General features: G+C 59.6%; 49 protein-coding genes (2 of these 49 only partly in view). 33 read left to right on the forward strand and 16 right to left on the reverse strand.

Annotation, left to right across the window (positions count from 1 at the left end; genetic code table 11):
• Nucleotides 1-1,362, reverse strand: the 5' portion of a protein-coding gene (locus DXT96_RS04385; RefSeq protein ID WP_153513620.1) for a ribonuclease E/G. 1,584 nt of this gene lie to the left of the window's left edge; 1,362 of the gene's 2,946 nt are visible here — the first part of the coding sequence; its start codon is at nucleotides 1,360-1,362; its stop codon lies off the left edge, out of view.
• Between the two features lie 645 nt (nucleotides 1,363-2,007).
• Here DXT96_RS04385 and DXT96_RS04395 point away from each other — a divergent pair.
• The 4 genes from DXT96_RS04395 to DXT96_RS04410 all read left to right on the forward strand — a co-directional run bounded on the left by DXT96_RS04395 (nucleotide 2,008) and on the right by DXT96_RS04410 (nucleotide 7,827).
• A complete protein-coding gene (locus DXT96_RS04395) occupies nucleotides 2,008-3,279 on the forward strand; it encodes an N-acetylmuramoyl-L-alanine amidase (protein ID WP_153513621.1) in 1,272 nt (423 codons plus the stop codon).
• A gap of 327 nt (nucleotides 3,280-3,606) precedes the next feature.
• Nucleotides 3,607-6,054, forward strand: a complete 2,448-nt coding sequence (locus tag DXT96_RS04400) for a penicillin-binding protein 1A (RefSeq protein ID WP_149897701.1) — start codon at nucleotides 3,607-3,609, stop codon at nucleotides 6,052-6,054.
• 98 nt (nucleotides 6,055-6,152) lie between these two features.
• Nucleotides 6,153-7,284, forward strand: a protein-coding gene (prfB, locus tag DXT96_RS04405; RefSeq protein WP_149897700.1) for a peptide chain release factor 2 whose coding sequence is annotated in 2 segments (ribosomal slippage) — nucleotides 6,153-6,221 and nucleotides 6,223-7,284 — 1,131 coding nt in all. Because the reading frame shifts where the segments join, the coding sequence is not laid out codon by codon here.
• 72 nt (nucleotides 7,285-7,356) lie between these two features.
• Entirely contained in the window at nucleotides 7,357-7,827 is a 471-nt protein-coding gene (locus tag DXT96_RS04410) for a cysteine hydrolase family protein (protein WP_153513622.1), read from the forward strand.
• A 3-nt stretch (nucleotides 7,828-7,830) separates the two neighbouring features.
• On the opposite strand, the gene DXT96_RS04415 is transcribed toward DXT96_RS04410, so the two are convergent.
• The gene (locus DXT96_RS04415; RefSeq protein WP_149897698.1) at nucleotides 7,831-8,325 is read right to left on the reverse strand and encodes a hypothetical protein; all 495 of its coding nucleotides are present in this window, start codon (nucleotides 8,323-8,325) and stop codon (nucleotides 7,831-7,833) included.
• Nucleotides 8,326-8,346: 21 nt separating this feature from the next.
• Nucleotides 8,347-9,225, reverse strand: coding sequence for an NAD kinase (locus DXT96_RS04420; RefSeq protein WP_371418787.1), 879 nt, complete (start codon nucleotides 9,223-9,225; stop codon nucleotides 8,347-8,349).
• 201 nt (nucleotides 9,226-9,426) lie between these two features.
• On the opposite strand from DXT96_RS04420, the gene DXT96_RS04425 reads away from it, so the two are divergent.
• Complete coding sequence (locus tag DXT96_RS04425; RefSeq protein WP_153513623.1) at nucleotides 9,427-10,344, forward strand: PhzF family phenazine biosynthesis protein; 918 nt, start codon at nucleotides 9,427-9,429, stop codon at nucleotides 10,342-10,344.
• A gap of 114 nt (nucleotides 10,345-10,458) precedes the next feature.
• On the opposite strand, the gene DXT96_RS04430 is transcribed toward DXT96_RS04425, so the two are convergent.
• Entirely contained in the window at nucleotides 10,459-16,833 is a 6,375-nt protein-coding gene (locus tag DXT96_RS04430) for a hypothetical protein (RefSeq protein WP_153513624.1), read from the reverse strand.
• 480 nt (nucleotides 16,834-17,313) lie between these two features.
• On the opposite strand from DXT96_RS04430, the gene DXT96_RS04435 reads away from it, so the two are divergent.
• On the forward strand, nucleotides 17,314-17,682 hold the full coding sequence (locus tag DXT96_RS04435) for an Hpt domain-containing protein (RefSeq protein ID WP_153513625.1): 369 nt from the start codon (nucleotides 17,314-17,316) through the stop codon (nucleotides 17,680-17,682).
• A gap of 130 nt (nucleotides 17,683-17,812) precedes the next feature.
• Nucleotides 17,813-18,133 (forward strand): 2Fe-2S iron-sulfur cluster-binding protein, encoded by a 321-nt coding sequence (locus DXT96_RS04440; protein WP_149897695.1) that lies wholly within the window; start codon nucleotides 17,813-17,815, stop codon nucleotides 18,131-18,133.
• Between the two features lie 309 nt (nucleotides 18,134-18,442).
• On the opposite strand, the gene DXT96_RS04445 is transcribed toward DXT96_RS04440, so the two are convergent.
• Nucleotides 18,443-19,069: a DUF922 domain-containing Zn-dependent protease gene (locus DXT96_RS04445; RefSeq protein WP_153513626.1), complete on the reverse strand. Its 627-nt coding sequence runs from the start codon at nucleotides 19,067-19,069 to the stop codon at nucleotides 18,443-18,445.
• A 179-nt stretch (nucleotides 19,070-19,248) separates the two neighbouring features.
• On the opposite strand from DXT96_RS04445, the gene folP reads away from it, so the two are divergent.
• The 3 genes from folP (at nucleotide 19,249) to folK (ending at nucleotide 20,998) form a co-directional block, all read left to right on the forward strand.
• The gene (folP, locus tag DXT96_RS04450; RefSeq protein WP_153513627.1) at nucleotides 19,249-20,034 is read left to right on the forward strand and encodes a dihydropteroate synthase; all 786 of its coding nucleotides are present in this window, start codon (nucleotides 19,249-19,251) and stop codon (nucleotides 20,032-20,034) included.
• Between the two features lie 78 nt (nucleotides 20,035-20,112).
• The gene (gene folB, locus DXT96_RS04455; RefSeq protein ID WP_142839671.1) at nucleotides 20,113-20,478 is read left to right on the forward strand and encodes a dihydroneopterin aldolase; all 366 of its coding nucleotides are present in this window, start codon (nucleotides 20,113-20,115) and stop codon (nucleotides 20,476-20,478) included.
• Nucleotides 20,479-20,482: 4 nt separating this feature from the next.
• A complete protein-coding gene (folK, locus tag DXT96_RS04460; RefSeq protein WP_194287597.1) occupies nucleotides 20,483-20,998 on the forward strand; it encodes a 2-amino-4-hydroxy-6-hydroxymethyldihydropteridine diphosphokinase in 516 nt (171 codons plus the stop codon).
• A gap of 14 nt (nucleotides 20,999-21,012) precedes the next feature.
• Here the strand turns inward: folK and DXT96_RS04465 are convergent, their stop codons facing one another.
• From DXT96_RS04465 to DXT96_RS04480, 4 genes are all read right to left on the reverse strand, one after another.
• Nucleotides 21,013-21,573: a hypothetical protein gene (locus tag DXT96_RS04465; RefSeq protein ID WP_046800254.1), complete on the reverse strand. Its 561-nt coding sequence runs from the start codon at nucleotides 21,571-21,573 to the stop codon at nucleotides 21,013-21,015.
• 129 nt (nucleotides 21,574-21,702) lie between these two features.
• Nucleotides 21,703-22,782 carry a YcjF family protein gene (locus DXT96_RS04470; RefSeq protein ID WP_149897693.1) on the reverse strand — a complete coding sequence of 360 codons (1,080 nt, stop codon included), beginning with the start codon at nucleotides 22,780-22,782 and terminating at the stop codon, nucleotides 21,703-21,705.
• On the reverse strand, nucleotides 22,779-24,257 hold the full coding sequence (locus DXT96_RS04475; protein WP_153513628.1) for a YcjX family protein: 1,479 nt from the start codon (nucleotides 24,255-24,257) through the stop codon (nucleotides 22,779-22,781). The genes DXT96_RS04470 and DXT96_RS04475 overlap by 4 nt, the downstream gene beginning before the upstream one ends.
• Nucleotides 24,258-24,388: 131 nt before the next feature.
• Nucleotides 24,389-24,898, reverse strand: coding sequence for a histidine phosphatase family protein (locus tag DXT96_RS04480; RefSeq protein WP_153513629.1), 510 nt, complete (start codon nucleotides 24,896-24,898; stop codon nucleotides 24,389-24,391).
• A gap of 269 nt (nucleotides 24,899-25,167) precedes the next feature.
• On the opposite strand from DXT96_RS04480, the gene dksA reads away from it, so the two are divergent.
• Nucleotides 25,168-25,587, forward strand: coding sequence for an RNA polymerase-binding protein DksA (gene dksA / locus DXT96_RS04485; RefSeq protein WP_046800250.1), 420 nt, complete (start codon nucleotides 25,168-25,170; stop codon nucleotides 25,585-25,587).
• 120 nt (nucleotides 25,588-25,707) lie between these two features.
• Here the strand turns inward: dksA and DXT96_RS04490 are convergent, their stop codons facing one another.
• Nucleotides 25,708-26,979 carry a flagellar biosynthetic protein FliO gene (locus tag DXT96_RS04490; protein WP_194287543.1) on the reverse strand — a complete coding sequence of 424 codons (1,272 nt, stop codon included), beginning with the start codon at nucleotides 26,977-26,979 and terminating at the stop codon, nucleotides 25,708-25,710.
• Between the two features lie 346 nt (nucleotides 26,980-27,325).
• Here DXT96_RS04490 and cckA point away from each other — a divergent pair, with 346 nt between their 5' ends.
• The 6 genes from cckA to DXT96_RS04520 all read left to right on the forward strand — a co-directional run bounded on the left by cckA (nucleotide 27,326) and on the right by DXT96_RS04520 (nucleotide 35,334).
• A complete protein-coding gene (cckA, locus tag DXT96_RS04495; protein WP_153513631.1) occupies nucleotides 27,326-29,908 on the forward strand; it encodes a cell cycle histidine kinase CckA in 2,583 nt (860 codons plus the stop codon).
• Nucleotides 29,909-30,180: 272 nt separating this feature from the next.
• Nucleotides 30,181-30,534, forward strand: coding sequence for an ATP-dependent Clp protease adapter ClpS (clpS, locus tag DXT96_RS04500; RefSeq protein ID WP_149897688.1), 354 nt, complete (start codon nucleotides 30,181-30,183; stop codon nucleotides 30,532-30,534).
• 10 nt (nucleotides 30,535-30,544) lie between these two features.
• Nucleotides 30,545-33,052, forward strand: coding sequence for an ATP-dependent Clp protease ATP-binding subunit ClpA (gene clpA, locus DXT96_RS04505; protein WP_149897687.1), 2,508 nt, complete (start codon nucleotides 30,545-30,547; stop codon nucleotides 33,050-33,052).
• 164 nt (nucleotides 33,053-33,216) lie between these two features.
• Nucleotides 33,217-33,975, forward strand: coding sequence for an AzlC family ABC transporter permease (locus tag DXT96_RS04510; protein WP_153513632.1), 759 nt, complete (start codon nucleotides 33,217-33,219; stop codon nucleotides 33,973-33,975).
• Nucleotides 33,972-34,316: an AzlD domain-containing protein gene (locus DXT96_RS04515; protein WP_174372660.1), complete on the forward strand. Its 345-nt coding sequence runs from the start codon at nucleotides 33,972-33,974 to the stop codon at nucleotides 34,314-34,316. The genes DXT96_RS04510 and DXT96_RS04515 overlap by 4 nt, the downstream gene beginning before the upstream one ends.
• Before the next feature lie 67 nt (nucleotides 34,317-34,383).
• On the forward strand, nucleotides 34,384-35,334 hold the full coding sequence (locus DXT96_RS04520; protein WP_153513633.1) for a phosphatase PAP2 family protein: 951 nt from the start codon (nucleotides 34,384-34,386) through the stop codon (nucleotides 35,332-35,334).
• On the opposite strand, the gene DXT96_RS04525 is transcribed toward DXT96_RS04520, so the two are convergent.
• Nucleotides 35,313-36,203, reverse strand: coding sequence for a LysR family transcriptional regulator (locus DXT96_RS04525; protein ID WP_153513634.1), 891 nt, complete (start codon nucleotides 36,201-36,203; stop codon nucleotides 35,313-35,315). The genes DXT96_RS04520 and DXT96_RS04525 overlap by 22 nt on opposite strands.
• Before the next feature lie 110 nt (nucleotides 36,204-36,313).
• On the opposite strand from DXT96_RS04525, the gene DXT96_RS04530 reads away from it, so the two are divergent.
• Nucleotides 36,314-37,165 (forward strand): DUF1989 domain-containing protein, encoded by an 852-nt coding sequence (locus DXT96_RS04530; RefSeq protein WP_153513635.1) that lies wholly within the window; start codon nucleotides 36,314-36,316, stop codon nucleotides 37,163-37,165.
• 105 nt (nucleotides 37,166-37,270) lie between these two features.
• Here DXT96_RS04530 and DXT96_RS04535 read toward each other — a convergent pair whose 3' ends face one another.
• The 4 genes from DXT96_RS04535 to DXT96_RS04550 are packed head-to-tail and all read right to left on the reverse strand — an operon-like array spanning nucleotide 37,271 to nucleotide 40,127.
• On the reverse strand, nucleotides 37,271-37,702 hold the full coding sequence (locus DXT96_RS04535) for an HIT family protein (RefSeq protein ID WP_153513636.1): 432 nt from the start codon (nucleotides 37,700-37,702) through the stop codon (nucleotides 37,271-37,273).
• Nucleotides 37,703-37,723: 21 nt separating this feature from the next.
• Nucleotides 37,724-38,923: a GNAT family N-acetyltransferase gene (locus tag DXT96_RS04540; protein ID WP_149897682.1), complete on the reverse strand. Its 1,200-nt coding sequence runs from the start codon at nucleotides 38,921-38,923 to the stop codon at nucleotides 37,724-37,726.
• Nucleotides 38,920-39,660: a glycerophosphodiester phosphodiesterase gene (locus DXT96_RS04545; RefSeq protein WP_174372655.1), complete on the reverse strand. Its 741-nt coding sequence runs from the start codon at nucleotides 39,658-39,660 to the stop codon at nucleotides 38,920-38,922. The genes DXT96_RS04540 and DXT96_RS04545 overlap by 4 nt, the downstream gene beginning before the upstream one ends.
• Nucleotides 39,657-40,127 carry a RidA family protein gene (locus DXT96_RS04550; RefSeq protein WP_153513637.1) on the reverse strand — a complete coding sequence of 157 codons (471 nt, stop codon included), beginning with the start codon at nucleotides 40,125-40,127 and terminating at the stop codon, nucleotides 39,657-39,659. The genes DXT96_RS04545 and DXT96_RS04550 overlap by 4 nt, the downstream gene beginning before the upstream one ends.
• Before the next feature lie 116 nt (nucleotides 40,128-40,243).
• On the opposite strand from DXT96_RS04550, the gene DXT96_RS04555 reads away from it, so the two are divergent.
• From DXT96_RS04555 to lpxB, 14 genes are all read left to right on the forward strand, one after another.
• The gene (locus DXT96_RS04555; RefSeq protein ID WP_153513638.1) at nucleotides 40,244-41,086 is read left to right on the forward strand and encodes a cell envelope integrity EipB family protein; all 843 of its coding nucleotides are present in this window, start codon (nucleotides 40,244-40,246) and stop codon (nucleotides 41,084-41,086) included.
• 191 nt (nucleotides 41,087-41,277) lie between these two features.
• Entirely contained in the window at nucleotides 41,278-42,045 is a 768-nt protein-coding gene (rpsB, locus tag DXT96_RS04560; protein WP_149897680.1) for a 30S ribosomal protein S2, read from the forward strand.
• Between the two features lie 361 nt (nucleotides 42,046-42,406).
• Nucleotides 42,407-43,333, forward strand: coding sequence for a translation elongation factor Ts (gene tsf / locus DXT96_RS04565; RefSeq protein ID WP_153513639.1), 927 nt, complete (start codon nucleotides 42,407-42,409; stop codon nucleotides 43,331-43,333).
• 97 nt (nucleotides 43,334-43,430) lie between these two features.
• On the forward strand, nucleotides 43,431-44,153 hold the full coding sequence (gene pyrH / locus DXT96_RS04570; RefSeq protein WP_045018801.1) for a UMP kinase: 723 nt from the start codon (nucleotides 43,431-43,433) through the stop codon (nucleotides 44,151-44,153).
• A gap of 66 nt (nucleotides 44,154-44,219) precedes the next feature.
• Nucleotides 44,220-44,777, forward strand: coding sequence for a ribosome recycling factor (gene frr / locus DXT96_RS04575; protein ID WP_149897678.1), 558 nt, complete (start codon nucleotides 44,220-44,222; stop codon nucleotides 44,775-44,777).
• Nucleotides 44,778-44,841: 64 nt separating this feature from the next.
• Nucleotides 44,842-45,585, forward strand: a complete 744-nt coding sequence (locus DXT96_RS04580; protein WP_046800233.1) for an isoprenyl transferase — start codon at nucleotides 44,842-44,844, stop codon at nucleotides 45,583-45,585.
• Nucleotides 45,585-46,418: a phosphatidate cytidylyltransferase gene (locus DXT96_RS04585; protein WP_153513640.1), complete on the forward strand. Its 834-nt coding sequence runs from the start codon at nucleotides 45,585-45,587 to the stop codon at nucleotides 46,416-46,418. The genes DXT96_RS04580 and DXT96_RS04585 overlap by 1 nt, the downstream gene beginning before the upstream one ends.
• Nucleotides 46,419-46,467: 49 nt before the next feature.
• Entirely contained in the window at nucleotides 46,468-47,589 is a 1,122-nt protein-coding gene (gene rseP / locus DXT96_RS04590; RefSeq protein WP_174373110.1) for an RIP metalloprotease RseP, read from the forward strand.
• A 199-nt stretch (nucleotides 47,590-47,788) separates the two neighbouring features.
• The gene (bamA, locus tag DXT96_RS04595) at nucleotides 47,789-50,113 is read left to right on the forward strand and encodes an outer membrane protein assembly factor BamA (protein WP_149897674.1); all 2,325 of its coding nucleotides are present in this window, start codon (nucleotides 47,789-47,791) and stop codon (nucleotides 50,111-50,113) included.
• 49 nt (nucleotides 50,114-50,162) lie between these two features.
• Nucleotides 50,163-51,230, forward strand: a complete 1,068-nt coding sequence (gene lpxD, locus DXT96_RS04600; RefSeq protein ID WP_153513641.1) for a UDP-3-O-(3-hydroxymyristoyl)glucosamine N-acyltransferase — start codon at nucleotides 50,163-50,165, stop codon at nucleotides 51,228-51,230.
• Nucleotides 51,223-51,690, forward strand: a complete 468-nt coding sequence (gene fabZ, locus DXT96_RS04605; protein WP_149897672.1) for a 3-hydroxyacyl-ACP dehydratase FabZ — start codon at nucleotides 51,223-51,225, stop codon at nucleotides 51,688-51,690. Before lpxD ends, fabZ begins: the two co-directional genes overlap by 8 nt.
• Nucleotides 51,687-52,502, forward strand: a complete 816-nt coding sequence (gene lpxA, locus DXT96_RS04610) for an acyl-ACP--UDP-N-acetylglucosamine O-acyltransferase (protein ID WP_153513642.1) — start codon at nucleotides 51,687-51,689, stop codon at nucleotides 52,500-52,502. Before fabZ ends, lpxA begins: the two co-directional genes overlap by 4 nt.
• A 3-nt stretch (nucleotides 52,503-52,505) precedes the next feature.
• Nucleotides 52,506-53,378, forward strand: coding sequence for an LpxI family protein (locus DXT96_RS04615; protein ID WP_371418788.1), 873 nt, complete (start codon nucleotides 52,506-52,508; stop codon nucleotides 53,376-53,378).
• Between the two features lie 4 nt (nucleotides 53,379-53,382).
• Entirely contained in the window at nucleotides 53,383-54,564 is a 1,182-nt protein-coding gene (lpxB, locus tag DXT96_RS04620; protein ID WP_153513643.1) for a lipid-A-disaccharide synthase, read from the forward strand.
• Between the two features lie 123 nt (nucleotides 54,565-54,687).
• On the opposite strand, the gene gltA is transcribed toward lpxB, so the two are convergent.
• Nucleotides 54,688-55,977, reverse strand: a complete 1,290-nt coding sequence (gene gltA, locus DXT96_RS04625; RefSeq protein ID WP_149897669.1) for a citrate synthase — start codon at nucleotides 55,975-55,977, stop codon at nucleotides 54,688-54,690.
• 306 nt (nucleotides 55,978-56,283) lie between these two features.
• Between gltA and DXT96_RS04630 the strand changes: the two genes are divergently transcribed.
• Nucleotides 56,284-57,671, forward strand: the 5' portion of a protein-coding gene (locus DXT96_RS04630) for a ComEC/Rec2 family competence protein (RefSeq protein WP_153514191.1). 1,045 nt of this gene lie beyond the right edge of the window; 1,388 of the gene's 2,433 nt are visible here — the first part of the coding sequence; it begins with the start codon at nucleotides 56,284-56,286; the stop codon falls past the right edge of the window.

Genomic DNA, 57,671 nt, shown 5'->3' on the forward strand with positions numbered 1-57,671 from the left:
CCGGTCGAGCTGGGCTTCGATGCCGGAGCGTGAGAAGATCGGGTGAATGTCGCGGTACGGCTGAACCACCTTGGCATGGCTCGGCATCAGCATCTTCATGAAGTCTTTCGCTTCACGATAGCCTTCTTCGCCGGAAACGATGATCTCGCCGATATCCTTGTTGTAGAGATCGCGGATCGAACGCTTGATCAGCGAGCCTTCCTCGTAAACGAGGCAGGGAGCCGTCGAATTCAGCGTCAGCGTGCGGACGTTTTCCCACAGGCGCATCAGATATTCGAAGTCGCGCTTGATCTCGACGCGGGTACGGTTGGCGCCGGCGGTGCGCAGAATGACGCCCATACCCTGCGGAACTTCCAGATCGCGGGCGATTTCTTTCAGGCGCTTGCGGTCGGTCGGCTGGGTGATTTTGCGGGAAATGCCGCCGCCACGCGCCGTGTTCGGCATCAGCACGGAATAACGGCCGGCAAGCGACAGATAGGTGGTGAGGGCGGCACCCTTGTTGCCGCGTTCTTCCTTGGCCACCTGCACCAGAAGAATCTGGCGGCGCTTGATGACTTCCTGAATGCGGTACTGCTTGCGCGGCTTGCGAGCAACGCGATCTGGAACCTCTTCCATGGCGTCTTCGGCGCCGACGGATTCGATCACTTCCTTTTCGTGATGATCGTCGTCATCGTCGTCATCATCGTCATTGCCGCGGCGAAGACCTTCGACTTCTTCGGAAATCGTATCGGTATCGACCATCGCGGCCATCTCACCGCCGGTGCTGCCGTCTTCCTCGGAAGATGCTTCAGCGGCTTCGGCTGCGGCTTCTTCTTCCGGTGTCTTCTTCTTGACGCGCGGGCGACGGACGCGCTTCGGCTTTTCTGCCTTGGCGGGCGCTTCCTCGACGGCCGCAACCGCAGCCTCCCCGGAGACTTCCTCGGCTGCAGGAGCGATTTCTTCCGTCACCACGACGTCCGTAGTCTCGCTGGCGGCAACAATGCCGACATCGGGCTGGTCAACCTGCGAAAGATCAACCGTCGGCGCGCCGGGTTCAGGGGCATCAGCCGATTCGAAGTCGTCGCTGCGGCGATGATCCTCGGCTTCGGCCTTCAGCAGAGCCTGACGGTCGGCAAGCGGGATCTGGTAATAATCCGGATGGATTTCCGCAAAAGCGAGAAAGCCGTGGCGATTTCCACCGTAATCGACGAAGGCCGCCTGAAGCGAGGGTTCAACCCTCGTCACCTTGGCAAGGTAGATATTGCCGCGGATCTGTTTCTTGTGTTCCGACTCGAAATCGAATTCCTCGATCCGGTTCCCACGGACAACGACTACGCGTGTCTCCTCTTCGTGGGAGGCGTCGATAAGCATTTTGTCTGCCATGTAAGCTGTGCTCCTCGGCGCAGCCTTGTTTTATACGAGAACAGGCCCGCCACACGGACGAGCCTTTCATATGAGTGCAAGGATGTGCCGGAAATGAAGTCTCCTGCCGGGCTTCTGTAAACTGGCAGCATCCGGACCGACGGCGAGGCGCTTGGCCTGCTCCTGGTATCCGGTTCATGTGAAAACTGCTGCGACATCATTGGCCAGGCGGAACGACAATAATATATAGACCCCTTGGGGTCCGATGAATTTGCTCTCCTCAGAGCAGCGGTGGTAGGGCCACCGGGTAGGTCTCCGGCCACGGCCGGAATTGATCCAGTTTCAGGATAAATGTAACGACGGCAGATGATTGCCCGTTTTGCAGCGCCAGCGTCTTTTTCGATTGGCAGCCGGCGGGCATCTATCCCGTCAACACTTTTAACCCTCACCCTTGTTGTATGTTTTCTCTGTCATAATAGCAATAGGCTGGCTAAATATGCCATATTATTGGTGGAATTTCCGGGTTAACAATTGGTTCACCAAGGCCTGCGATTGTGGGGCGCAAACGCGCAAACAAACGCCTAGCGTGGTCGAAACAGTGCTGTTCCCGGTGCTTTTCCGCTCCATTTATCGAAAACGACTGAAATACGGAATTTCTTGAAGGCCATGAATTTCACGCGCAGCGCAGAGATATCAGGTGGGGCAGGGCCGCTTGGCGTGCGAATCGCGCGGCTTGCGCGTGCCCTCGTCGTTCCGGTCTTTCTTTCTGCCATCACCGTCCTTTCCGGCGTTCCGCAGGCCTCTGCGCTTGAACCGCTCATCGTCAATCAGGCGCGCATCATTGGCGATGAGGCGCGCACGCGCATCGTTCTCGATTTTGCCGAAGAGCCGGAATTCGATGTTCACTATCTCGATTCGCCAGCCCGCATCGTCGTGGACTTTCCGGCGGTGAATTTCGCCTTTCCGACATCCGACCTCAAGCCGACAGGCCTTTTTTCGGACATCCGCTTCGGCAGCATGGGCCAGAACAGCGCCCGCATCGTGCTGACGGCCAAAAAACCGGTGCAGGTGACTGTGGCCGAAACGAAAAAGGGCGAGGATGGCGCAGCTTTCCGTTTCGTGCTGGACACGGAAATCACCACCAAGGCCAAATTCGCCGAACTGGTAAAAACGCAGCAATGGCAGTTGCCGGCACCCGTCACCACTGCCGCGATCACCCCCACCGACAAGACTTCGCGGCAGGCGGAATTCGTCATCGCGGTCGATGCCGGCCATGGCGGCATCGATGCCGGTGCGACAGGCGGCACGACCGGTACGGAGGAAAAGGTCATCACGCTGACCTTTGCGAAGGAACTGGTGGAGCGGCTGAACCGGGAGGCCGGTATCAAGGCATTTCTGACCCGCGATTCCGATACGTTCCTCGCTTTGTCAGAGCGGGTGACGATCGCCCGGCAGAACAACGCCAACCTGTTCATCTCCCTGCATGCCGATACGCTGAAGCAGAAGGGCATCCGTGGCGCCACCGTCTACACATTGTCTGATCGGGCATCGGACCGGCAGGCGCAGGAACTGGCGGAGCGCGAAAACAAGTCCGACCAGATCGCCGGTGTGGCTGCCTCCACCGAGCCGCCGGAAGTCGCCGATATCCTGCTCGATTTCACCCGCCGCGAAACCCAGGCCTTTTCGGTGACGCTGGCCGAAAACATCGTCTCCTCCTTCGAGGGGCAGGTGGGCCTCATCAACAACCCGCATCGTTACGCCGGTTTCATGGTGCTGCGCGCCCATGATGTGCCGTCGGTGCTGCTGGAACTCGGCTTTCTTTCCAATCCGGAAGACGAAAAACTGCTTCTCGATGCCGAATGGCGCAAGAAGGTCGCCGATACGCTGGCGACGGCGGTCGGTCGGTATCGCGCAAAAGCCGTGGCGAATGGCGGCTGAAGCATCAGGTGGAGACGGCACGATCCTGTTGCCGCCTTGCCATTGCAGTTCAAAAAGCTGTTCAATTCTTGGGCCTTGCGGATGATTAAGGGGCAGGAGCCCTATTTTACTCACATTCCCCGCGTTACTCGGGAAGCGGATTCGGTGGCGATCCGTAAAGCAGCCGGAGCGCGATTGCGGGCCGGTGGCGCGGTAACATATCAGCGAATGCTGCCGTATCCGCTTGTCATCGAAGGTATGGTGTGCAAAACGGCACGCGATATGCAAGGATGCGCCCGTATATCGTCGGGCGTTGATGGTTACGATTCGAATTATCGGTAGCTTGGTATGATCAGACTAATTGGATATTTTTTCGGCTTGGCCAGCGTGCTCTTTCTGTGCGCCGCCGTCGTCGGTGCGATTTATTTGCACGGCGTGACGAAGGACCTGCCGGATTATGCAGTTCTGAGCACCTATGAGCCGCCGGTAACGACCCGTGTGCACGCCGGCAACGGTGCGTTGATGGCGGAATACGCCCATGAAAAGCGCCTGTTCCTGCCGATCCAGGCCATTCCCGACCGGGTGAAGGCGGCCTTCCTGTCAGCGGAAGACAAGAATTTCTACAATCACCCCGGTGTCGATATCTGGGGTCTTGGCCGTGCTGTTCTGGTCAACGTGCAGAACCTTGGTTCCGGTCGCCGCCCTGTCGGCGCTTCGACCATTACCCAGCAGGTCGCCAAGAATTTTCTTCTGACCAACGACCAGACCTTCGACCGTAAGCTCAAGGAAGCGATCCTTTCCTTCCGCATCGAGCAGACCTATTCCAAGGACAAGATTCTTGAGCTCTACCTCAATGAAATCTTCTTCGGCCTGAATTCCTACGGTATTGCCGGCGCAGCACTCACCTATTTCAACAAATCGGTGACGGAACTGACGATTGCGGAAACCGCCTATCTCGCATCGCTGCCGAAGGGTCCGGCCAATTATCACCCAATCCGTCGTGAAAAGGCTGCTCTGGAGCGTCGCGACTGGGTAATCGACCGTATGGCCGAAAACGGCTACATCACCGTTGCAGACGCCACCGACGCGAAAAAGCAGCCGCTCGGTGTCAATCTGCGCCGTGGCGGCGCGCATATTTTCGCGTCTGACTATTTCGCCGAAGAAGTCCGCCGCCAGATCGTCGAGAAATACGGCGAAAAAGCGCTTCTCGAAGGCGGACTGTCCGTCCGCACCTCTTTCGATCCGCAGATCCAGGCGGAAGCGCGCAAGGCGCTTCAGGATGGTCTGGTACAATATGACGAGCGTCGCGGTTTCCGCGGACCCGTCGAAAAGATCGAGACAGCAGGCGACTGGACGGCGGCGCTCGCCAAGGTCAAGGGCCTGCGCGACGTTCCCGAATGGAAGGTCGCCGTGGTCCTCGCCGTTGCGGCCGATGGCATCGATATCGGTGTCCAGCCGGATACGGAAACCGAAGATGGCGACAAGCGCACGCGCGGCCATATCTCCGCTGAAAACATGCGCTGGGCCTATCGCGACGCGACCGGCAAAAAGGCGACAGCCAAGTCGCCGGTGGGTGTCGTGGCGGCAGGCGATGTGATCTATGCGCAGCCGCTGGCCAATTCCGGCAATGAATATCGCCTGCGCCAGCCGCCCAAAGTGCAGGGCGGTATGGTGGTGATGGACCCGCATACCGGCCGTGTTCTGGCCATGGTCGGCGGTTTCTCCTATGCGCAGTCGGAATTCAACCGCTCCACGCAGGCAATGCGCCAGCCGGGCTCCTCCTTCAAGCCGTTCATCTACGCGGCAGCCCTCGACAATGGTTATACCCCGGCATCGGTCATTCTCGATGCGCCGATCGAGGTGGTTTCCGGCGGTCAGGTCTGGAAGCCGCAGAATTACGGCGGGGGTTCCGCCGGTCCGTCGACCCTGCGTCTCGGTATCGAAAAATCCCGTAACCTCATGACCGTGCGTCTGGCGCAGGATATGGGCATGAATCTGGTGGCGGAATATGCCGAACGTTTCGGCATCTATGACAAGATGCCGCCGCTTCTGTCGATGTCGCTGGGTTCGGGTGAAACCACCGTCATGCGCATGGTCTCGGCCTATTCCGTTCTTGCCAATGGCGGCAAGCAGATCAAGCCGACGCTGATCGACCGTATTCAGGACCGTTACGGCAAGACGATCTTCCGCCATGAAGAGCGCGCCTGCGAGGGCTGCAACGCCGCGCGCTGGCAGAACCAGGACGAGCCTGTCATCGTCGACAATCGCGAGCAGGTTCTCGACCCGATGACCGCCTACCAGACGACCTCGATGCTGGAAGGCGTGGTTCAGCGCGGCACGGCGGCGGGCAAGATCAAGGTCAATCTTCCGGTTGCCGGCAAGACGGGCACCACCAATGATGAAAAGGACGCCTGGTTCGTCGGTTACACGCCGGACATGGTTGCCGGCCTCTATATCGGTTTTGACTCGCCTGCGCCTCTCGGTCGTGGCGGCACGGGCGGTTCGCTGTCGGCGCCGATCTTCGGTGAGTTCATCGCCGATGCGGCCAAGCATCTGGAGCCGAGCAAGTTCATCGTGCCTGCTGGCATGAACTTCGTCGCCGTCAACCGCAAGACCGGCATGGCGGCGGTGGAAGGCGAGCCGGACACCATCATGGAAGCATTCAAGCCCGGCACCGGCCCGGCGGACAGCTTCTCGGTGATCGGCGCTGAAAACTACATGTCGCAGGAAGATATTCTGAAGACCTCGCCGCAGGCGCAGCAGGCCATCACCGGCGGTGGCGGCGGTCTTTATTGATACCAGTTCCGGGATCATCGGGGGGCGCGGGTCTTTACATCCGCGCCCCCCGCATTTATTTGAGCAACAAGTTTCAATGAAGGCGAAGAACCAGCGAAATGCGCAATGAAATCGTGAACGTAGTCGACGAAATCAAGCAGGCCATAAGCCTGCTGAGGAGGCATCTTTGACTGGGACCAGGCGATAAGACGACTGGACTGGTTGAATAACAAGGCAGAGGACCCGACCCTCTGGAACGATGCCACCGAGGCCCAGAAGCTGATGCGCGAGCGCCAGCAGCTGGATGACAGCATCAGCGGCGTCAAGGCGCTTGAGCAGCAGCTCAGAGACAATGTCGAACTGATCGAGCTCGGCGAGATGGAAGGCGACGACGAGATCGTCAAGGACGCCGAAGACGCGCTGAAGGCGCTGAGAAGCGAGGCGAACCGCCGTCAGGTGGAAGCCATGCTGTCAGGCGAAGCGGACGGCAATGACACCTATCTCGAAGTGCATTCCGGCGCCGGCGGCACGGAAAGCCAGGATTGGGCGAACATGCTGCTGCGCATGTACACCCGCTGGGCCGACCGCGAAGGCTTCAAGGTCGAGGTGCTGGAAGTTCACGACGGCGAAGAGGCCGGCATCAAGTCCGCGACGATCCTCGTCAAGGGCCACAATGCCTTCGGCTGGCTGAAGACGGAATCGGGCGTGCATCGTCTCGTCCGCATCTCGCCCTATGACAGCAATGCGCGCCGCCACACATCGTTCTCTTCCGTCTGGGTTTACCCGGTCGTCGATGATTCGATCCAGATCGACATCAACGAAAGCGATTGCCGCATTGATACCTACCGTTCGTCAGGTGCCGGCGGCCAGCACGTCAACACGACAGATTCGGCCGTGCGCATCACGCACATCCCGACCGGTATTGCGGTTGCCTGCCAGCAGGAACGATCGCAGCACAAGAACCGCGCCAAGGCGTGGGACATGCTGCGCGCCCGCCTCTATGAAGTGGAACTGCAAAAGCGGGAAGATGCGGCCAACGCCCAGGCGGCCTCCAAGACCGATATCGGCTGGGGCCACCAGATCCGTTCCTACGTTCTGCAGCCTTACCAGCTGGTCAAGGATCTGCGCACGGGCGTTGAAAGCACTGCGCCCGGCAACGTGCTGGACGGTGATCTGAACGAATTCATGGAAGCCGCTCTCGCGCATCGCATCAGCGGTGGCGCGGACGTGGAAGTGTCGGATATCGATTAAGACGCCAGTCGCGTCGATCGAGAAATTGCCCCTCGCAAGCCATTGCGAGGGGTTTTTCTTTGGAGGTTATGCATGAAACAGGTGCTCTACATCGTCGACGTTCAGCCGAGCTTCAATCCACCGGCTGCGCTGGTGGCGGAAATATCGGCACTTGCAGCTAGGATGGTCAGCATTGCCACCGTCGAGCGTCATGATGAGAGCGTAACCCCCTTCGAGCGGCAACTGGGCTGGAAGCCGGGCAGGGATGATGTGTCGCTCGTCGCCGCGGATCGCATATTCATCAAGCACGGTTATGCGCCGCCGAAGGATGCGGTCGACCATCTCCTGTCTCTCAAGCCCGACAGGGTGCTGGTCTGCGGCATTCAGGCTGATACCTGCGTATTGGCGGCCGGATTTTCGCTGTTCGATGCGGGACTGCACCCCACGCTGTTACCGTGGCTGACGGTCGGCTCCAGCCTCGACCGCAGCGGCGAACTTGGTGCCAGGCTGTGGAAACACCATTTCGGCGCAGTTCTGGCCGGATCGCATGAGCTTAATATTTAGCCGTCAGTTCGAGGCTTTCTCGATCTTCATCTCGCCAAGCTCGTCGATCAGGATCGTCCAGCTTTCGGCTTCCTTGGCCATAGGGTCTGTTTTCAGATAAACGGTGACGAACAGGCCGGGCGAGGCGGAAGCGCCGTTCGAGCTTTCGGGGCGAACATCCGTGACATAGGACTTCATCTGGTTGAACTCTTCCAGCTCGACGTTCTCGAGCAGGTTCGGTCCATCTGCGGTAAAGACGATGCGCTGCAGGTAGATTTTCGCTGTGCCATCGCTCTGGCGGATCGCAACCACCTTGTAATAACCGCGTGTCGGCGTTGCAGGTGGTGGCCGCAGTTGGCCATCAGCGCCCTTTACCGGTTCCAGATTCTGCTCTTCCCACATGCCGCTGCTGACAACGAAGATCGCCGACACCGGCAATGCATCGATCGCCTGCGCCCGTGCAGGCAACACGGCGGTAATAAGGAGGAGGGCAGCGAGGATAGTTTTTTTCAGTTGCATGGCCATTATCGGTGGTTGACGTCAATTGTTGAATTGTTCGGCAAGAACCCGGTCGGACCAGGAACGGTCCGAATCCGAGAGAATTCTGGCCGTCCGGTCCTGCGATTGTGCGATCCGAACATGACGAACGGATTTCACCTCGGTATGGTCAGCGACGGCATTCACCGGGCGTTTATCCCGCTCCATCACATGAATATCGACCGTCACCTTATTCGGCAAAAGCGCGCCGCGCCAGCGCCGCGGACGAAACGCGCTGACCGGGGTGAGCGCGAGCAGCGGCGATTCGAGCGGCAGGATAGGTCCATGGGCGGAAAAATTGTAGGCTGTGGAGCCGGCGGGCGTCGCCACCATCATGCCATCGCATATCAGTTCTTCCAGCCGTACCTTGCCATCCACCTCGACACGAAGCTTGGCGGCCTGATGGGATTGGCGGAACAGACTGACCTCGTTCATGGCAAGGGCCGTAAACTCATCGCCATCCGAATCCGTCGTTGTCATGCGCAGCGGATGGAAATCATTGCCGGTCGCAACCGCAATACGCTCCAGCAGTCCTTCCACTCGATAATCATTCATCAGGAAGCCGACCGATCCCCGGTTCATGCCATAGACACGCTTGCCGGAGTTCATCGTTTCGTTGAGGATTTGCAGCATGAAGCCATCGCCGCCGAGCGCCACGATCACTTCCGCCTCTTCAAACGACGTGTTGCCGTAGACGCCCTTCAGCGCCTCCATCGCCGTCTGCGCCTCCTCGGTTGCGGAGGCGACGAAGGACAGTGAAAAGTTAGAATGCGACATCCGCTTCCCTCGACAACGGCGCAGACCTGAGAAGGCCTGCAAACGATGCTGTAACCTGTTGAAGCGGCTCGCAATCCCCAAACGTCGATGAAAACGGTAGATCACAAGCCGCAGGACGATCCTTGGTACATGAAGACGACGGTTGGCGACAAGGCCTTTCGGGCAGTGAGACGTTCCCCCACCGCGCCATTGCGCTGCACCGTTCCACAGCTTCTTGATTTCCGCTCTCCGACAAGGGTTGCGATGCAGGGCGGCCTGATGCAGTTTGCTGCAAGCAGGCCGTGGGATGAATGGCAGGAGACGGATTTGGTGCTGAGCTACAATATCTACGATGTCTTTACCGAGACCAAAATGGCGGGAAATCCGCTCGCGGTCATGTATGGCGCGGATGATCTGGATCAGGCGACGATGCAGGCGATCGCGAGAGAAATGAACCTGTCCGAGACCGTGTTCGTCAACCGTTCGGACAATCCCGCCCATGCGGCGTCGCTGCGCATCTTCACGCCATCAGGCGAGTTGCCCTTCGCGGGACATCCGACCGTCGGCGCGGCGGTCGCCATCGCCGAGCGCAACCGCAAGGATGGCGATGAAGATATCGATATGGTCTGCGTGCTGGAAGAGAAAGTGGGTCCCGTTCGCTGCGCGGTGAAGATGCGCGCCGGCGCGGTCAGCTTCGCCGAATTCGACCTGCCGCGAAAATCGTCCCGCGTTGACCTGCCGCTCGATCATGCAGCTCTTGCCGATGCGCTGGGCGTCAGCGAAGCCCATCTCGGCTTTGAAAACCACGTGCCGTCGATCTGGACGGCGGGCGTGCCCTTCTTGGCTGTACCGCTGCACAATATCGCCGCTATCAGGGACATGGATTTCGACGCCAATCTGTGGCTGCGAACCGCGCCATTGGTCGAAGGACGCCTGACGGCGGCCTATATCTACTGTCGCGGCGGCGTCAATCATGCGGCGAAGTTCCATGCCCGCATGTTTTCTCCGGATATGGGGATTTCGGAAGACCCCGCCACCGGCTCGGCAGCCGCCGCGCTCTCGGGCGCCATCCATCATTTCGACGGCCTGACCGATGGTCACTATCCGCTGCTGATAGAGCAGGGCGTGGAAATGGAAAGGCCGTCCCACATCCACCTGCGCATGGACATCAAGGACGGCGAAATCGCCCGCGCCCGCATCGGTGGGCATGCGGTTCGGGTTGCGACGGGCACGTTCGACCTTTGATTTCAGCGTAACCGAATAAGTTCACGTCGTTGAAAAGCGACGAAACAGTCAGCAATTCAAAAAGAAAAACCCCGGTCGAAAGACCGGGGTTTTATTGTTTTTGCGTCAATCAGATCAATTGAACCGGCCCGCCGCGTGGGCAAGCATCGTATAGACCTTGCCGGTATCGGAGGTGAGGTAGGACTGGGTGACGCTTCGGTCGCGGTCGGTGCGGGCCACGTCGGCGAGCAGCTTTTCGAAGTCCGTGATGTAGCGGTCCACGGCGGTGCGGAATTCGGCTTCCCGCTCATACTTGCGCTTGATCTCGTCAAACGTCGTCTGGCCCTTCAGCGTGTAGAGGCGACGGGTGAAGACGTCGCGCTCGCCGCGCTGGTAGCGCCGCCACAGTTCCACCGAGGCATCGTGGTCGATGGCGCGGGCGATGTCGACGGAGAGCGAGTTCAGCGATTCGACCATATGTCGCGGGTTGCGAGTGTCGGCCGCGCGGGTCGGCTGCTGTTCGGCGCTGGCGCGGGGAGCGGAAGCCGCAGAGGCTTCCTGACCGTCACGCGAAGCGCCACGCAGCAGATCGCTGATCCAGCCACCGCCTTCTTCACGACGTCCGGCGGGGTTGGCCGTAACCGGTTGAGCGGGTGCCTGACGGCTTTCGGTTTGCCGGTTTTCGACCTGGCGATTCTCAAGCGGCAGGGAACCACGCAGTACAGCAGGTGCGGGGGCAGGCTGCGGTTGTGCCGGGCGCTGTTGCACCGGAGCAGAGGCCGCCGGCTGTGGACGCGGCTCGACGCGGCGCTCGGCGGCTGGCTGGGTTGCAGCAATGGCGCGGGCCACCGGTTCGGAAATTTCCATCTGGTGGGTCGAACGACCGACGAGCTGGGAAATATCCTGCAAGGCCTTGATCTGCTCGGAAACGGCGCGACGCATGGCGGCAGCGCTTTCCTTGGCTTCTTCCGGCAGGTCGAATGCGCCGCGCTTCAGTTCGGCGCGGGTCGCATCCAGCTCGCGGCGGATATCATGGCTGGAGCGGCGGATCTCGTCGGTTGCGCCGGCAAAACGGCTGACGGCTTCTTCGACGGCCTGACGCAGCGTTTCCTTGAGGTTGGCGGCAGCCGCATTGGATTTTTCCGAGGCGCTGCCCAGAAGATTGTCGACTTCGGAAAGCGACGATTCGACGCCGCCACGCAGGCGGTTGACCAGCTCGTCGGAATATTTCTGCGCGTCGGAAAGTGTGCTTTCGATCGAGCGGCTGGCATCCTGACCGGCAGAGAGCAGGGCGCCCCGCATGGTCTGTGCCGCCGAGCGGGCGCGCTGTTCGGTTTCATCCAGCGAGCGGCCGATATCGGTAAAGGACGCCTGAAGGTTGTCGCGCAGATTGCCGGCGACGTTCTGCGAACGCTCCTCGGCCTCGTTGAGCGTGGTTTCCACCACACCGACGACGTTGCGCATGGCGCTTTCGATCTCTTCGGAGCGCTTGACGAGGCCGACGGACAGGCTGCGCAGCGCATCCTGGCGTTCCTCCAGCGTGCCGACGAGGCTCGATTGCGCCGCATTGAGCAGCTCGGACGCCTGGCTCAGCACCTTCGAATGTTCTTCGAAACGTCCAACGATGCCGGCAACCTGCGCCAGTGTCTGGCCGGAAATATTCGACAGGCGGTCGATTTTTCCTTCAAGCAGACGGCTGGAGCTGGACACCATATCGGCGGCCTGCGAGGCGCTATCGGAGAAGCGGGTCGCAGACGCATTCAGCGCTTCGTCGGCCGTGCCGAATTCCTGTGCGGCGCGCTCGACGGCGGAGTTGAAGTTCGATGCCGACTTTTCGACGATTTCCGCCATGCTGTTATGGGTCTGCGACAGCATATCCGTGCTCTGGCGGGTGGCGGCAACCAGTTTGTTGGCCGCATCGCTGCCCGAGCGGGCATATTTGTCGATACCCTGTTCGACGGCATCCGCCATCGCGGTATGGGTCTGCGACAACATGTCGGTGCTCTGGCGGGTGGCGGCGACAAGCTTGCTCGCCGCATCCGTGCCGGCATTGGCGTAATCGCTGATTGCCTGCTCCACCATGCCGACCATGCCGCTGTTGCTCTGCGACAGAAGTTCTGCGCTCTGCTGAGCGGCGGAAACGATCTTTTCGGCAGCTTCGCGGCCAATGGTGGCGTATTCGTCGACCACCGGCTTGGCTTTCTCCTCGATCAGGCGTGACAGTTCCGCAGAACGGCTGGCCAGCATCGAGTTGAGTTCGCGGGTGCGGTTATCCAGCGCCGAGCGAATGGATTCGCCACGCGCATCGAGGGCCGATTCGACACCCGTCAGCGTCTCGGAGATGACGCCGACCTGAGAACGGACGACGGCTTCAGCTTCGGCAACCTTGTTGACGATGATGTTGCCGGCCTCGGAGAAGGTCTGGGCGACGGCAGCGGCCTGGCCGGAAAGGCGCGTCTGCGCATCCGAGATGCGGTTGACGATCTCGCCGGAACGCTCTTCGATGGCCTTGGTGAAGGCCTCGTTCTGCGCCTGGACCTGATCGGCAAATTCCGAGCCGGACTTGGCGAGCAGGGCAGACGAGCGAGCCGCTTCGTCACCGATGTTCTGGGTGGCGGAGACGACTGCGCCGCGCAGGCTGACCGCGAGATCGCTGGCCTTGCCTTCAATGGTACGGTTGACGTTTTCGAGGCCGATAGTCAGCGCCCGGTCCATGGTGCCGAGACGTTCGTCGATACGGGCCGTGCCGGTATCGAAGGTTTCGGCCAGACGGCTCGTGCGGCTTTCGAAGGTGTCGGAGACACGTGTCGTCTGCTCGTCCAGAATACCGGTGATACGCTCGGCAGCTTCGTCGCTGGTGCGGGCAAATATCGCAGTCTTGTCCTCGAGTGCTTCGGCGAAGCGACGGCCCGAATCTTCAATCGACGTGTTCACATTGGCCAGATCACCGCCGACACGCGCCTGCAACGTGTCGAGCGACGTTTCGATACGCGCACCGGTCTCATCGAGACGGGTAGTGACGTTGCCGATCGAGGTTTCGATGCGGGAGGAGAGGGCGTCTGTCGCACCGCCGATTTCGCGGGCGGCTTCACCGATCTTGACGGCGATGTCGCCAGCGCTGTTGCGAAGACGTTCTTCGAGCGTCGCAGCACTTCCGTCGATTGCCTTCTGCAGCGTGTCCTGCTGGGTTTCGAGCGACAGTTCGAGCATGCTGGCGCTGGAGGCGACAGTGGTGCCGATCATCATCGCCTGCTCGGAGAGCATGTCACCCATCTGTGTGGTGGCGGAGCTTAGCGTCGCTGCAATATCCGCGTGGCGCTGGTCGAGCGCGGTGCGGATGTCCTCATGCGATTGCGACAGATTGGTTTCGAGGCGGGAAACGCCTTCTTCCACCGTCTGCGCAAAGCGGCTGCTGCCATCTTCCACAACGGTTTCGATGCGGTTGGCCGCACCGGAAACGCTCTGCTCGATCAGGCCGCTATTGCGCTCCAGCGAACCGGCAATGCGTTCCGCCTGCGAGCCGAGCATGGTTTCCAGCCGCTCGTGACCGCTGGCAAGGGCGTTTTCAAGTGTAAACGCAGTGGCTTCGAGGCGTTGGCCGACACCGGCCGCCGCAAGCGAAAGCGACGATGTTCTCGCATCCATCGCCTCGGCAATCCGCTCCTCGACACTCGAAATCGTCATGTCGAGCGCCATGGTGCGGCTGTCGAGCGCATCGGCGATACGTTCTTCCGCACCAGAGACGATGCCGGAAAGGGCAGCGGTACGGCTGTCCAGTGCACCGGCAATACGGTCCTCGACGCCGGAGACGGCGCCGTGCAGGGCGGCGGTCCGGCTGTCGAGAATGTCGGCGATTTTTTCCTCTACGCCGGAGAAGCTCATGTCCAGCGCCATGGTACGGCTGTCGAGCACGTCAGTGATCCGCTCTTCCGCGCCGGAAACGACGTTTTTCAACGAATCCGTGCGGCTGTCGAGCGCGCCGGCAATACGGGTCTCGGCGCCGGCCACCAGTTGGCCAAGGGCTGCGGTGCGCATATCCAGCGCATCGGCGATTTTTTCTTCTGCCCCGGAAAATGCCATGTCGAGCGCCATGGTGCGGCTGTCAAGCGTATCGGCGATGCGTTCTTCCGCACCGGAAACCACGGCGTTAAGCGCTGCGGTACGACCGTCCAGCGTTTCCGCGATACGTGTTTCTGCGCCGGCAACAACATCGCCGAGGGTAACCGTGCGGCTGTCGAGTGCGCCGGCGATCTTCTCTTCAGCGCTTGCGACGATGCCGGTGAGGGCGGAGGTACGGCTGTCGAGTGTCTCGGAAAGCCTTTCCTCGACATTGGCAAAGGTCATGTCAAGCGACAGGGTGCGGCTGTCCATCGTGTCGGCGATGCGTTCCTCGACACCGGAAATCGTGCTGGAAAGAGCAGCCGTGCGGCCATCCAGCGTTTCGGCGATGCGGCTTTCCGCGCCGGAAACAACGTCATGCAATGCGGCCGTGCGGCTTTCCAGCGTGTCGGAAATGCGGTCCTCGATACCGGAAACGGCGCCGGTGATGGCAGCCGCCCGGGTTTCGAGCGTTTCCGACAGACGGCGCTCGACATCGGCAACAACGCTGTTGATGGCGGCTGCGCGTTCGTCGAGCATGATGGCAAGGCGCTCGGCCGTGCCGGAGACAGAGCCGGTAATGGCCAGCGAACGGCTGGCGAGCGCCTCGTCGAAACGGTCCTGGCTGGCCGAAAGCGCGCCGAACAGGGCATTGCTGCGTTCCGCCAGAACGCCGTCGATCTTCTCGTGCGAATTGGCGAAAGCATTGGTAATTTCGGTAGTGCGTTGGCCGATGGCGTCGCTGAACTCGCGGGTGCGGATTTCAAGCGCGCTTTCAAGCATTTCCTGGCCCGTGCCCAGCGCGGTTGCCAGCGCCAGAGACTGATCGGTCATGGTATTGCCGATGCGCTCAAGACCGCTGTTCAGCATGGTGTCGAGGGCTTCCGAGCCGCCGGCAACCGTTTCGTTGATGCGGGCAAGGCTTTCCATCAGCTTGCTGTCGAGGCTGCCGGCGCGCTGGTCGAAGGCGCTGGCGAAATCCGCCACATGTTCGTCGAAGGCGGAGTTGACCTGGCCGACCGTCGCTTGCAGACGCTCTTCGTAGAGGCCTGAACGCAGATCGAGATCCATGATCGCATCATCAGCCGTGCTCTGCAGGCTCTGGCGGAAGGAGAGACCCTTTTCCTCGAGCGAGGCAGAGAGCTTGTCGAGCACGGTGTCGAGCGAACTGCCGATGACCTGCTGACCGCGATCTATATTGCGGTTGAGTTCGAGCGTGCGGGTGGAGAGCGTTTCGTTAAGCTGTCGGGTGCGTTCTTCAAGCGCGCTGTTGAGGCTTTCAGCACCGCTATCCAGCGTCGATGCATGGATCGCGAACCGTTCGAGCAGAACTTCACCGCGCTCGTCCAGCGTCGAGGCGAGATTGTGCAGGCGCATGTCGAATTCGTTCGACAGCGTCGAGCCCGAGGAATTCAATGCCTGAAGCAGGTTTTCGGTCTTGGCGGCGATAAGACTGCCCATTGCTTCGGTAGAAGCGCGGGATTTTTCGAGCAGTGCTGCGGAGCGCGTATCGATCATCGAGGCGAAGGCTTCACCGGAGGTGGCAAGCCGCATCGAAAGCTCTTCGCCGACGATGGAAAGCTCTTCCTTGATCTGTTCCTGCGCACCCACGATGGACGAGCGGATACGCTCGGCGTGGTTGACGATGGCGTCGCGCTCGGCGGTCAGTTCCTGCACGAGGCTGCGCACGCGCAATTCATTGTCGGCATAGCTGCGCTCAAGCGCGTTGACTTCCGAATGGACCAGCGTTTCCAGTTCCGTCGCACGCGCAATGGTGCGCTCGATGCCGTCATTCATGGCCGAGACTTCGCGGCGAACCGCCTGGCCGACGGACATGATGCGGTCGGAGGCAACCGTTTCGGGCTCAGCAAGGCGAAGCGCCACTTCAGCCATTGACCGGGCAGCGTTGCGCAGATCGCGGGCACGCGCCATCATGATCGCGAAGGCGAAGAACAGCATGACGGGAACGAGAATGCCGACGACGATCGCCATCAGGCCGGGGATTGCGGTGAGATCGGCAATCGAGGCGATATTCCACAGCGCGTTACCGTAAAGAAGATGGGCGACACCGAGACCGCCAAGCGCCCAGATGACCGACATGATCGTCGCATTTCGGAGTGCGCCGCCGATGGAGCCGCCTTCCAGCGATTTCAGGATCATCGCCGGGCTGCGCTTGGAGCCGTCATTGGCCGCTTCCAGATTGGGCGATTTGGGTGCCTGTTCTGCAGGCGCGCGGGCGGCCTCGGGAGCAGGGGTCTGTCGGCTTGCTTCCTTCAATCTGGCCTCCGGCTGCTTTGGCGCTGCGGTTTTCCGCGATTCCGGCTTTTCTTCGAAAGCACCAAGCTGCAGGGCGTCTTCCAACGCCTGAAATGCAGTCTCGTCGACAGAGTCGCTGATCTTGTTATTCGCCATGCGGTTACGCCTCGTTACACATACGCCCGGCTTCATGCCGTTCGACCACTTGCAACCTGCAAGCGGACTGCCGCCATCATGCCGGCGGAACATTATCCCGTTAAAGGAAACAATTCCGCCATTTACCAAATCCCGAATTGCTGGTGGTCCAGCTTTCGGGCGAAATTACATCACTGTGCCGTAATAACAAAGCTTGCACTCAAGCCTCGCAGGAACGGCAGTACCGTAGTGACACATTTAGGTGTTCGAAACAATTAATGCGGATTTGAGACGGTAGCGAAGTGTCGGCTTTTTAACAGTTTTTAAACCTGAGTTTCGCCCTGAACGCCTTGTTTCGCATAAGTTTAACATAAATTAACCATAGCAGAAGATTTTCGCCCGCGTCACGCCGTAATTTAAGCCGATAGCACCGGTTTGGATGCGTAAATACGACACAGATGTGACACGAAACAAGAAACGGCGGAACAAGGAATTTCAGCCATGGCAGCGGTCAGTATTGCTTTCGAAGCTCCGGATAATTGCGGCGGTGCGCCGGCCGTTACGAAAAAGCCGATCGATTTCGATCATCTTGCCCGTCAGACGATGGGTGACAAGGATCTGGAAATCGAAGTGCTGCAACTGTTCAGCCGCAATGCCCGCGCCGCCTTGCATGAAATTGCCGACGCTGACGACAAGACCGTGAGGGCGACAGCCCACCGCCTGAAGGGTGCCGCACAGGCCGTCGGCGCCCCCGCTGTTTCCGCCGCCGCAGCTGCGGTAGAGGACAAGGGCAAGGACAGCGCGGCAATTGCGAAACTCGCGGCAACCATCGTCGAGGCGGAAAACTTTATCCTCAAGCTCTGCCGCTGAGGCGGAGTTCATCAAATTTGTCATTTTATAAGGCCGGTTCAGCCTGTGCGCCCTGGAAGCGGGTTGCCAAGGCGAACCGGCCTTTCTATGTGTTTAGAACAGTTCTTAGATCACCATTTTGGATTCCGGCATGACAAAACTGACCATCGTCGCCTTTGACGGCACGCCCCATGAACTCGATGTGAGCAACGGTTCCACCGTCATGGAGAACGCCGTGCGCAACTCCATTCCGGGCATCGATGCGGAATGTGGCGGCGCCTGTGCCTGCGCGACCTGTCATGTCTATGTCGATGACGCCTGGGCGGAGCGTGTCGGCGGGCCGGAGCCGATGGAAGAGGATATGCTGGATTTCGCCTTTGACGTGCGCCCCACCTCGCGTCTCTCCTGTCAGATCAAGATGAAAGACGAGCTTGACGGTCTCGTCGTTCACGTTCCCGAACGCCAGGGCTGAAAGCCCTTCGCACTGCCGGTCGCAGAAAAAGCCCCGCTCACCAAGTAGCGGGGAGCGGGGCGAGGCGGGTACGCAGCATGCAGGCGAGGGAGGAAACACCTGCGAGCCCTCAAGTGCGCACCGGGAGAACCGGAGAGAGTTTTGAGCGCCGGACCCGTTGCGGGCCACAACCGTTAAAAACCGTATGAACAAGCTACAATGAGTCTCGGCGACGGCACCATGACGAGAAGTCACGGGTGAGATCGGACATGACGTAACGTCATGTTTCCGTTGCGTTGCGCCTTAACGGGAAATGCGGCGAAAGGCGGTTTAGCGCCGATTCTGCCCCTGTTCGAGCCGGTTTTTCAAAAGCCGGGTCATGCGGGCATCGAAATTTTTCGATTCTACCACATCGAAACGCATCTGGTCCCTGTCGTGTTCATCCATCACCGTCTGGGTGATCTTGCCGACCATTTCCTGCAGCGTCTCGCAGTTTTTCTGCGGATGAAGTGCTGCCAGCTCTCTTTCGAGCGAACGGGCATGGGTGCGGGCGATTTCCGCGTGCCGCTCCTCATGGCGCTTGATATCGGCAAGCAGCGTATCCCAGATGAAGGCCAGTTCCGCCGTGGTACGGCGACGGTTTTTCCATCGCGGCAGAAGGATACGGGTGTTCAAAAGAACCTTCGCCGTTCCAACGCTGCACTGGCCGTTTTTTTCGACATAACTGAGTTCGCCGCCGAATTTGATCTCGGTCGCACCGGGATGGCGGGCACCGGTATTGCGCGTCAGCGGGCCATGCTTGGAGAGCTGCTGGTCGAGATCTGCGGCGGTTTTGCCGGCGATCGAAAAATAGGAATAGGTCTTGCGGACGATGGTTTCGGAAAAAGCCGGCCCGGCCGAAGAAAGTGCCAGCGCACCCGCAAGGGCGGCGCAAAGAGCACGTGATGTTTTGGTCATGACCCGGCCTTCCGGTTGAACTTGAAAAACGTTTGCTGCATAGGCGGAGCGGAACTTATAAGGATTGGCATAACACTCCGTTATTCCTGAAAGGCGCGTGTTACGTGATAACAGCCGGCAGCAATGTGTGGCAAGCGGCCCATGGTCGCTCCCTGAAACTTGATGGGCGTGGCCGTATTATGGCCATCGTCAACGCCACCCCCGATTCCTTTTCCGACGGCGGCCGTTTTCTTGCCGTCGATGCGGCTTTTTCCCATGCGCTGACCTGCGTGGAAGAGGGAGCTGACATCATCGATATCGGCGGCGAATCCACCCGGCCGGGTGCGGCGCAGGTGACAGAGGCGCAGGAGCAGGACCGCGTGTTGCCTGTCATCGAGAAACTGCGCCGCGAGACGGATGTGCTGATTTCGGTCGATACCTATCGCGCATCCACCGCGAGGCTTTCGATCGAGGCTGGCGCGCATATCGTCAATGATGTCTTCGGGTTGCAGAAGGATGCGGAGATGGCGGGCGTGATTGCCGCCACACGTGCTGGCGTCTGCATCATGCATACCGGCCGCGACAGACAGAAGCTCGTCGATGTCATCGAGGACCAGTTTGAATTCCTCAATCGCTCGCTGGAGATTGCGCAGGATGGGGGCATTGCCCGTGATGCCATCGTGCTCGATCCCGGTTTCGGGTTTGCCAAGGACGAGCGCGAAAATGTCGAGCTGATGGCGCGATTCGGTGAACTTGCCGTTTTTGGCCTGCCGGTTCTGGCCGGCACGTCGCGCAAGCGTTTCATAGGGTCGCTGACGGGCAGGGATGCTGCCCACGAACGCGATATCGGAACGGCTGCGACGACAGCGATCCTGCGCCTTTCGGGTGCTTCGATTTTTCGCGTGCACAATGTCACTGCCACACGCGATGCACTGGCAATTGCCGATGCGGTTCTTGCCAAAGCGCCGGCAAAGGCCGATGCGTAGATCAACGAGTGCCGGAATGCCGTGTCCTTACAAAGGCGCGGCTTTCGGGCGAAACATTCCTGCCATGGAGGCGATGCGATGAGCCGCTATACCATCATCCTGAAAAACTGTTCCTTTTTCGCCCGTCATGGCCTTCTCGAGCAGGAGGAGGTGCTGGGTCAGCGCTTTTTCGTCGATGCCGAGATGGAGGTCGAGGCGGGTGACGCGCTGGAAACCGACGAGATCGAAAATACCGTCGATTACGGCGTGGCCTTCGCCGTTATCGAAAAAATCGTCGTGGGCCAGCGCCGTTATCTGATCGAGGCGCTGGCGAACGACATCGCCAAAGCGCTGCGCGCCCGTTACCCGCAAATCGTCTGGCTGCGCATCACGGTGCGTAAACCGTCCGCGCCCGTTCCCGGCATTCTCGATTATGCGCAGGTGAGTGTTGAACACCGTGCCTGAAAAGATGACCGTCGCCGCATTGGGTCTCGGCGGCAATATTGGCGATCCCGCCGCCGCAATGGCCAAGGCCTTGCACGAACTGGATACGCATGAAAATTGCCGCCTGTTGGCCGTCTCGGGCCTTTACCGCACACCTCCCTGGGGTAAGACGGATCAGGCGGATTTCTTCAATTGCTGTGCGCTGGTCGAAACCTCGCTCACGGCGCCCGCGCTGCTGCAATTATGCCTCGACATTGAAAAGGGCATGAAGCGGGTGCGCACCGAACGCTGGGGGCCACGGACCATCGATATTGACGTGTTGACCTATGGCGATGAGGTTATCGCTACGGAAAGCATCGAAGTGCCGCATCCGCGCATGACCGAGCGCGCTTTCGTCCTGATGCCGCTCGCCGAGATCGCCCCGGATATCGACGTCAGGGGAAAGCCGGTACGGGAATGGCTTCAGCAGGCGGATAGAAGCGGCATTGTTCGCACAAACGAAAAGCGGGAGTGGTGGACACTCCCGCTCGGTAATGACTGAGAAGATTATCGCGCTTAAGGCTTGATCGAACCAACGGCGAGCTGGTCGATGTCGCGCGCCAGCGTCACGCCGATCACAGGGATCATCTGGTCGGCGACCTTGACGGAAATGGTGATGTTCATCGAATTGTCACTCGAGACGCGGGCGACCATGGCGCCATTGAGCTTGGAACGGTTGATGCCGACAACGACCTTGTCGCCACTGACCTGTCCGGAGGTGATGTCCAGTCCCTTGCCCTCGGCGCCATCGAGGAACTTGCCTTCGTAGCTGCTGCCCTTCTGGCTGATGATGGCAGACATGGGCTGGCTGAAGACGCCGACGCGGCAGGTGCCGCCAAGCTTGATGCCGGTCTTTTTATCATCGAGCGGTTCGCCTGTCAGATCGCAGGTGAATTTGGTGCCCTTGTATTTGCCCGCGACGATTTCTCCCGGACCTTTCCAGACGCCGGCCACAGAGCGGAAGAATACGTCGTCGCGATCGCGCGATGCGGCATGGACGTCAGACAGGCCGAAGCCGCCGCTGACGGACAATATGGCGGCAAGTCCGCCCACAAGCGAAAAGAAGCGCGAATACATGATACTTTCCCCGGCGAAGAAGCCTGTTCGATAGGCGGCAATCTACCGGCGGAATGGTTAATGCTTGGTTTATTTCACCCGTATTTGCGGCTTCGTCCGTAACCTTTTGAGCCGTGTACGCCCCACCGATCAGGCTTTTTCACCGCTTTTTCCGCCGCTTAAATCGGGCGTCAGGTCGGACATGAAATCACCGATCCCCGGCCGCTTCACCGCACGAAACGGCAGCGGGCGGCAAAGGTCCATCGCCGCAATGCCGATTCGCGCCGTCATCAGGCCGTTGATGACGCCTTCGCCGAGGCGGGCGGAAAGCTTCGAGGCAAGACCGTGGCCAAGAACTTGCTGGGCCAGCCCATCGCCGACGGCAATCGAGCCCGTGACGGCAAGATGGGCGACGACGTCGCGCAGCAGCCGGAGCATGCCGAGCGTGCCGGGACGGCCGCCGTAAAGCTCGGCCATGGCCCTGACCAGCCGTGTCACCTCGAACAGCACGTAAGCCAGATCGACGATAGCGCGCGGGCTGACGGCGGTGACCACGGAGACACGCTTGGAGGAATTGAGAATCAGCGCCCGCGCCTGCCGGTCGAGCGGTGCCAGCAATTCACGCTCGGCGAGCTCGATGAGATGTGGGCCGTCAATCACATCATTTTCGGTATCCTTCAGCGCCGCACGGCCCTTGGCTGTTTCGGCCCGGTGGGAGAGGACGGCATTAAGGCGGGTGATAACAGCACGGGCGGGTTTCGGACTTTTGTCGAGGCTCGCCGTCTCCGCATCTGCCTTGAGCGACTGCACCGCGTTGAGCCGCATGATGCCGAAGACTTCCCGCCCGACAAGGACGAGAACGGCGAAAAGCGCGACGATAAGGGCGATACTCGCCGTATAACCCAGCCAGTCGGAGCGGGAGAACAGGTTGCGGATAAGCTGATCTGCCCAGAGGCCGAAGGCGAGCGAGAACAGGACACCAAGCGCGCCGAGCGCGAGCTTGCCGAAAGAGAAGCGGTTTTTCTTCGGTGAGGCCACCGGCAATGCGGCCGCATCGATCTCTTCAGGCGCCAGAAACGGATCGTCCTCGTCAGGCGTCAATGAAATCTCGGTATCGAAGCTGCGCGGCGCGCGTTTCTGCGCCGGCGACGGCCGTGCCGTCTCCTCTGTCTCGAGGGTGAAAGCCGCCGGGCGGCGGGCCTGCGGATCGTTTTGTGTGGGAGCCTTCATGCGAGCTTGTCTCCGAACAGGAACTGCATGGCGCGGTCGAGCCTGATATGGGGAACGGAAAGCCGGATGCCGCCGCTAACCGGCTCGTCAACATTGGGCGGGCGGAAGCGCACGACATTGACATCCGGTAGCGTCGCCTTGTCGCCATCCTCGTCTATGCTGCGAAATAACGGTTCCGGGTCTTCGGGCAGGTCGCCGGGAAAGATCGCCGTTTTGCGGTTGCCGTCGAAGGTCTCGCCATTGATGGTTTCTCCGGCCATCGGCGTGCCGACGATGACGGGCAGCTCGTGGCCATCCTGACGCACGCTTGCCTCTTTGGTGGCGCGCACGGAAGCGAGAGCCATGACCTCTATGCCGGCACCGTTCATGCCGATGGTGGTGATGGCGCGGTCCACCAGACGACGGGTCAGCCGCTCCAGCCGGTCATGGCTTTCGTGATGCAGATGGTCGGCCTTGGTGGCGGCAATCAGCACCTTGTCGATGCGACGGCCGATGAGCGAGGACAACAGACTGTTGGTGCCGGGGCGGAAACAGGCAAGAACATCGCCCAGCGCCCGTTCCAGATCCTGAACGGCTTCCGGTCCGCGATTAACGGCCTGCAGCGTGTCGATCAGCACGATTTGACGGTCGAGGCGGGCGAAATGCTCGCGGAAGAAGGGTTTGACCACAATCGACTTATAGGCGTCGTAACGCCGCTCCATCATCGCCCGTAGCGAGCCCTTTGGTGCCTTTTCGTCGGTCAGCCCCGGCAGGGGCGCAAAGGTCAGCGCCGGAGAACCCTCCAGATCGCCCGGCATCAGGAAACGGCCGGGCGGCAGGGTGGAGAGCGATCTCTCGTCGGACTTGCAGGCTTTCAGATAGGCTGCGAAGCTTTCGGCAAGGCGGCGCGCCGTCATCTCATCGGCAGGCGCATTGATATCGAGCGAAGAGGCGATCGCCAGCCACTCCTGCGCCAGTTCGGCGCGGATGCCGCTCCCGGCAAGTGCGACGGTCGCATCGCTGAACTGCTTGTAATCCTGTGAGAGCAGCGGCAGGTCGAGCAGCCATTCTCCGGGATAGTCGACAATATCGATGGATAGCTTGCCGGCCGAGAACCACCGGCCCCAGCCGCTGGCGCTCTGGTAATCCAGCGTGATCCTGAGTTCCGAGATTGCCCGCGTCGAATCCGGCCACAGCCTGTCGCGCACCAGCGCCTGAATATGGTCTTCGTACTGGAAGCGGGGAATAGCGTCGTCCGGCTGCGGCTCAAGGCGCACATTCGAGACGCGGCCTGACCGCATGGCCTCGAATAGGGGCAGGCGGCCGCCATTCAGGAGATTATGGACGAGGGAGGAAATGAAAACCGTCTTTCCCGCCCGCGAAAGGCCTGTAACGCCAAGCCGTAATGTCGGATGGGTGAGGTTGCTCGCACGGTCGGCCAGATTATCGAGCGCGATAAGCGCACTGTCTGTCAGGGACGTCAGAGAAGGCGGCAATGGCAGTTTCCCGGCTGTGGTTCATGATCACGGCTGCAATATAGGAAGTCGCGGCTGCCCAAAAAAGAAGCGCCCCGGTGGATTTTCACGACAGCCGCCATCGGCGATGGCTCCGTCACGCGTTGGGGCGGCTACTTGCCCGGTGAGAGAAAATCGACCAGCCGCCAGCGATCCTCGCCATTTGCGCCACTGCCGTCGTAATCGAGCACGGCGAGCCCTGCGGTCGGGAAACCGGAGGGCAGGGCGGCATGCAGCATATCCTCGCCGATCATCGCCTCCAGTGTCGCCTCCATGGTGGGGTTATGGCCCACCAGCATCACCGAGCCGGCATCCGTCTGCGCTGCGATGAGGGAGAGATAGGTTTCGCTGCGCGCATTATACATCTCATCGACATAGGCTATTTCGATGCCTTCGTTGAAGGCGCGCTGCCAGGCCTGCGTGGTCTGCCGACAGCGTGCGGCGGTGGAGGATAAGAGCAGGTCGGGGCGGTAGCGCCGGTCGGCGGCAAGGTCGGCAATGATCTCCGCCTCGGCAAAACCTGCCTCGTTCAATCCCCGGTCGAAATCGCGTTCCCCCGGCGCCGCCCAGGCGGCTTTGGCGTGGCGTAAAAGATAAACTCGCTTCGGATGAGAATCTGTCAAGGGCAGGAACCGGCGTTCGAAACTCTGGGGTACAGCCGGATGCTACAGGATAGGATCGAGGGACCGCAAGTCCTCTTTCCTGTTGGCAAGTCGCATTGAAGTGATCGAAGAACAGATCGCCTCGACGCCAATAGAGGATAAAAATTAGTCATTTAGATGATTTTTGTGTCAGTTTTAAAAATGCCTGAAAACTGATCTGTAGACTTGAACCGGCCTATATCATTGGAGTATACACCGCCGCATTGAGATGTTCTTCGAGGAGAATCGCGTTGAGTGAGAAGATCGATCTTAGCAAATATGTACTCTCGGAAGACGACGAGTTCATGAATGCCAGCCAGCGGGCCTACTTCCGCGCGAAGCTGGTCGCCTGGAAAAATGACATCCTGAGAGAAGCGCGCGAGACCCTCGGACATCTCGCCGAAGAAAGCGCCAATCACCCCGATCTCGCTGATCGGGCTTCATCCGAAACAGACCGGGCGATCGAACTTCGCGCCCGCGACCGTCAGCGCAAGCTGATTTCCAAAATCGATGCGGCTCTTCAGCGGATCGAAGACGGCACCTACGGTTTCTGTGAGGAAACGGGTGAACCTATCGGCCTCAAGCGTCTTGACGCCCGCCCGATAGCGACGCTCTCCATCGAGGCGCAGGAACGTCACGAGCGTCGCGAAAAAGTTTATCGCGACGAATAACAAGGCTGCTGTGCCGGACGCCGCAGCGAACCGGCCATATTAAGCACCTGCACAAGCACAAGCAAAAGGGCACGGAATTGTTCCGTGCCCTTTTGGCATTGAAGCTTTATGCGCGCCGCCTCAGCGGTCGCGGGTAACGGAAAGCTCGCCAAAAATACGCGCCATTTCCTTTTGCACGTCACCATCTGGCGACGCTCCGGTAACTGGTGGCGAAACGGGCTCGTTTTTCTGCTGCTTTTCGGCGGCGGCAATTGCCGGTTCGTTATCCGCATCCCGGCTCTTGGCTATCTCCGCTTCGAGAAAGCTCTCGAAATCGCTGGCCAGCTCATCGGAAAATTTCGGTTCAGCGTCGTTGGACGCAAAAGCCGGACTTTCCGGTTTCGGCGGGAAGGGGGCAGGCGGCGCGTTCTGCTCAGGCTTCAGTTGTTCAGGCTTCATGCCGGGAAGAACCCGCTCGCGCGCCGCATCGAGAAAATCTGCGGCGCTGGATTTGTCGAACACCGGCTCGCGCGCGGCAAAAACCGGTGGGGCGATGACCGTCGGCCGTTCTTCTTCCACCTTTGCCTGCGTCGCCTGTGCTGGCACCGGCGGTGCGACCGGTATCGGTGTCTGTACCGGAGCGGGCACGAAGGGTTCCGCACGACGCGGCTCGCTTCGTTCGCTGGCCATGTCGAGCGACGCGGCGGTTACTGGCAAAATGGCAGCTGCCGGGGCTGCGGCAGCCATTGTTGGCGGTGGCGGGACGGGACGCACGATCTCCCTCTCTGGTGCGGCCTGTCTGACCGGTGGAGCGGGCTCGCGGACTGCCACGGGCGGCGGCGATACGGGTTGCGGCGGTGTCGATGGGCGCGGCGGCAATGGTGCAGTTGTTGCAGTCGGTTGTGGCGGGCGAGGAGCAGGCGGGGCCGGCTCCGGCCGTTGCGGCTGTCTCACCGGTTCCTGCGACACGGGAGGGGCTGCCGCTGCGACGGGCGGCTGTTGCGGCAGGGCGGCGCGGCGTTCCTGGGGAATAGACGGCTCGGCCCTCTTCGGTTCGCTCTCCTGACGCGGCAGGGCCTTCAGTTCCGGCTCCTGCACGTCCCTGACGATAGGGATTGCGCCGATACCGCTTTCGATGACGATATCTGTCGGGCCGCCGATCATCACCAGATGCTCGACATTGTCGCGGCGAACCAGCACCAGACGGCGGCGCGCATCAACGGCCGTCGCGTCGAGAACCTGCAGGCGCGGCTGCCGGTTGCGCCCGCCACGGATAAACGGCGACGAACCGCTGCGCCTGCGTAGGATCCACAAAGCGATCGCCAGAATAAGCAGCGCCGCACCCACACCGACGACGGCAACGATGAGATTATTTCCATAGGTGCCGATAAAATCTTCCATCATGGAGATCATCCCTTCAGATTTTCTGGCCTTTAATTTCTTGAGCAATTAATATTGCCGTGGTTCTTATAGTGTGAACATCAAACAGGAAAAGACGATTTTTTTGGGCGCGATACAAGGTTTATCCGCCACCGTCCCCCTGGAACACAAAACCGCCTGGTGTGGCTTTCGGTTCCCTTGCCGACTGAAAGGCCTGTGTATTGCGCCTTTCCAAGCGTTTTCCCTGTGCGTTTTTAAGCCTTTGTGGCCCGGCGGAGCTTTTTGATGCGCAAGCGAGTTGCTACAAGAAATTTTAACGCCCGATTCCGTCGAGAACCGTGGCTGACCGAATGACGACCTGCACGACTGCGAGGCCAAGATGACACGGGTGCGCGAGACAAGCGACAACGACCTTCCGCTGGTGGACAGGCGTGCCCGTTCCGGCACGGTTTTGCGCATCCTGCTTCTGGCGCTGGTGCTGATCGCCGCCGCTGCCGGCTTCGTCTATTTCAAGGATCAGCTGGAAAACGAAATCGTGCTCGGCATTCTCGGCGTGCTGGCGATGATGGGCATCTTTTTTCTGGTGTCGTCGATCATCGGTTTCATCGAGGTCATGCCCCAGTCGCAATCGGACGGGCTTGCCCGCCGGTTCCTGTCTGCCCATCCCGAGGGCACGCTGATCACCGATGCCAAGGGGCATATGGTATACGCCAACGCCACCTATTGCCGCATGAGCGGCACCACCAGGGCGAGCGATATCCAGAGCCTCGAAACGCTTTTGTCGCGCAGCCGGGAATCGACCGAGGCGCTTTACCGGCTCATCAACGTGCTGCGGGAGGGCCGCGACGGTTACGAGGAGTTCCGGCTGCAGAAACCGCTGGGCGAGGATGGGAGCGCCGGGCCGCATTGGTACAGGCTGAAAGGCCGGGTGCTGAAGGATGCGGGCGGCGAGGGTCTGCACGTTTTCCAGATCGCCGATATCACGCCGGAGCGTGAGGATCAGGAACGGTTTTTCCGCGAATTGCAGAATGCCATCGACTATCTCGACCACGCGCCGGCCGGTTTCTTTTCCGCTGGACGCAAGGGCGAGATTGTTTATCTGAACGCCACCCTGTCCGAATGGCTGGGCATCGATCTGGCGCAATTTTCGCCCGGCTCGATGACGGTGTCCGATATCGTCGCCGGCGAAGGCATGGCGCTGATCGAATCCGTCCATCCGCAGGGCAGCGCCAAGCGCACCGAAATCCTCGATCTCGACATGCGCCGGGTGAACGGCCAGAGCATGCCGGCCCGCCTCGTGCATCAGGTCAGTTCCAAGGACGGTGCGCCGGGCGAGAGCCGGACAATCGTTCTGATGCGTCCCAAGGGGCAGGAGGATACGGAATCCTCCTCCGCCATGCGTTTCACGCGCTTCTTCAACAATACCCCGATGGCGATTGCCTCGCTGGATGGCGAAGGCCGCATTCTGCGCATCAACGCGCCGTTCCTGAAGCTTTTTTCCGGCGTTGTCGGACGTGACGATATCGATCGCGGCGTGGCGCTTGAAACCGTCCTGCATGACAATGAGAAGCCGCGGCTGGAACAGGCACTGGCCGAGGCGAAGGATCGTCAGGGCGATATCGCGCCGTTCGATTCGCGCCACCCGAGCGACGAGACCAGGCATTTCCGTTTCTACGTCAACGCCGTCATCGATCAGGACGACGAGGCGCCGGAAGAGGTGGCAATTGTCTACGCCATCGAGGTGACGGAGCAGAAGGCGCTGGAAACCCAGATGGCGCAGACGCAGAAGATGAATGCCGTCGGCACGCTGGCGGGCGGCATCGCCCACGATTTCAACAACGTGCTGACCGCCATCCTGCTGTCGTCGGACCACTTGCTGCTACAGGCGCGGCCTGCCGATCCGAGTTTTGCCGACCTCATGGAGATCAAGCGCAACGCCAACCGCGCAGCTGTTCTGGTGCGCCAGCTGCTGGCGTTTTCGCGCAAGCAGACGATGCGTCCGGCGATCCTCAATCTGACGGATGTCATCGGCGATCTGCGCATGCTGGTCGACCGGCTGATTTCCGGCACCAATGTCAAGCTTGAGGTGGATTACGGACGCGACCTCTGGCCGGTGAAGACCGATCTGTCACAATTCGAGCAGGTGCTCATCAATCTCTGCGTCAATGCCCGCGATGCCATGCCTGAAGGTGGCAAGATCACCATCCGCACCCGCAATGTGGATGCGCAGGAGGCGGCGGCACTCGGCCGGCCGGAAGTTCCGGCGGAAGACATGGTCATGGTGGAAGTTGCCGACAATGGCACCGGCATTCCGCCTGAAATCATGGACAAGATTTTCGAGCCCTTCTTCACGACCAAGGAAGTCGGCAAGGGCACCGGTCTCGGCCTGTCGATGGTCTATGGCATCGTCAAGCAGTCCGGCGGTTACATCTATCCCGAATCGGAAATGGGCAAGGGAACAGCCTTCCGCATCTACCTGCCGCGCCATGTGGTGGAGGCCGTTGCGGGCCAGCAGCCTGGAGAAGCAGCGCTCGCTCCTGTGGCGGCACCTGAGCCGGTAAAGGAAGAACCGCTCGACCTCACCGGCAACTCCGCTGTCGTACTTCTGGTGGAGGACGAGGAGGCGGTGCGGCGCGGCGGCAAGCGCATGCTGGAAACCCGTGGTTACACCGTGCATGAGGCGGGTTCCGGCACCGAGGCGCTGGAGGTGATGGAAGAGCTGGAAGGCAAGGTCGATATCGTCGTGTCCGATGTGGTGATGCCTGAAATGGATGGCCCGACGCTGCTTAAGGAACTGCGCAAGTCTTATCCCGATCTGAAATTCATCTTCGTGTCCGGTTATGCCGAGGACGCATTCGCGAAAAACCTGCCGGCGGACGCCAAGTTCGGCTTCCTGCCGAAACCTTTTTCGCTGAAGCAACTGGCCATTGCCGTTCGCGAAATGCTCGACGCCAAGGAATGACGACGGATTTTCGCCGTCGCCTGCCATGCGCGGGAACCGCTGCCGCCTGGCCAAAAAATGCTTCGGGGACGGCGGGTGTCACGCAGTTTGCCGAAGCGCTGCCGCAAGTCCCCAATTTTTCCCGAGGTTTGCCTCCTTGCAAACGCAATAGTGATTGCGCCGTTGCGCAAGGGGCTTAAAATCGCGTCACGACGACCTAGATATGAAGAGGCGAAGTTCTCCCTGCTGGCGATGAGCTGTCGGTTCGAGAATAGTGTGGAGAATGATGAAAGATGATCGCTAGGCCGATCTACATGCAGGGCGAGGGCGACGGGGAAGACGGCGGCAACAACCGCGGAACCTCCGTTATCACCCGCGTCAAGGCAAAGACGAAAAGACCGAATTTGTACCGTGTTCTTTTACTGAATGACGACTACACTCCAATGGAGTTCGTCATTCACATTCTGGAGCGTTTCTTCCAGAAGGATCGCGAAGCGGCGACCCGTATCATGCTGCACGTGCACCAGCACGGCGTCGGCGAATGCGGGGTGTTTACATATGAGGTCGCAGAGACGAAAGTAAGCCAGGTCATGGATTTCGCCCGACAGCACCAGCATCCGCTGCAATGCGTCATGGAAAAGAAATGAGGATCGCAACGTGCCAACTTTTTCCCCAAGTCTCGAGAAGGCGCTGCACCAGGCACTGACCTTTGCAAATGAGCGTCACCACGAATATGCGACGCTTGAACATCTCCTTCTGGCGCTGATCGACGACGCGGATGCCGCCGCCGTGATGGGTGCCTGCAACGTCGATCTCGATGCGCTGCGCAAGACCGTCAGCGACTACGTCGACAACGAACTGACCAACCTCGTGACCGGTTATGACGAGGATTCCAAGCCCACCTCCGGCTTCCAGCGCGTCATTCAGCGGGCTGTCATCCATGTGCAATCGTCCGGCCGCGAGGAAGTGACCGGCGCGAACGTGCTTGTCGCCATCTTCGCCGAGCGCGAAAGCCATGCCGCCTATTTCCTGCAGGAACAGGAAATGACCCGTTACGATGCGGTCAATTACATCTCCCATGGCATCGGCAAGCGTCCGGGCACCTCGCAGACGCGCGCGCCGCGTGGGGCCGACGAACCCGAAGCCGATCCGAAAGCCAGCCGCAGCAATCCCGAGGAAGAGGGTCCGTCCGCTAAAAAGCAGCAGGACGCGCTGAAAGCCTATTGCGTCAACCTCAACGACAAGGCGCGCAACGGCAAGATCGATCCGTTGATCGGCCGTCACGAGGAGGTCAACCGCACCATCCAGATCCTTTGCCGCCGCTCCAAGAACAACCCGCTTTATGTGGGCGATCCGGGCGTGGGCAAGACGGCTATCGCCGAAGGTCTGGCCAAGCGCATCGTCGAGGGCAAGGTGCCGGAAGCGCTCGCCAACGACACGATCTTCTCGCTCGACATGGGCACGCTGCTGGCCGGCACCCGCTATCGCGGCGATTTCGAAGAGCGGCTGAAGCAGGTCGTCAAGGAACTCGAAGAGTTTCCGGGCGCGGTGCTGTTCATCGATGAAATCCATACCGTCATCGGTGCCGGCGCGACGTCAGGCGGCGCGATGGATGCGTCTAACCTGTTGAAGCCGGCTTTGTCTTCGGGCGCTATCCGCTGCATCGGTTCGACCACCTACAAGGAATATCGGCAGTTCTTCGAAAAGGACCGCGCACTGGTGCGTCGTTTCCAGAAGATCGACGTCAACGAGCCGTCCATCGATGACACGATCGCGATCATGAAGGGTCTGAAGCCCTATTTCGAGGAGTATCATCACCTCAGATATTCCAACGAGGCGATCAAGGCTGCCGTCGAATTGTCGGCCCGCTACATTTCCGACCGCAAGCTGCCGGACAAGGCGATCGACGTGATCGACGAAACCGGTGCGGCGCAGATGTTGCTGCCGGCGTCCAAGCGCCGCAAGCTGATCACCGAAAAGGAAATCGAGGTCACCATCGCGACGATGGCCCGCATTCCGCCGAAGACGGTGTCCAAAGATGACGAGATGGTTCTTGCCAATCTCGAAAAGGAACTGCGCTCGGTCGTTTATGGTCAGGATATCGCCATCGAGGCGCTGGCAACAGCCATCAAGCTGGCCCGTGCCGGCCTGCGCGAACCGAACAAGCCGATCGGCTCCTACGTCTTCTCCGGCCCGACGGGCGTGGGCAAGACGGAAGTGGCCAAGCAGCTCGCCGCCTCGCTTGGCGTCGAGATGCTGCGCTTCGACATGTCGGAATATATGGAGCGCCATACCGTGTCGCGTCTGCTCGGCGCACCTCCCGGTTATGTCGGCTTCGATCAGGGCGGTCTGTTGACCGATGGCGTCGATCAGCATCCGCATTCCGTGGTGCTGCTGGACGAAATCGAAAAGGCGCATCCGGATATCTACAACATTCTGTTGCAGGTGATGGACCATGGCTCGCTGACCGACCATAACGGCAAGAAGATCGACTTCCGCAACGTCATCCTCATCATGACGACCAATGCGGGTGCCTCCGAAATGGCCAAGTCGGCTATCGGTTTCGGTTCTTCGCGCCGCACGGGTGAGGATGAAGAGGCAATCAACCGCCTGTTCACGCCGGAATTCCGCAACCGTCTGGATGCGATCATTCCGTTCTCGCCGCTGCCGACCGCCGTTATCCACAAGGTCGTGCAGAAGTTCGTCATGCAGCTGGAAACCCAGCTGTCCGAACGCAATGTCACCTTCGATCTGCATGAAGATGCGATCTCCTGGCTGGCGGAGAAGGGTTACGACGAGAAGATGGGCGCCCGCCCGCTGTCGCGCGTGATCCAGGAACACATCAAGAAGCCGCTCGCCAACGAGATTCTCTTCGGCAAGCTCAAGAAGGGCGGCGTCGTCAGCGTCACCGTCGGCAAGAAGGATGACGGCTCCGATGGCCTTAAACTCGAGGTTCTGCCGGAAACTGCACCCGTAAAGCCGAAGCCGGAAGCGGAGCTGAAGGCCGCAAAGTCGCCGGGCAAGGCGTCGAAGGCCAAGGCGAAACCCGCCTCGAAGGCGGCGGAGGAGGCGGATGTTCTGGTCGCCGAGGCGGACAAGCCCGACGAAGAGAACAAGCCGCGCCGCAAGGCCAATACCGTGCCGAAAGTGCCGAAGAAGAAATGATGCGGTTGCTCAACCGATAAACCGATGCCGGGCGAAAGCCCGGCATTTTCATGTGTAAAGCGCGACGCATTTCCCGAATTCACGCGACGCGTTTTTTGTTTTATGCACGTCGTTATCCTGAAACCGCTGCTCAGTTTCGGGCGACATGTATTATTGGATTCTGAATGCAAACGGCCGATAGCGACACCATCTCCCTGCGTGGCTGGTTTTTCAGGGGAATGCGGGGCATCTTCTCACTGCCCTCGCTCATTCTCATGACATCCTTCGTCGGTTTCAGCGCCTTCGCGCTGGAATCCGGGGTGCCGCGCGGCGAAGCAGTGTTCATGACGCTGATGATCTGGGCTCTGCCGGCCAAGATGATCCTCATGGGTTCGATGGTCGGTGGCGCCAATCTCGCCGCCTGTTTTCTGGCGGTCACGCTGTCCTCGGTCCGGATGATGCCGATGGTCGCATCCATCGTTCCGGAGATGCGCGGCGCAAAGACGCCGACATGGATATTGCTGTTTCTCTCGCATTTCGTCGCCATCACCGCCTGGGTCTTCGCGACGCAAAATCTGTCGAAGGTGCCGCGTGAGGCGCGCGCCGCCTGGTTCGCCGGTTTCGGCATGACGCTGACCGTCATCAACGCCATCATCGTCGGCCTGTGTTACGGCGTCGTCGCCGCCTTTCCGCCGTTGGTCGCCGGTGTGCTGTTTTTCCTCACACCCGTCTATTTCGTGGCATCGATCTGGGCCACCGCCCGCCATTCCGTCGTCAAGGTCGCTTTTGTCATCGGCGTGATCGCCGGGCCTGCCTTCGCGGTGATCGCCCCCGAATTCGACATCCTCTATGCCGGCATCGGTGGAGGTACGCTCGCCTATCTGATCGACCGCTTCGTCTTCCGCCGAAAGATCAAACCCGTCTCACCCGAGAGCGAACCATGATGACCGAAAATTGGTGGGCGCCCTATCTGTTCATCGCCATCGCCGGTTGGCTGGCGACCGATCTGTGGCGCTGGCTCGGCGTTCTCGCCGGTAACCGCCTCAAGGAAGATTCCGAGGCGCTTTATTGGGTGAGGGCGGTCGCTACGTCGCTGGTCATGGCCGTCACCGCCAAGCTGATCGTCTTTCCAACCGGAACGCTGGAGGCCACGCCCCTGTGGCTGCGCATTGGCGCGGCGGCACTCGGTTTCGTGGCATTTCTATTGTCCGGCCAGCGCATCATCGTTGGTGTGGCTGTTCCGATTTTTCTTCTGGCGGGTGGGCTGTTCGCGCTAGGTTTTTGATTTCATTTATTCGAATATTAAAGCTCTCTGTTTTAGATTGTGGATCATAAACAGGGATATCGGCTTCATGCGACTCTTTGCGGCAGAACGGTTTGTTGTTGGTTTTATTGCCGTATTGCTCGTTATCGACGCGGCATTGATCGCTTTCAAAGGCATCAATGTCGATTATATCGGATATTTTTTGTGCGCGCTGGCAGGTGCCGGTGTTTTTATCCTCGGCCAGTTCTATCGCAAAACCGGGCGCGATTCTGGCATCGCCGCCGCTCTGATTTCGAGCGGGCTGTTCATCCTGTTTTCGCTCGTCGCCTCGGTTTTCAATTACATGTTCCTGCCGGTTGCTTTTCCGGTCATCGATCAGGCGCTTTTCGGTGTGGATGCGGCTTTTGGTTATAGCTGGCCGGATATCGTCATTTGGGCGGCCACATATCCCTGGATCGGCAAAACGCTGTTCATGGTTTACGCGACCTCGTTGCCGCAACTCCTGCTGATCATCATCACGCTGGGTTTCACCGGTAAGGACAGGATGTTGCACCATTTCCTCGTCACAGGGGTGATTGGCGCCATGGTCAGCATCACCTTCTGGATATTTTTCCCGACCTATGGTGCCAAAGCCTATCATGAGTTGCCGCAGTGGGTTACGCAGACCATTCCGTTGGCTGTCGACCCTGCCTATGGGCGGGAATTGATGCGGCTGGGGCAGGAAGGCGTGAGTTACCTTACTCCCAGAAACGTGCTGGGGCTGATCGGCTTTCCGTCATTCCACATCTTCATGGCGGCGATGTCCGTCTGGTTCGTGCCGCGCCATCGGCTGGTGATGGCGGTAATCCTGCCATTGAATTTCGTGATGCTACTGGCCGTTCTAGTACAAGGCGGACATCATCTTGCCGATGTTTTCGGCGGTCTCATCGCTTTTGTCATCGTCTGCGCCGCCTCGGCCCGCCTGCTCAACTGGATGTCGGCAAGGAAGCGCACCGGTGAGACGGTAAGCGTTCCGGCTCAACTTACCGCGGCGGAATAATTGCCATGGGTTTCGCTCTCGCGGGCTTCCGCGAGAAGCCAGTCGGATAACAGCCGGGCCGATGCGCTCATCACTTCGGCTTCAATCAGCCAGTAATATTTTTCCGTATCGGCAGCCCGGTCGAAAAGCACTGTCAATTGTCCTCCGGCGATCTCGTCGCGCAGAAGTGCAGTCGGGCACAGGCCAATGCCCTGACCGGTCTTCAGCGCGGTCACCAGCAGGTTGAAATCCGCAAAGATCGGGCCGGCGCTCCGTGGCGGGGATAGGCCAGCAGTTGCCAGCCATTCCCGCCATGCCGTCTCGCTGTCATCATGCAGCAATTCCGCTTGGCATAGGCTGGAGACGTCATCGAAGGTACCGGATTTCGCAATGTAAGCCGGTGCGCATGTCGGGCGCGTCTCGGCGCTGAAGAGCGCCACGGCTTTCTGCACAGGGGTCGCGCCATGTATGATTCTGAGATCGGCCTCCACGGCGTAGTCCGTGCCGGAATAGCTGATCGACACCTGTATGTCTGGATGCAGCGCCCGGAAGCGGGGCAGGCGGGGTGTCAGAAAATGCGCCACCACGGAGGGCAGGCTCGCCAGGCGCACAGTCATGCGGTCGTGGCCCCGACGGATACGCTCCGCGCCGGAGGCGATCTGCCGCAGGCCACCTGAAACCGTGACGCCGAATTCCTGGCCGGCCGGGGTAAGTCTCACGCCTCTCGCATGCCGGTCGAACAGAGCCACGCCAAGCCAAGCTTCCAGATTGCGCACATGCTGGCTTACCGCAGTTGCCGTCATGCCAAGTTCCTGCGCAGCCACAGAAAAGCTTTGTTGTCTGGCGGCGGCTTCAAAAGCGCGAAGGGTGGCGAGCGGCGGCAGTTTCATCGTTGATGAGGGTAAGTTACGCTTGGGCTGAGCGCAAGAAAAACCCTTCTTGTCAGCCGGGCGTTCATGCCGCAATTTCACATCGACATTTACATTGCCGCGAGGATTTCATGACCCTTATGCCTGCTGCCGAACCCGTCGATGCCGCCGCGCGCCGCGCTATCCGCCCTGTCGTCGTTTATCCGAACGGCTCGCTTGAGACGCCCGACCTTGCGCGTCTGGAAAAGGCAAGGGAGGGCATGGAGAAGATCGACGAGGTCATTGTGCCGCCGCGTGACGGCCGGACTTTCAATGTGCCGAAGGGGCATTTTTTCCGCATCGTCAGCATCGAAGGTCCGCAGGTCGGGGATTTGAACCTCTGGAACGCCCATGACCTGAGCGAGCGCTTTTTCAGCGGCAAGACCCGCGCCCTGCATGCCACCCATGTTTCCGTCGGCAACCGGCTGTGGAGCAACCTGCCGTCCCTGCGACCCATGGCGACTATCACCCACGATACGCTGTCATGGTATGGCTGGGACGAGGATGGTGGCGGCGTGCATGATGTAATTGGCACCCGCTGCGATCCCTATACCAACAAGCTGCTCAGTGGCGGCGACTATCACCATTGCTGCCATTCCAACCTGACCAGTGCACTTGCCTCCGCCAAGCGGCTGTCGTTCCGGGAGGCGGAACCGCATGTGCATGATGTACTGAACGTCTTCATGTGCACGGGGTTCACCCGCGACACGCATCAATATTTCATGAAGGCCAGCCCGGTACGGCCGGGAGATTATCTGGAGCTTTTTGCAGAAATCGATCTCATCGGCGCGCTGTCCGCCTGTCCGGGTGGCGATTGTGGCTCGGCCCATTCCAGCGATGCGGCTCTCTGTTATCCGCTAAAGGTGGAAATATTCCGGCCGGATATGGCCGTGCTCGAAGGTTGGCCCTGGCCGGAAAGGAATGCCTATCGCCCTGTGGAGTGATAAATCGGAAAACGTCTCCTCCGTTCTCTGCAACGGATTAACGTGACGATACGTGGTTGAATCCTCGGCACAAGGCCGAGGATAACGTTGCGTGTAAGGCCAGCCTCAGGAAGCCAGCGCCGCCTTTATCTTCTCCGCATGCGCCTTCAACACCTCGCCATCGGCCATGGCGCCGGAATGGGGTTTAAGCGGTTCGCCTTCCTTGCGCGGAATGACGTGGAAGTGCAGGTGGAACACGGTCTGGCCAGCCGCCGGTTCGTTGAACTGGGCGACAAAGACGCCATCTGCGTCGAAGGCTTCCTTGGCGGCCACGGCCAGTTTCTGCACGACGGCAATGGTTTTTGCCAGCACTTCGGGGTCGGCATCGAGCAGGTTGCGCGAACCGATTTTGGGAACGACCAGCAGATGGCCGGGGGCCTGCGGCATCACATCCATGAAGGCCAGCGTATGCTCGTCCTCGTAAAGCTTGTGGCTCGGAATTTCACCGCGCAGGATTTTTGCAAAGATATTGTTGTCGTCATAGGTGCTTGCCGTCATCGGTGATCTCCTCGTCGCAGATTATGCGTCCGGTTCGTGTTCCTGTCTGTCGCCCTTGCGGAAGGGCGTGTGTTCATCAAGATAATCGCCAATATGCTCGACTTCCTCGCGCTCGCGCTGAAGATAATCGGCAATGGCGCGGCGCAGGCCCGGATGGACGATGAAATGCGCCGAATGGGTGGTGACCGGCACGTAACCGCGCGCCAGCTTGTGCTCGCCCTGCGCACCGGCTTCCACCCGTTTCAATCCCTTGGAAAGCGCAAAATCGATCGCCTGATGGTAACAGACCTCGAAATGCAGGAAGGGATGTTCCTCGATGCAGCCCCAGTGACGACCGTAAAGCGCGTCCGAGCCAATAAAGTTGATCGCACCGGCGATATAACGCCCGTCGCGTTTCGCCATCACCAGCAGAACATCGTCGGCCATGCGTTCGCCGATCAGCGAATAAAATTCCCGCGTCAGATAGGGCCGGCCCCATTTGCGGCCGCCGGTATCCAGATAGAACGCGAAGAACTGGTCCCAGATGTCCTCGGTCAGATCGCTGCCGGTTAGCCAGTCGATTTCGATGCCGTTTTCCAGTGCCGCGCGGCGCTCCTTTTTCAGCCCCTTGCGCTTGCGTGAGGAAAGAGCGTCGAGAAAATCATCATGGTCGCGATAACCGTCATTGATGAAGTGGAATTGCTGGTCGGTCCTGTGCAGGAAATCGCGGGGCAGAAGTGCTGCAAGATCGTCTTCGGGCAGAAACGTGACATGTGCGGAGGAGACGCCGATCTTTTCCGTCACCTGCGCGAGGCCGGAGGCCAGAAGCGGCTTGAAGCGTGTTTCGTCCACGGTTTCGGAAGTGAGCAGCCGCGGCCCCGTCGCCGGCGTGAAGGGAACCGAACATTGCAGTTTCGGATAATAATGACCGCCAGCCCGCTCGAAAGCATCCGCCCAGCCATGGTCGAAGACATATTCGCCCTTGCTGTGGTTCTTCAGATAGGCCGGTATCGCCCCGACCAGATCCCCGGACGCGTTTTCGAGCAGCAGATGGTTTCCAAGCCAGCCGGTCTTGGCTGTCGCCGATCCGGACTCTTCCATCGATGATAAAAATGCGTGAGAGATGAAAGGATTGTATGGTTTTCCTGACGTATTGCGTGATGTTCCGGAAAGCCGTTTCCAGCTTTCCGGATCGATATCCCCCAGGGATTGCGCAACGCGAATGGAATAGTCTTCTGTCATGCCGTAGCGGAGGGGTTCTCTCTCGGGTCGAAACCTTCGAATGTCATCTGGTCCGCATATTTATAGGTAGTCTCACGCGCATTTTCATCCCTGACCGTCCAGGTAATCACCGGAAGCCCAAGTTTTCTTTGCGCCTCGATGAAGCTGTTGGGCAGGTGACCCCAATGATAGGAGATGAAATCAAGCCCAAGCTGCATCGCTTCGTCATGACTAAAGAAGTCTTCCGGCTTGTCGCCTTCGGCGGTGAGACCAAGCGGCCAGGGAGACCCCGCAGCCTTCAGGTCCTTCAGCAGGTGGTGGTCGAAGCTCATCAGCGCCACATGGCCCTTGTAGCCCTCGAGGTCCTCCAGAACCGCCTCGGCAAAACCGTCATCGACGCCTTCGCCCTTGCGGCCTTTCAGCTCGATCACCAGCGGCACCTTGCCGGCGCAGAGCGCCAGAAGCTGCTTCAGCGTCGGAACACGATCCTTCGTCTGGCCGACCGAAAGCATGGCCAGTTCACCCGACGTGCGTTCGCGCACGTCGCCCTTGATGCCGGTCAGCCGGGCCATGTCGTCGTCGTGAAAAATCACTGGCACGCTGTCGGCTGCCAGCTGAACATCGCATTCGATGGCAAAACCGGCTTCGACGGCGCGGGAAAAGGCGGAAAGCGTATTTTCCCAGACCGCCTTGTTGAGATCATGATAACCGCGATGGGCGACGGGCTGGGCCGTCAGCCAGGAAAGTTTTAGCGTCATGCGTCGATTTCCACGATGGCGTCGATCTCGACGGCGGCATTGAAGGGCAGGCAGGCCATGCCGACGGCGGCGCGGGCATGTTTGCCGGCATCACCGAGAACATTGGCGAGAAGATTGGATGCGCCGTTGATGACGAGATGCTGTTCAACGAATTCCGGAACGGAGGCAACGAAGCCGTTCAGCTTGATGACGCGGCGGATTTTCGAGAGGTCGCCGTTCAATGCGGCCTTGACCTGCGCGAGAATATTGACGGCGCATAATTCGGCGGCGCGCTGGGCTCCCGCAACGTCGATGTCGCGGCCAACAAGGCCCGTCACCGCAATCTTGCCAGATTCCATCGGCAGTTGACCCGATACATACAGAAGATTGCCGCTGATGGTGAAGGGAACGTAGTTTGCGGCTGGTGCTGCGGCTACGGGAAGCGTAAAGCCAAGTTCCTTGAGGCGGCCTTCGATGACATCAGACATTTTCGTCTCCGGTTTTGTTGTAAATCCTTCAAGAATCCGGCATTCAGAAGATGTTGATCCAAAAGCCGGGCGGTTGCTTGTACAATATGAGCAGCGAGTCCAACAGGAGATATTGCATGTTTGTCAGGACGCTTGGTTTTGTTGCCGCAACAGGGCTTATGACCGGCCTGTCAAACGCCGCCAATGCCTTGCCGGTGGCGGTTCCGGACCTCGTCGCCCATCGCGCCGTCTACGATCTCGAACTCAAGGACGCGTCCGATCGCTCCGGCATCGAGGGCATGACGGGCCGCATGGTCTATGAATTCACCGGCTCGGCCTGTCAGGGTTATAAGACGGATTTCCGTTTCGTGACGCAGATCAACACCGGCGACGCGGTGCGCATGACCGACCAGCAGACCACGACCTTCGAGGATCTGGCTGCGAAGAAGTTTACCTTCGAGACCAAGTCCTACACCGACGACAAGCTGGACAAGGAAGTGCAGGGGGCGGCAATCGACAACACCGACGGCGTCAAGGTCGATTTGACGATGCCCGATGCCCGCCAGGTCAGTCTCGTCGCCAGCGAATTCCCGACGCAGCATATGTTTCAGGTCATCGAACATGCGAAACAGGGAAAGCGTATCTTCGAATCCCGGATTTTCGACGGTTCCGATGATGGCGATGAAAGCCTGATCACCTCGACGCTGGTAGGCAAGTCGCAGATGCCGAAGGATGGCGATGCTGACGCCGTAAAGGCGGGCGAATTTGCGAAAGCCGCATTCTGGCCTGTCACTATCGCCTATTATAACGACAAGACGGGAACGGATTCGCTACCGATCTACCGCATGTCCTTCAAGCTTTACGAAAACGGAATCACCCGCGATCTGACCATGGATTACGGCGATTTTGTTCTGACCGGCAAACTGGCGAAGCTTGATATTCTCAAGCCGGGAACCTGCGAAAACAAGCCGGTTCGCTGAAAGGCGGGCTGTTCGCGCGGTTTTTTTGCATAAAAGCTTGCTTTTTATCTGGGGCGATTGTATGCGCCTCACCATTCCACACGCGAAGCTTGGGATGTTCCGGGAGAAATCCGGTCCGTTCCGCCCGGTGGTGCCGATAAAACGGCGCTGTTTGCTTCGCGGGGGTTAAACCGGAAAAGGAGTAACTAGGCATGGCATTGCCCGATTTTTCTATGCGTCAGCTTCTGGAAGCTGGCATTCACTTCGGCCACCAGACGCATCGCTGGAACCCGAAGATGAAGCCGTACATCTTCGGCGACCGTAACAACATCCACATCATCGACCTGGCTCAGACCGTTCCGATGCTGTCGCGCGCCCTTCAGGTCGTGTCCGACACCGTTGCTCGTGGCGGCCGCGTTCTGTTCGTCGGCACCAAGCGTCAGGCGTCCGAAATCATCGCCGACAGCGCAAAGCGTTCGGCCCAGTATTACGTCAACTCCCGCTGGCTCGGCGGCATGATGACCAACTGGAAGACGATTTCCAACTCGATCCAGCGTCTGCGCAAGGTTGACGAAATCCTGAACTCGGAAGGCTCCGGCTATTCCAAGAAGGAACGCCTGAACCTTGAGCGCGAGCGCGAAAAGCTTGAAAAGGCTCTCGGCGGTATCCGCGATATGGGCGGCGTTCCGGACCTGATGTTCATCATCGACACCAACAAGGAAAAGATCGCGATCGAAGAAGCCAAGCGTCTTGGCATTCCGGTCGTTGCGATCATCGACAGCAACTGCGACCCGGATCACATCGACTACCCGATCCCCGGTAACGACGACGCATCGCGCGCCATCTCGCTTTATTGCGACCTGATCGCCCGCGCTGCCATCGACGGTATCGCACGTCAGCAGGGCGCTTCCGGCCGTGACATCGGCGCTTCGGAAGAAGCTCCGATCGAGCCCGCGCTCGAAGATGAGGCTGGCGCCTGATAAAGGCCCTGTCTGGCGGCGATTTCTTAGTCGCCGTCTCCTCGATAAGGATATGACAAGGCCGTCAAAGACCTTCAGTGGGTTGACGGCCTTGTTCGTTTCATACCGCTCCGTCGGGTCTTCGGTGAAGGCTTGGCGTTCGATGTGGTTGAAATGCGGTGACGGCCTTCATAACGCTGTCACACTTCGACGGCACCCATCATTTCGATGTATGGAGACGCCGCAGCACTTGGGAATGCGCATACCCCTTTCCTGAAATCCTCTCCGGTTTCAAAGGGTGTGCGGCCGGGTACACTCATCACCCAGAATTCGGCACGGCAAATTCTGCCTGCTGACCGATCGAACCGATAAGAGGCAAACAATGACCGAAATCACAGCCGCAATGGTGAAGGAACTGCGCGAGAAATCCGGCGCAGGCATGATGGACTGCAAGAAGGCTCTTGCTGAGACCAATGGCGACATGGAAGCGGCGATCGACTGGCTGCGCGCCAAGGGCATCGCAAAGGCTGACAAGAAGTCCGGCCGCACGGCTGCCGAAGGTCTGATCGGCGTCGCCACCATGGGTCACAAGGCTGTTGTTGTCGAACTCAACTCCGAGACCGACTTCGTTGCCCGTAACGACGCGTTCCAGGACCTCATCCGTGGTATCGCCCAGGTCGCTCTCTCCACCAACGGCACCGTTGAGGCTGTTGGCGCCGCAACCTACCCGGCGACCGGCAAGTCCGTTTCCGACAGCATCAAGGACGCGATCGCCACCATCGGCGAAAACATGACGCTGCGTCGTTCGGCTGCGCTCGAAGTCGAGCACGGCGTTGTCGCGACCTACATTCACAACGCTGCCGGCGACGGCATCGGCAAGCTCGGCGTTCTGGTTGCCCTGAAGTCGGTTGGCGACAAGGCTGTTCTGAACTCCATCGGCCGCCAGGTCGCCATGCACATTGCTGCGACCAACCCGCTCGCCATCCGCTCGGAAGAAGTCGATGCCGCAGTTGCCGAGCGCGAACGCAACGTCTTCATCGAACAGGCCCGCGAATCCGGCAAGCCGGAAGCCATCATCGAAAAGATGGTTGATGGCCGCATGCGCAAGTTCTTCGAAGAGGTCGCCCTTCTGTCGCAGGCTTTCGTCATCAACCCCGACATCACTGTCGGCGCTGCCGTCAAGGAAGCCGAAAAGGAAGCTGGCGCTTCCATCGAAGTGACGGGCATGGTTCGCCTGCTGCTCGGCGAAGGCGTCGAGAAGGAAGAAAGCGATTTCGCAGCAGAAGTCGCCGCAGTCGCCAAGGGCTGATTATATTTACCCAATCTTGGGAAAACGGGAGGGCATCGCGTGACAACGCGGTGCCCTTCGTGTATCCGCGTTTCGGTTACATTTCCGAGGAGTCATGATGTCTTCCAAGCCGATCTACAAACGTGTTCTTCTCAAGGCTTCCGGTGAAGCCCTCATGGGTGACCAGGGTTTCGGTATCGATGTGGCGGTGGCCGACCGGATCGCCTCCGATATTGCCGAAGCGAGGGCGATGGGTGTTGAAGTCGGCGTCGTCGTCGGCGGCGGCAATATTTTCCGCGGCGTGGCCGTGGCCTCCAAGGGCGGCGACCGTGTCACCGGCGACCATATGGGCATGCTGGCAACCATCATCAACGCGCTGGCGCTGGCGACCTCGCTGCGCAAGCTCAGCATCGACACCGTCGTTCTCTCCGCAATCGCCATGCCCGAGATTTGTGAGAGCTTCTCGCAGCGTGCGGCCCTTCACCACCTCGCGCAGGGCCGCGTGGTGATTTTTGCCGGCGGCACGGGCAACCCCTTCTTCACCACCGATTCTGCCGCAGCGCTGCGGGCCGCCGAAATGGGTGCCGAGGCGATCTTCAAGGGCACCCAGGTGGACGGCATCTATTCCGCCGATCCCAAGAAGGACCCGACGGCCACCCGTTTCGACGAGCTGACCCATAGCGAAGTGCTCGGCAAGGGGCTGGCGGTCATGGATATCGCCGCTGTGGCGCTTGCCCGCGAAAACCATATCCCGATCATTGTCTTCTCGATCCACGAGAAGGGCGGTTTCGCACAGATATTGACCGGCGGTGGTCGCAAGACCATCGTGCACGACAAGTAATCAAGAAAAGACGCCGCCCCTGGGGCGAATTACGGCCGGAAAGGCCGATAGAGATGGAGTATCTAGATGAGTGGTATTGACCTCAACGATATCAAGCGCCGCATGGATGGCGCCATCAATGCATTCAAGAGCGATATCGCATCGCTGCGCACCGGCCGTGCTTCGGCCAATATTCTCGATCCGGTGACCATTGAAGCTTATGGCTCGCGCGTGCCGCTCAATCAGGTTGCCAACATCACGGTTCCTGAGCCGCGCATGCTTGGCGTCAACATCTGGGACAAGTCGATGGTCAACGCCGTCGACCGCGCCATTCGCGAATCCAATCTCGGCCTCAACCCGATCGTCGATGGCCAGAACTTGAGAATTCCGCTGCCTGAACTCAACGAAGAGCGCCGCAAATCGCTCGTCAAGGTGGCCCACGACTATGCCGAAAAAGCCAAGGTGGCGATTCGCCATGTGCGTCGCGATGGCATGGACGGCCTGAAAAAAGCCGAAAAGGACGGAGACATCGGTCAGGACGAGAGCCGTGGACAGTCTGAAAAGGTCCAGAAAATGACCGACGACACGATTTCCGATATTGAACGCTTGCTTGGCGAGAAGGAAAGGGAAATCATGCAGGTGTGATATCGCTTGCGATAGCCCTGTATTTTATTCGTTTCAATTCCGCACTGCCTGTTAATGGATCGATATGCCGACGACGACACGTTCCTCAATACCCGAGCACGTCGCCATCATCATGGATGGAAATGGGCGTTGGGCAAAACAGCGCGGTCTCCCGCGCGTGATGGGGCATCGCCGCGGGGTTGAGGCCGTGCGCGAGACTGTGCGTGCGGCCGGCGACTGCGGCATCAGCTATCTCACGCTTTTCGCCTTCTCCTCGGAAAACTGGCGCAGGCCCGAATCCGAGGTGAGCGATCTGATGGGGCTTCTGAAGGCCTTCATCCGGCGCGACCTTGCGGAACTGCATCGTGAAAATGTCCGCGTGCGCATTATCGGCGACCGGCAGGGCCTGAAGAACGACATCCGCTCTCTTCTCGAAGAAGCCGAGCAGATGACGGCTGATAACACCAAGCTGACGCTGGTGATCGCCTTCAATTACGGCAGCCGTGACGAGATTACCCGCGCGACGATGGCGATCGCCCGCGATGTCGCCGAAGGCCGGCTGGATGCCGCATCGATCACGCCGGAGATGATTTCGGCGAGACTTGATACGTGCGGAATGCCGGATCCGGATCTCATCATCCGCACCAGCGGCGAAGAGCGCCTGTCGAACTTTCTGCTCTGGCAGGCAGCCTATTCCGAGTTCCTGTTCGTTCCCGAATATTGGCCCGACTTCGACAGGCAACTCTTCTTTTCCGCAATCGAGCAATATGCAACGCGTAATCGCCGCTTCGGCGCCATCGCCGAGCAGGTTGCCGTGGCAGGCGCCTGATGAGCCGTGAACTCAGACTGCGGATCGTATCCGCAATCGTCATGGCGGCGGTCATATTGGCCGCCACCTGGTATGGCGGCATCCTGTTCCGTATCGTGGCCGGTCTTCTGGCGATCCTCATCTATTATGAATGGTCGACGGTTACCCGGCTGTCCGAAACCAACTCCACCGGCAATGCCTGGGGCTGGTTTGCGGTCGCCGTCATCGCCGGCAACACGATTTTTGGCGAACCCTCGCTTGATCTGCCGCTACTGTCAGGTTTTACGCTGACAGCCGCACTTTTCCCTGTCCTGCGCGGCAAGAACTGGTGGCTGGTGGGCGGCATCATCTATGCTGGTCTCAGCGGCATTTCGCTGGCTGCCATTCGTGGCGACGAGTTGACCGGCTTCGTTTCTATCCTGTTCATTTTCGCCGTTGTCTGGTCGACGGATATTCTGGCTTATTTCGTCGGGCGCGCCATTGGCGGACCAAAGCTTGCGCCGGCGATCTCGCCCGGCAAGACCTGGTCTGGCGCCATCGGTGGGGCCGTGGCTGCGTTGATCGGCGGCGGCGTGGTGTCGCTCGCCTATCACGGCAGGATCAGCCTGCTGATACTTGGGCTTGCGCTTATCCTCTCGGTCTTCAGCCAGATCGGCGATCTTTTTGAATCCTTCGTGAAACGGCGTTTTCAGGTCAAGGATTCCGGCCATCTCATCCCGGGCCATGGCGGCTTCATGGACCGTGTTGACGGTCTTGTTTTTGCCTGCTTTACGGTATTCCTCATTGCTTTCGTGCATGCGGCAGCGACAGGCGACGTGCCCGGATCGGGCGGCGGTCTGTTGCCGGGCTTCTAAGCGGCGCGAAAGGTCACGATATAAAGGGCAGATTGTCATGAACACAGTAATGGCGGCGACCGGTTTTCTGACCGGCTACATCGTGCCCTTCGTCCTGGTGCTGTCACTGCTCGTTTTTGTCCATGAAATGGGCCACTATCTCGTCGGCCGCTGGAGCGGCATCCGCTCGACAGCTTTTTCCATCGGATTCGGCCCGGAACTGATCGGCTTTACCGACCGGCACGGCACGAGATGGAAGATTTCCGCAATCCCGCTCGGCGGCTACGTCAAGTTCTTCGGCGACGAAGATGCAGCGAGCAAGCCGGATAGTTCCGGCCTGTCGCATATGTCGCTGGAGGAGAGGGCGCAGACGCTTTCCGGTGCAAAGCTCTGGAAAAGGGCGGCGACGGTCGCCGCCGGTCCCATAGCCAACTTCATTCTGGCGATTCTCATCTTCGCGGTCCTGTTCGGTGTTTATGGCCGGATGATCTCCGATCCGATCGTGGCCTCGGTGCGTGAAAACAGCGCCGCTGCCGCCGCCGGCGTGCGCCCGGGTGACCGTCTGGTGGCAATCGACAGCGAAAAAGTCGTGACCTTCGAGGATGTCCGCCGTTATGTCGGCATCCGGCCGGGCACGCCGATCACCGTGACTGTCGAAAGGGCAGGCGAGGAACTGAAGCTGCCGATGGTTCCGACCCGCACCGAAACCACGGACCAGTTCGGCAACAAGCTGGAAATGGGCATCATCGGCATCGTCACCGACCAGACCAGCGGCAATTTCCGCCATATTGAATATTCGCCGACGCAGGCGCTGATGGAAGGCGTGCGCGAAACGGGCCACGTCATCACCGGCACCTTCAACTATATCGGCAATCTCGTGACCGGGCGCATGAATGCCGATCAGCTCGGCGGCCCCGTCCGTGTCGCACAGGCATCCGGCCAGATGGCGACGCTCGGCATTTCGGCCGTGATCCAGCTCGCCGCCGTGCTTTCCGTGTCGATCGGCCTTCTGAACCTGATGCCTGTCCCGGTTCTGGACGGTGGACATCTGGTTTTTTACGCCATCGAGGCCATCCGCGGCAGGCCGCTTGGTGTCGGCGCGCAGGAAGTAGCATTCCGTATTGGTATGGCAATGATTCTGGGTCTTATGGTTTTTGCAACATGGAATGATATCAGCAGCTTGATTGGCTGAGGATTGTGTTTTAACGGTTTTGTTAAGGGCTTGTTTACCTTGTTTTTATGCCGAAGTGGCGAATGAGCCACTCTGGATCACGAAGTAAACAGAATTTAACGTTCTGACTTGCTTGTAGGGGAAAAGCAGGTAAAACGACGCACATGGCCGGAGTCGGGTTCCGCCCGCTGAGGGACAACGTAAAAAGGTAAGATTTGAAATGAAGGCTGGTTCAAGATTTTTGAACGCTGTGTCGGCGGTTGCGCTGTCTGCTGGTGTTTCTTCGGTTGCGGGCCTTGGCGTGCTTGCCTCTGCTGGTGCTGCAAACGCAGCCGTTATCAGCAAGATCGATGTTCGCGGGGCCGAGAGGTCCGGTGCGGACTCCGTGCGTTCCAACATCACCATTGCGCCGGGTAAGAACTTTTCCAATTCGGACATCGATGAATCGGTGAAGCGTCTTTACGCCACCGGTTACTTCTCGAATGTCTCCATGCGCGTTTCCGGCAGCACGCTGGTCGTGACCGTCAATGAGAACCAGCTGGTCAACCAGGTGGTCTTCAACGGCAACCGCAAGATCAAGGACGACAAGCTCGTCGGCATCGTGCAGACCCAGTCGCTCGGCCCGTTCAATCAGGCTATCGTGACGGCGGATATTGCCCGCATCAAGGAAGCTTATGCCGCAATCGGCCGCAGTGACGTCGAAATCACCACGCAGACCGTTTCCGTCGGTCAGGGCCGTGTGAACATCGCTTTCGTCATCAACGAAGGTGAGCGTACCAAGATTGGCCGCATCGATTTCGTCGGCAACAATTCCTATAGCGACGGTCGTCTGGCCGCCGTCATCAATACCAAGAAGTCCAACATGCTGTCGTTCCTGACGCGTAAGGACGTCTATAACGAGGACAAGCTGCGCGCTGACGAAGAGGCGCTGCGCCAGTTCTATTACAACCGCGGCTATGCCGACTTCCGGGTCGTGTCGTCCGACGCTGTACTGGACGAGTCCAAGAACGAATACACCATCTCCATCACGGTGGATGAAGGCAAGAAATACGACTTCGGCAACGTCGCCGTCGAATCGACCGTTCCGGGTGTTGATGGTTCTGAATTGCAGGGCCTCGTTGAAACCCGCCAGGGCGCCAGCTACAGCGCCAAGGAAGTTCAGCAGAGCATGGAAGCGATTTCCAAGCGCGTCGCCGGCGAAGGTTATCCTTTCGCCCGCGTAACGCCGCGCGGCGACCGCGACATGTCCGGCAACACCATCGGTGTGACCTATATCGTAGATCAGGGCGAGCGCGCTTATGTCGAGCGTATCGAAATCCGCGGCAACACCCGCACGCGTGATTACGTTATCCGCCGCGAATTCGATATTTCCGAAGGCGATGCTTTCAACCAGACGATCATCACGGCGGCAAAGCGTCGTCTCGAAGCGCTGGGTTATTTCTCGAAGGTCAACATCTCGACCGCCGGCGGCAGCGCGCCTGACCGCGTCGTGATCGTTGTCGATGTTGAGGACCAGTCGACGGGTTCGTTCGGTATTGGTGCTGGTTACTCGCAGAACGACGGCGTTCTGCTTGAAGCTTCCATCGAAGAAAAGAACTTCCTCGGTCGTGGTCAGTATATTCGTCTCGCCGCCGGTGCGGGTGAAGACGACGCGCGTACCTACACGCTGTCCTTCACCGAGCCCTATTTCCTCGGCTATCGCCTCGCCGCAGGTTTCGACCTGTTCAAGAGCCAGAGCCGTAGCGAAGACTATTACGATTACGACGAGCAGGGCTTCTCGCTGCGCGTGACCGCGCCGATCACCGAAGACCTCTCGACGACGTTCAAGTATACCTACAAGCAGATCAATTATGATGGCGAAGGCGATTGGGAAACCGGCAGCAATCTTGCCGAGCCCTACAAGGCTCTGATCCGTGGTGGTGACTGGACGCAGTCCATCATCTCCAACACGCTGAACTACAATACGCTCGATGACCGCAACATGCCGCGCGAAGGCTGGCAGGCTGCCCTGACGAACGAATTTGCAGGTCTCGGCGGCGATTCCGAATATTACAAGATCTACGCCAAGGCGCGCTTCTATTACACGCTGTCGGACGAGTACGATGTTATCGGCTCGCTCACCGGTCAGGCGGGTCATGTTGTTCCGACTGGCGACAATCTGCTGGTATTCGATCAGTTCAAGTTCGGTGGCCGTCAGGTTCGCGGCTTCAAGAACGACGGTATCGGCCCGCGCATCGGTTCCGACTCCATCGGCGGCACGACCTACTTCGCAGCTTCTGCTGAAGTCACCGCCCCGATGCCTGGTGTTCCGGAAGATTTCGGCCTGCGTCTGGCTGGTTTCGTCGATGCCGGTACGCTTTACGGCAACAAGGTCGCCAACAGCACCGGTGTAAAGGATGACAACTCCATCCGCGCATCTGCTGGTATCGGCGTGATGTGGGCATCGCCCTTCGGTCCGATCCGCGTCGACTACGCGGTGCCGATCGCCAAGGAAGACTATGACGAGGAACAGCGTTTCCGGTTTGGCATGTCCAACACTTTCTGATATCGGCAGTCCAGAACTGCAACTTTGAACGTTCTGGAGTGTCCGGCTAATGGAATACAACGCCTTTTTTCCGCCCCACGAGGGACTGCGATTGAAAGACATCGCAGACCGTTTTGGGGCGGAACTGTCTGATGAGACAGCAGGAGAGCGGATCATCAGGTCCGTCGCGCCGGTCTACCGCGCAAAACCCGATCAGCTCTGCTATATTCTCACCCGCAAGAACCGTGACGAGTTGCAGACCTGCGAGGCTGGTGCCGTCATTTGTGACGCGGCGCTGGCGGATATGCTTCCGCCTCACATTCCGGCACTGATATCGAAAAATCCGCATACGCTTTTTGCGCAGGTGGGTGCTTTGCTGCATCCCTCCGCCATGCGTCCTGCGACGATTGCGCCGATGGAGGCCGAGATTTCTCCGGCTGCCCATGTCGACCCGTCGGCGAAGCTGGAGGCGGGCGTGATCGTTGAGCCGCTCGCCGTGATCGGCGCCGGTGCTCATATTGGTGCCGGCACACGGATTGGCCCCGGTGTCATCATCGGACCGCATGTGCAGGTGGGACGCGATTGCACCATTGCCGGTGGCGCGAGCATTCTTGTGGCCCTCATTGGCAACAATGTGATTATCCATAATGGTGCACGCATCGGTCAAGACGGTTTCGGTTATGCCCCCGGTCCGCGCGGCATGCTGAAAATCGTGCAGATCGGCCGGGTCATCATTCAGGACAATGTCGAGATCGGGGCCAATACCACGATCGATCGCGGCACGATGGATGATACCGTCATCGGCGAAGGCACCAAAATCGACAATCAGGTCCAGATCGGCCACAACGTTCGCATCGGCCGCCATTGTGGCATCGTCAGCAAGGTCGGCATTGCCGGCAGCACCCGCATCGGCGATGGCGTGATGATCGGCGGCGCGGCGGGCGTCAATGGCCATATCACTATTGGTGACGGCGTGCAGATCGCAGCAATGAGCGGTGTGGTCGCCGATGTTCCGGCCGGCGCCCGTTACGGCGGAACGCCTGCGCGTCCAATGAAATATTTCCTGCGCGACATGGCCGAAATTCTGGCACGCGCTGAAGCGCGTGATAAAAAAACAGGAGAGAAAAACAATGACTGAAGAAACGAAGACGACGCTCGGCGCGGCTGACATTCTGGAAGTCATGAAGCTTCTGCCGCATCGTTACCCATTCTTGCTGATCGACAAGATCATCGATATCGATGGTAACAATTCGGCGACCGGCATCAAGAATGTCACGGTCAACGAACCGCATTTTACCGGCCATTTCCCGGACCGGCCGATCATGCCGGGCGTTCTGATCGTTGAAGCGATGGCCCAGACGGCTGGTGCGATATGCGCTCGCAGTCAGGGCGAGGGCGGTCACCTCGTCTATTTCATGACAATCGACAATGCGCGTTTTCGCAAACCCGTGATCCCCGGCGATCGTCTGGAAATCCACGTCGTCAAGCAGCGCCAGCGCGGCAATGTCTTTAAATTCCATTGTGAGGCGAAGGTGGAAGGCGCGCTGGTGGCGGAAGCCGATGTCGGTGCGATGATGATCCCCGAGGACCAGCAATGAGCAAGATCGCCGCCTCGGCCAGAATTCACCCGACCGCCATTGTCGAAGACGGCGCGGTTATCGGTGAAAATGTTGTCATCGGCGCGCTCAGCTATGTCGGTGCAAAGGTCACGTTGCACGACGATGTCATATTGCACAATCATGCTGTCGTTTCCGGCTTGACCGTTGTCGGCCGTGGATCAGTGATCCATCCCATGGCGGTCATCGGCGGCACGCCGCAGGCGATTCGTCACGATGGGTCGGAAACGACGCTCGAGATCGGCGAACGCTGCATCATGCGCGAAGGCGTGACGATGAACGCCGGCAGTTCTGATGGTGGCGGCAAAACCATTGTCGGCGACGACAATCTGTTCCTCGCCAATTCGCATGTGGCGCATGATTGCCTCCTCGGCAACCATATCGTCCTGTCGAATAATGTGATGCTGGCGGGTCATGTGACTATCGAAGACCGCGCTATTCTTGGCGGCGGCTGTGCCGTGCACCAGTTTACCCGCATCGGCCGTCAGGCCTTCATCGGCGGGCTGTCGGCGGTTAACTACGACGTCATTCCCTATGGCATGTTGAACGGCAACCCCGGTATTCTCGGCGGCCTCAATGTGGTCGGCATGACACGTGCCGGCATTGAACGGGCGGATATTCACAAGGTCCGGCGCGTCTTCAAACAGGTTTTCGAGGCCGAAGGCACGATCCGCGGCAATGCGGCGGCAATCGACCGCAATGACTATCTGGATTGCCCACAGGCCCTTGAAGTCATCGACTTCATCGGTGCTGGCAGCGACCGCCCGATCTCTTCACCAAACCGGGGCAAGTGAGCCGTGACAGGCGGCGGGCGTCTCGCCATCGTGGCCGGCAGCGGCCAGCTGCCGCTTTATGTGGCGGCCGCCGCCCGCGAGATGGGTGAAAATCCCTTCATCGTGCGCCTGCGCGATGATTCCAGCTTCGACTGGAGCGGCTTCGACAATGCCGTCATCAGCGTGGGCGACGTGGCAGGGCTCGGCCGTTTGCTGCGTGAAAACCGGGTGGACCGCGTCGTGCTTTCCGGCGCCGTGGCGCGACGGCCGGAATGGCGGGAAATCCGCCCGACGGTCGGAATCGTCCTGAAACTGCCCTCCATCGTCCGCACGTTGCTGTCGGGCGGTGATGACGCCGTGTTGCAGATGGTGATCAAGGTCATCGGCACGCTTGGCGCAAAGGTCATCGGCGCCCACGAGATTGCCCCCGGCCTGCTTGCCACGACAGGCACTTTGGGTGCACAGAAACCCACAGACGAAGACCTGCGCGATATCCACAAGGCGGCTGAGGCGGCACTTGCGCTCGGCACGCTCGATGTCGGGCAGGGGGCTGTCTCCGTCGGTGGCCGCATCGTTGCGCTGGAAGGCGTCGAGGGCACGGATGCCATGCTGGCGCGTGTCGCGGCCTTGCGTGCCGAGGGCCGCATATCGCCCCGCCGCAAGGGTGTGCTGGTGAAGCTTTGCAAGCCGCAACAGGATATCCGTGCCGACCTGCCGACCATCGGCATCGAAACCGTGGAGAATGCGCAGAAAGCCGGACTGGCGGGCATCGCTGTCGAAGCGGGACGGGCGCTGGTGCTTGACCGCGACGAGATGTTGAAAGCCGCCGATCAGGCGGGCATATTCGTCTGCGGCATCGATACGTCACTCGGTGGTGATATGCTCGGGGAGAGATGATCGGATGACGGCAGCATTAAAAGTGGCGGTTATCGCCGGGGAAGTATCCGGCGATCTTCTGGGCGCAGATTTGATCCGCTCCGTGAAAGCCCGATATCCGGGTTCCATCGAGCTTATGGGTGTCGGCGGCGAGGCGCTGGAGGCGCAGGGGCTGACCTCGCTGTTCGATTATTCCGAACTCTCCATCATGGGCTTCACACAAGTCCTCAAAAAGCTGCCAAAACTCATCGCGCGTATCAATCAGACTGCGCAGGCGATCATTGCCGCAAAGCCGGATATTCTGCTGATCATCGACAGCCCGGACTTCACGCATCGTGTTGCGAAAAAAGTCCGCAAGCAATTGCCGCATCTTCCGGTCGTGAACTATGTCTGCCCCAGTGTCTGGGCGTGGAAGGAATATCGCGCCACCGCGATGTTGTCCTATGTCGATCACGTTCTGGCCCTGCTGCCTTTCGAACCAGAGGCGATGCGGCGTCTCGGCGGCCCGCCGACCACTTTTGTCGGCCACCGCCTCAGCGTCGATCCCGATCTGCTGACGGTGCGGAAAAAGCGGGCGGAACGCTTGCCTCCGGCAAAGGGCGAGCCGAAAACCATTCTCCTCCTGCCGGGGTCGCGCTCCACTGAAACGACGCGGCTGATGGAGCCGTTTCGCGAGGCTGCAAAAGCCTTCGTGGAACGCAACGGCCCAACCCGGTTTCTGCTGCCCACCGTGCCGCGTCAGGAGATCCGCATGCGTGAGCTGGCGGCGACGTGGCCTGATGATATCAGGCCTGAAATCGGCACGGATGCTGCGTTCAAGTGGAATGCGTTTGCGCAGGGCGATACGGCGATTGCCGCCTCCGGGACCGTCATTCTCGAACTGGCACTAGCCGGCGTGCCGACAGTATCGGTCTACAAGACCGACTGGATTTTCACCATGCTGAGCAAGCGGATAAAGACCTGGACCGGCGCGCTTCCGAACCTGATTGCCGACTACCCTGTCGTGCCGGAATATCTGAACGAGGTGGTGCGGCCGGGGTCCATGCTGCGCTGGGCTGAGCGCCTGTCATCCGACACCACCGAGCGGCGGGCAATGCTTGAAGGTTACGCTCTGGTGCAGCAGCGTTTGCACACCGACGTGGCGCCGGGCGAAACCGGCGCTGCCATTCTGCTCGATGTGCTGAACGGCCGCAGACAGCAAGGCTGAGCGCGCAACGCTCGCCCATGCTGGTCGCCAAACCCTGTTGGCTTCTTTCTCCGCTCGATACGCAACAAAAAAGGCCGGCGGATTTTCATCCGCCGGCCTTTTATATTCTATGGTTCCGCGGGCTTAACGCTTGGAAACCGGAACGTAGTCACGCTTGCCGGCGCCGGTGTAGAGCTGGCGCGGACGGCCGATGCGCTGCTGCGGATCTTCGATCATTTCGTTCCACTGTGCGATCCAGCCGACGGTGCGGGCGAGCGCGAACAGAACGGTGAACATGGTGGTGGGGAAGCCGAGCGCCTTCAGCGTGATGCCCGAATAGAAGTCGACATTCGGGTAAAGCTTCTTTTCGACGAAGTAGGGGTCGGAAAGGGCAATCTTTTCCAGTTCCAGCGCAACCTGCATGATCGGATCGTCGGAATTGCCGGTGGCTTCCAGCACTTCGTACATCGTCTTCTGCATGATCTTGGCGCGCGGGTCGTAGTTCTTGTAGACGCGGTGGCCAAAGCCCATCAGGCGGAACGGATCGTTCTTGTCCTTGGCGCGGGCGATATATTCCGGAATGCGGTCAACAGAGCCGATTTCGTTCAACATGTTGAGCGCCGCCTCGTTGGCGCCGCCATGTGCCGGACCCCAGAGGCAGGCGATGCCCGCCGCAATACAGGCGAACGGGTTTGCACCCGAAGAACCGGCAAGACGCACCGTGGAGGTGGAGGCGTTCTGCTCGTGGTCGGCATGCAGGATGAAAATGCGGTCCATGGCGCGGGCCAGAACCGGATCGACCTTGTACTCCTCGCAAGGCACGGCAAAGCACATGTGCAGGAAGTTGGAGGCGTAATCCAGATCGTTTTTCGGGTAAACGAAGGGCTGGCCGATATGATATTTGAAGGCCATGGCGGCGATCGTCGGCATTTTCGCGATCATGCGCAGCGAAGCGACCATGCGCTGGTGCGGATCGGTAATGTCGGTCGAGTCGTGGTAGAAGGCCGAGAGAGCGCCGACCGTGCCGCACATGACGGCCATCGGATGCGCATCGCGACGATAGCCGGTGAAGAAGCGGCTCATCTGTTCATGCACCATGGTGTGGCGCGTCACGCGGGTGTCGAAATCCTTCTTCTGCGCCGCCGTCGGCAATTCGCCGTAAAGCAGCAGATAGCAGGTTTCGAGGAAATCGCCCTGTTCGGCCAGCTGCTCGATCGGGAAGCCACGATGCAGGAGAACGCCCTCGTCACCATCGATATAGGTGATCTTGGATTCGCAGGAGGCCGTCGATGTGAATCCCGGATCGTAAGTGAAGGAACCCGTGTGTTTGTACAGCGTGGCGATATCGACGACGCTCGGTCCAATCGTGCCTTCCCTGACCGGGAGCTCGACCTGCTTGTCGCCAAATGTCACTGTAGCGCTTTTGTCCGTCATACTGATCCTCCGAGAACATGCGGGTGGAGGCGTTGAGACACGCCTCGCGGTTAAGCGTCTACCGATTAGCTATATGATCCTTGCGCCGATGCCAAGCTATTCGAAGGTCAAATTGTGCATTGCGGCAAACGCAATGACGTTGCTTGCGGCTTTATCGGCAATGGCAATTCAATCTCGGTCAACGCTCCGTTAAAGGATAAGGATTGCAATCCTTCGCGCTGCCCTGCAAACCTGTTTCCAATGCGGCAGGGGCGGCGCGGATTGCTCGGTCAAGGGGAAAGAAAGCATCTCGGATATGCCGAAACGTTGCAGGGCGGCTTGCCCGGCACGCATGAAATCCTGTTTCCCGTTCACCGCGCCGGCGACGTTGTGGCTTATGATTTTCCAGCCCCTGTTCCCAGGCGCAATCTCAAGGCAGTCATCGCCCGAAAAGTTGCCGGCTGCCTCGCTGAAGAGCGCGCATTCGGCCACGATTTTCTTTTCGTTCCCGTCTTCATCGGCTGCGGCGCGATCCTGTGGTTCTCTCTGGAAGTCACGCTGTCTTTATCCGTTCTGGCAATGGCATTCCTGCTGGCTGCCGGTCTGGCACTTTTTACCCGATATGACAGCAGCCCATGGGCAGCCATCTGCAGCGTCGCCGCTTTTCTTCTGCTGGGCATGCTTCTGGCAGACCTTGAAACCCGGCGGGCGGCAACCGTGGTGCTGGATACTCCGGTCACAACCACCATCACCGGCACGGTGGTGCGCCGGGAGGTGGATGCACGCGGCTCCTGGCGATACGTCGTTCAGCTGACCGCGACCGAAGGGCCGGCATTATCGCGCCCGCCGAAGAAGATTTCGCTGCTTGCCCGCGGGGGAGGTGAGCCGGTCGCGCTTGGCGCCACCATCAGCGGCAAGGCGCGGCTGTCGCCGCCATCCGGCCCCGCTTTGCCGGGGCTGAACGATTTCGCCTTCGCTTCCTATTTCAAAGGCACAGGCGCCACCGGATTTTTCTATAAGCCACCGCAGACACTTGTATCACCCAAGGGCGACATGAAGGCCGAAACGGGCTGGCTGGAATGGGCCGATAGGCGGCTTTACGGCCTGCGTAGCGCCATTGCCGAGCGCATCCGCAACACCATTGGCGGTGACGCCGGAGCTTTCGCCGCCTCCATCGTCACCGATGAGAGGCAGGCCATATCCGGCGAGACGATGGAGGCGCTGAGGCTTTCCGGCCTTGCCCATATCGTCGCCATATCCGGGCTTAACATGGCGCTTGCCGCCGGTATATTTTTCGTCGGTTTAAGACTTGCCTTCAGCCTGTTTCCCGCCTTTGCGCAGCGCTGGCCCGTCAAGAAGATTTCGGCTTTCGCAGCCCTCCTGATGACGCTCGCCTATTATCTGATTTCCGGTTTCGCTGTCTCCGCCGAGCGCGCCTGGCTGATGATGTCGGTGATGTTGATCGCGATTCTTTTTGATCAGCCGTCACTCAGCCTCAGGAATGTTGCTCTTTCGGCTCTGGTCATTCTTGTCTTTTCGCCCTCGGAAATTATGGGGCCGAGCTTCCAGATGTCGTTCGCCGCGACCATCGCGCTCGTATCCACCTATGCCTGGTGGAGCCGCCGGCACAACGATCGCGAGCGCCTTTTCATCGGCCGCAAACCGGCATGGATCACGGTGTTTCAAACGGCGGGCGCCGTCATTGGCGGCGTCAT

The organism is Agrobacterium sp. ICMP 6402 (assembly GCF_009498615.1).
GTDB lineage: Bacteria > Pseudomonadota > Alphaproteobacteria > Rhizobiales > Rhizobiaceae > Agrobacterium > Agrobacterium burrii.

Bases quoted from the DNA above. Each gene is read 5' to 3' on its own strand.
- DXT96_RS04395 (WP_153513621.1), top strand. From the start codon at position 2,008: ATGAATTTCACGCGCAGCGCAGAGATATCAGGTGGGGCAGGGCCGCTT.
- DXT96_RS04400 (WP_149897701.1), top strand. From the start codon at position 3,607: ATGATCAGACTAATTGGATATTTTTTCGGCTTGGCCAGCGTGCTCTTT.
- DXT96_RS04410 (WP_153513622.1), top strand. From the start codon at position 7,357: ATGAAACAGGTGCTCTACATCGTCGACGTTCAGCCGAGCTTCAATCCA.
- DXT96_RS04415 (WP_149897698.1), bottom strand. From the start codon at position 8,325: ATGCAACTGAAAAAAACTATCCTCGCTGCCCTCCTCCTTATTACCGCC.
- DXT96_RS04430 (WP_153513624.1), bottom strand. From the start codon at position 16,833: ATGGCGAATAACAAGATCAGCGACTCTGTCGACGAGACTGCATTTCAG.
- DXT96_RS04435 (WP_153513625.1), top strand. From the start codon at position 17,314: ATGGCAGCGGTCAGTATTGCTTTCGAAGCTCCGGATAATTGCGGCGGT.
- DXT96_RS04440 (WP_149897695.1), top strand. From the start codon at position 17,813: ATGACAAAACTGACCATCGTCGCCTTTGACGGCACGCCCCATGAACTC.
- DXT96_RS04445 (WP_153513626.1), bottom strand. From the start codon at position 19,069: ATGACCAAAACATCACGTGCTCTTTGCGCCGCCCTTGCGGGTGCGCTG.
- folP (WP_153513627.1), top strand. From the start codon at position 19,249: ATGGCCATCGTCAACGCCACCCCCGATTCCTTTTCCGACGGCGGCCGT.
- folB (WP_142839671.1), top strand. From the start codon at position 20,113: ATGAGCCGCTATACCATCATCCTGAAAAACTGTTCCTTTTTCGCCCGT.
- folK (WP_194287597.1), top strand. From the start codon at position 20,483: ATGACCGTCGCCGCATTGGGTCTCGGCGGCAATATTGGCGATCCCGCC.
- DXT96_RS04465 (WP_046800254.1), bottom strand. From the start codon at position 21,573: ATGTATTCGCGCTTCTTTTCGCTTGTGGGCGGACTTGCCGCCATATTG.
- DXT96_RS04470 (WP_149897693.1), bottom strand. From the start codon at position 22,782: ATGAAGGCTCCCACACAAAACGATCCGCAGGCCCGCCGCCCGGCGGCT.
- DXT96_RS04490 (WP_194287543.1), bottom strand. From the start codon at position 26,979: ATGATCTCCATGATGGAAGATTTTATCGGCACCTATGGAAATAATCTC.
- cckA (WP_153513631.1), top strand. From the start codon at position 27,326: ATGACACGGGTGCGCGAGACAAGCGACAACGACCTTCCGCTGGTGGAC.
- clpS (WP_149897688.1), top strand. From the start codon at position 30,181: ATGATCGCTAGGCCGATCTACATGCAGGGCGAGGGCGACGGGGAAGAC.
- DXT96_RS04510 (WP_153513632.1), top strand. From the start codon at position 33,217: ATGCAAACGGCCGATAGCGACACCATCTCCCTGCGTGGCTGGTTTTTC.
- DXT96_RS04515 (WP_174372660.1), top strand. From the start codon at position 33,972: ATGATGACCGAAAATTGGTGGGCGCCCTATCTGTTCATCGCCATCGCC.
- DXT96_RS04520 (WP_153513633.1), top strand. From the start codon at position 34,384: ATGCGACTCTTTGCGGCAGAACGGTTTGTTGTTGGTTTTATTGCCGTA.
- DXT96_RS04525 (WP_153513634.1), bottom strand. From the start codon at position 36,203: ATGAAACTGCCGCCGCTCGCCACCCTTCGCGCTTTTGAAGCCGCCGCC.
- DXT96_RS04530 (WP_153513635.1), top strand. From the start codon at position 36,314: ATGACCCTTATGCCTGCTGCCGAACCCGTCGATGCCGCCGCGCGCCGC.
- DXT96_RS04535 (WP_153513636.1), bottom strand. From the start codon at position 37,702: ATGACGGCAAGCACCTATGACGACAACAATATCTTTGCAAAAATCCTG.
- DXT96_RS04540 (WP_149897682.1), bottom strand. From the start codon at position 38,923: ATGACAGAAGACTATTCCATTCGCGTTGCGCAATCCCTGGGGGATATC.
- DXT96_RS04545 (WP_174372655.1), bottom strand. From the start codon at position 39,660: ATGACGCTAAAACTTTCCTGGCTGACGGCCCAGCCCGTCGCCCATCGC.
- DXT96_RS04550 (WP_153513637.1), bottom strand. From the start codon at position 40,127: ATGTCTGATGTCATCGAAGGCCGCCTCAAGGAACTTGGCTTTACGCTT.
- DXT96_RS04555 (WP_153513638.1), top strand. From the start codon at position 40,244: ATGTTTGTCAGGACGCTTGGTTTTGTTGCCGCAACAGGGCTTATGACC.
- rpsB (WP_149897680.1), top strand. From the start codon at position 41,278: ATGGCATTGCCCGATTTTTCTATGCGTCAGCTTCTGGAAGCTGGCATT.
- tsf (WP_153513639.1), top strand. From the start codon at position 42,407: ATGACCGAAATCACAGCCGCAATGGTGAAGGAACTGCGCGAGAAATCC.
- pyrH (WP_045018801.1), top strand. From the start codon at position 43,431: ATGTCTTCCAAGCCGATCTACAAACGTGTTCTTCTCAAGGCTTCCGGT.
- frr (WP_149897678.1), top strand. From the start codon at position 44,220: ATGAGTGGTATTGACCTCAACGATATCAAGCGCCGCATGGATGGCGCC.
- DXT96_RS04580 (WP_046800233.1), top strand. From the start codon at position 44,842: ATGCCGACGACGACACGTTCCTCAATACCCGAGCACGTCGCCATCATC.
- DXT96_RS04585 (WP_153513640.1), top strand. From the start codon at position 45,585: ATGAGCCGTGAACTCAGACTGCGGATCGTATCCGCAATCGTCATGGCG.
- rseP (WP_174373110.1), top strand. From the start codon at position 46,468: ATGGCGGCGACCGGTTTTCTGACCGGCTACATCGTGCCCTTCGTCCTG.
- bamA (WP_149897674.1), top strand. From the start codon at position 47,789: ATGAAGGCTGGTTCAAGATTTTTGAACGCTGTGTCGGCGGTTGCGCTG.
- lpxD (WP_153513641.1), top strand. From the start codon at position 50,163: ATGGAATACAACGCCTTTTTTCCGCCCCACGAGGGACTGCGATTGAAA.
- fabZ (WP_149897672.1), top strand. From the start codon at position 51,223: ATGACTGAAGAAACGAAGACGACGCTCGGCGCGGCTGACATTCTGGAA.
- lpxA (WP_153513642.1), top strand. From the start codon at position 51,687: ATGAGCAAGATCGCCGCCTCGGCCAGAATTCACCCGACCGCCATTGTC.
- lpxB (WP_153513643.1), top strand. From the start codon at position 53,383: ATGACGGCAGCATTAAAAGTGGCGGTTATCGCCGGGGAAGTATCCGGC.
- gltA (WP_149897669.1), bottom strand. From the start codon at position 55,977: ATGACGGACAAAAGCGCTACAGTGACATTTGGCGACAAGCAGGTCGAG.